Annotated in this window: 54 protein-coding genes, 2 tRNA genes and 1 pseudogene (2 of these 57 running past the window's edge); 27 read left to right on the forward strand and 30 right to left on the reverse strand. The window is 46.7% G+C overall.

Annotated features, from left to right (window positions below):
- Positions 1–254, reverse strand: the 5' end (the start) of a protein-coding gene (locus LSG37_RS04855; protein WP_233078807.1) for an ion transporter. 574 nt of this gene lie to the left of the window's left edge; the window shows 254 of its 828 coding nt (coding positions 1–254); it begins with the start codon at positions 252–254; its stop codon lies off the left edge, out of view.
- Between the two features lie 172 nt (positions 255–426).
- Between LSG37_RS04855 and LSG37_RS04860 the strand changes: the two genes are divergently transcribed.
- The gene (locus tag LSG37_RS04860; RefSeq protein ID WP_233078808.1) at positions 427–870 is read left to right on the forward strand and encodes a hypothetical protein; all 444 of its coding nucleotides are present in this window, start codon (positions 427–429) and stop codon (positions 868–870) included.
- Between the two features lie 27 nt (positions 871–897).
- Here the strand turns inward: LSG37_RS04860 and LSG37_RS04865 are convergent, their stop codons facing one another.
- Genes LSG37_RS04865 through LSG37_RS04880 form a run of 4 tightly spaced genes read right to left on the reverse strand, consistent with a single transcriptional unit; the run spans position 898 to position 7280 of the window.
- Positions 898–1515: a TetR/AcrR family transcriptional regulator gene (locus LSG37_RS04865; RefSeq protein WP_233078809.1), complete on the reverse strand. Its 618-nt coding sequence runs from the start codon at positions 1513–1515 to the stop codon at positions 898–900.
- Between the two features lie 42 nt (positions 1516–1557).
- A complete protein-coding gene (locus LSG37_RS04870; protein WP_233078810.1) occupies positions 1558–2973 on the reverse strand; it encodes an efflux transporter outer membrane subunit in 1416 nt (471 codons plus the stop codon).
- On the reverse strand, positions 2970–6098 hold the full coding sequence (locus tag LSG37_RS04875) for an efflux RND transporter permease subunit (protein ID WP_233078811.1): 3129 nt from the start codon (positions 6096–6098) through the stop codon (positions 2970–2972). Before LSG37_RS04875 ends, LSG37_RS04870 begins: the two co-directional genes overlap by 4 nt.
- An 18-nt stretch (positions 6099–6116) precedes the next feature.
- Positions 6117–7280 (reverse strand): efflux RND transporter periplasmic adaptor subunit, encoded by a 1164-nt coding sequence (locus LSG37_RS04880; protein ID WP_233078812.1) that lies wholly within the window; start codon positions 7278–7280, stop codon positions 6117–6119.
- 199 nt (positions 7281–7479) lie between these two features.
- Here LSG37_RS04880 and hemN point away from each other — a divergent pair, with 199 nt between their 5' ends.
- From hemN to LSG37_RS04905, 5 genes are all read left to right on the forward strand, one after another.
- Complete coding sequence (gene hemN / locus LSG37_RS04885) at positions 7480–8856, forward strand: oxygen-independent coproporphyrinogen III oxidase (protein ID WP_233078813.1); 1377 nt, start codon at positions 7480–7482, stop codon at positions 8854–8856.
- 70 nt (positions 8857–8926) lie between these two features.
- A complete protein-coding gene (gene trhP, locus LSG37_RS04890; protein WP_233078814.1) occupies positions 8927–10255 on the forward strand; it encodes a prephenate-dependent tRNA uridine(34) hydroxylase TrhP in 1329 nt (442 codons plus the stop codon).
- Positions 10240–10434 (forward strand): YfhL family 4Fe-4S dicluster ferredoxin, encoded by a 195-nt coding sequence (locus LSG37_RS04895; protein WP_233078815.1) that lies wholly within the window; start codon positions 10240–10242, stop codon positions 10432–10434. The genes trhP and LSG37_RS04895 overlap by 16 nt, the downstream gene beginning before the upstream one ends.
- Positions 10435–10561: 127 nt before the next feature.
- Complete coding sequence (locus tag LSG37_RS04900; protein WP_233078816.1) at positions 10562–11002, forward strand: nucleoside deaminase; 441 nt, start codon at positions 10562–10564, stop codon at positions 11000–11002.
- A 1-nt stretch (position 11003) separates the two neighbouring features.
- Positions 11004–12629 (forward strand): sensor domain-containing diguanylate cyclase, encoded by a 1626-nt coding sequence (locus tag LSG37_RS04905; protein ID WP_233078817.1) that lies wholly within the window; start codon positions 11004–11006, stop codon positions 12627–12629.
- Here LSG37_RS04905 and LSG37_RS04910 read toward each other — a convergent pair.
- From LSG37_RS04910 to LSG37_RS04940, 7 genes and pseudogenes are all read right to left on the reverse strand, one after another.
- On the reverse strand, positions 12609–13055 hold the full coding sequence (locus LSG37_RS04910; protein WP_366515545.1) for a CobW C-terminal domain-containing protein: 447 nt from the start codon (positions 13053–13055) through the stop codon (positions 12609–12611). The genes LSG37_RS04905 and LSG37_RS04910 overlap by 21 nt on opposite strands.
- A gap of 57 nt (positions 13056–13112) precedes the next feature.
- Positions 13113–13700 (reverse strand): annotated as a pseudogene (locus LSG37_RS04915) (CobW family GTP-binding protein); the annotation flags it as partial.
- Positions 13667–14095: a Fur family transcriptional regulator gene (locus LSG37_RS04920; protein ID WP_233078818.1), complete on the reverse strand. Its 429-nt coding sequence runs from the start codon at positions 14093–14095 to the stop codon at positions 13667–13669. The gene LSG37_RS04920 and the pseudogene LSG37_RS04915, both read right to left, overlap by 34 nt.
- A 3-nt stretch (positions 14096–14098) precedes the next feature.
- Positions 14099–14695, reverse strand: a complete 597-nt coding sequence (locus tag LSG37_RS04925) for a ZrgA family zinc uptake protein (RefSeq protein ID WP_233078819.1) — start codon at positions 14693–14695, stop codon at positions 14099–14101.
- Between the two features lie 20 nt (positions 14696–14715).
- Positions 14716–15300, reverse strand: coding sequence for a DUF1826 domain-containing protein (locus LSG37_RS04930; RefSeq protein WP_233078820.1), 585 nt, complete (start codon positions 15298–15300; stop codon positions 14716–14718).
- A complete protein-coding gene (gene zigA, locus LSG37_RS04935; protein ID WP_233078821.1) occupies positions 15300–16508 on the reverse strand; it encodes a zinc metallochaperone GTPase ZigA in 1209 nt (402 codons plus the stop codon). The genes LSG37_RS04930 and zigA overlap by 1 nt, the downstream gene beginning before the upstream one ends.
- 2 nt (positions 16509–16510) lie before the next feature.
- The gene (locus LSG37_RS04940; RefSeq protein ID WP_233078822.1) at positions 16511–16882 is read right to left on the reverse strand and encodes a MerC domain-containing protein; all 372 of its coding nucleotides are present in this window, start codon (positions 16880–16882) and stop codon (positions 16511–16513) included.
- 117 nt (positions 16883–16999) lie between these two features.
- Between LSG37_RS04940 and LSG37_RS04945 the strand changes: the two genes are divergently transcribed.
- Both LSG37_RS04945 and LSG37_RS04950 read left to right on the forward strand, forming a co-directional pair.
- On the forward strand, positions 17000–19414 hold the full coding sequence (locus tag LSG37_RS04945; protein ID WP_233078823.1) for a TonB-dependent receptor: 2415 nt from the start codon (positions 17000–17002) through the stop codon (positions 19412–19414).
- A 71-nt stretch (positions 19415–19485) separates the two neighbouring features.
- Positions 19486–20811 (forward strand): 5-methyltetrahydrofolate--homocysteine methyltransferase, encoded by a 1326-nt coding sequence (locus LSG37_RS04950; protein ID WP_233078824.1) that lies wholly within the window; start codon positions 19486–19488, stop codon positions 20809–20811.
- Between the two features lie 294 nt (positions 20812–21105).
- Here LSG37_RS04950 and LSG37_RS04955 read toward each other — a convergent pair.
- A tRNA-Met gene (locus LSG37_RS04955) sits at positions 21106–21185 on the reverse strand.
- A 192-nt stretch (positions 21186–21377) separates the two neighbouring features.
- Here LSG37_RS04955 and LSG37_RS04960 point away from each other — a divergent pair.
- From LSG37_RS04960 to LSG37_RS04990, 7 genes are all read left to right on the forward strand, one after another.
- Complete coding sequence (locus LSG37_RS04960) at positions 21378–22736, forward strand: tyrosine-type recombinase/integrase (protein WP_233078825.1); 1359 nt, start codon at positions 21378–21380, stop codon at positions 22734–22736.
- Entirely contained in the window at positions 22736–23572 is an 837-nt protein-coding gene (locus LSG37_RS04965; protein WP_233078826.1) for a hypothetical protein, read from the forward strand. Before LSG37_RS04960 ends, LSG37_RS04965 begins: the two co-directional genes overlap by 1 nt.
- A gap of 111 nt (positions 23573–23683) precedes the next feature.
- Complete coding sequence (locus LSG37_RS04970; RefSeq protein WP_233078827.1) at positions 23684–23887, forward strand: helix-turn-helix transcriptional regulator; 204 nt, start codon at positions 23684–23686, stop codon at positions 23885–23887.
- The gene (locus LSG37_RS04975) at positions 23887–24180 is read left to right on the forward strand and encodes a helix-turn-helix domain-containing protein (RefSeq protein WP_233078828.1); all 294 of its coding nucleotides are present in this window, start codon (positions 23887–23889) and stop codon (positions 24178–24180) included. Before LSG37_RS04970 ends, LSG37_RS04975 begins: the two co-directional genes overlap by 1 nt.
- 653 nt (positions 24181–24833) lie before the next feature.
- Positions 24834–26663, forward strand: coding sequence for a DUF3987 domain-containing protein (locus LSG37_RS04980; RefSeq protein ID WP_233078829.1), 1830 nt, complete (start codon positions 24834–24836; stop codon positions 26661–26663).
- Between the two features lie 366 nt (positions 26664–27029).
- Positions 27030–27530 (forward strand): hypothetical protein, encoded by a 501-nt coding sequence (locus LSG37_RS04985; RefSeq protein WP_233078830.1) that lies wholly within the window; start codon positions 27030–27032, stop codon positions 27528–27530.
- Positions 27531–27545: 15 nt separating this feature from the next.
- Positions 27546–27815: a recombinase family protein gene (locus LSG37_RS04990; protein WP_233078831.1), complete on the forward strand. Its 270-nt coding sequence runs from the start codon at positions 27546–27548 to the stop codon at positions 27813–27815.
- A 119-nt stretch (positions 27816–27934) separates the two neighbouring features.
- Here the strand turns inward: LSG37_RS04990 and LSG37_RS04995 are convergent, their stop codons facing one another.
- Both LSG37_RS04995 and LSG37_RS05000 read right to left on the reverse strand, forming a co-directional pair.
- The gene (locus tag LSG37_RS04995; RefSeq protein ID WP_233078832.1) at positions 27935–28555 is read right to left on the reverse strand and encodes a hypothetical protein; all 621 of its coding nucleotides are present in this window, start codon (positions 28553–28555) and stop codon (positions 27935–27937) included.
- 300 nt (positions 28556–28855) lie between these two features.
- Positions 28856–28932: transfer RNA gene (locus LSG37_RS05000), tRNA-Ile, on the reverse strand.
- A gap of 662 nt (positions 28933–29594) precedes the next feature.
- On the opposite strand from LSG37_RS05000, the gene LSG37_RS05005 reads away from it, so the two are divergent.
- From LSG37_RS05005 to LSG37_RS05015, 3 genes are all read left to right on the forward strand, one after another.
- Positions 29595–30098 (forward strand): hypothetical protein, encoded by a 504-nt coding sequence (locus tag LSG37_RS05005; RefSeq protein WP_233078833.1) that lies wholly within the window; start codon positions 29595–29597, stop codon positions 30096–30098.
- 72 nt (positions 30099–30170) lie between these two features.
- A complete protein-coding gene (locus tag LSG37_RS05010) occupies positions 30171–30368 on the forward strand; it encodes a hypothetical protein (protein ID WP_233078834.1) in 198 nt (65 codons plus the stop codon).
- 60 nt (positions 30369–30428) lie between these two features.
- Positions 30429–30722: a hypothetical protein gene (locus LSG37_RS05015; protein WP_233078835.1), complete on the forward strand. Its 294-nt coding sequence runs from the start codon at positions 30429–30431 to the stop codon at positions 30720–30722.
- Positions 30723–30950: 228 nt separating this feature from the next.
- On the opposite strand, the gene rpoD is transcribed toward LSG37_RS05015, so the two are convergent.
- From rpoD to rpsU, 4 genes are all read right to left on the reverse strand, one after another.
- Positions 30951–32801, reverse strand: a complete 1851-nt coding sequence (rpoD, locus tag LSG37_RS05020) for an RNA polymerase sigma factor RpoD (protein ID WP_233078836.1) — start codon at positions 32799–32801, stop codon at positions 30951–30953.
- A 103-nt stretch (positions 32802–32904) separates the two neighbouring features.
- Positions 32905–34629 carry a DNA primase gene (dnaG, locus tag LSG37_RS05025; RefSeq protein WP_233078837.1) on the reverse strand — a complete coding sequence of 575 codons (1725 nt, stop codon included), beginning with the start codon at positions 34627–34629 and terminating at the stop codon, positions 32905–32907.
- A 76-nt stretch (positions 34630–34705) separates the two neighbouring features.
- The gene (locus tag LSG37_RS05030) at positions 34706–35149 is read right to left on the reverse strand and encodes a GatB/YqeY domain-containing protein (protein ID WP_008899775.1); all 444 of its coding nucleotides are present in this window, start codon (positions 35147–35149) and stop codon (positions 34706–34708) included.
- Positions 35150–35165: 16 nt separating this feature from the next.
- Positions 35166–35381 (reverse strand): 30S ribosomal protein S21, encoded by a 216-nt coding sequence (gene rpsU, locus LSG37_RS05035; RefSeq protein ID WP_008899776.1) that lies wholly within the window; start codon positions 35379–35381, stop codon positions 35166–35168.
- A 169-nt stretch (positions 35382–35550) separates the two neighbouring features.
- On the opposite strand from rpsU, the gene tsaD reads away from it, so the two are divergent.
- A complete protein-coding gene (tsaD, locus tag LSG37_RS05040) occupies positions 35551–36564 on the forward strand; it encodes a tRNA (adenosine(37)-N6)-threonylcarbamoyltransferase complex transferase subunit TsaD (RefSeq protein ID WP_233078838.1) in 1014 nt (337 codons plus the stop codon).
- On the opposite strand, the gene plsY is transcribed toward tsaD, so the two are convergent.
- Positions 36565–37188, reverse strand: a complete 624-nt coding sequence (gene plsY / locus LSG37_RS05045) for a glycerol-3-phosphate 1-O-acyltransferase PlsY (protein WP_233078839.1) — start codon at positions 37186–37188, stop codon at positions 36565–36567.
- 137 nt (positions 37189–37325) lie between these two features.
- Here plsY and folB point away from each other — a divergent pair, with 137 nt between their 5' ends.
- Positions 37326–37679, forward strand: coding sequence for a dihydroneopterin aldolase (gene folB, locus LSG37_RS05050; RefSeq protein ID WP_233078840.1), 354 nt, complete (start codon positions 37326–37328; stop codon positions 37677–37679).
- Entirely contained in the window at positions 37679–38188 is a 510-nt protein-coding gene (gene folK, locus LSG37_RS05055) for a 2-amino-4-hydroxy-6-hydroxymethyldihydropteridine diphosphokinase (protein ID WP_233078841.1), read from the forward strand. Before folB ends, folK begins: the two co-directional genes overlap by 1 nt.
- On the opposite strand, the gene LSG37_RS05060 is transcribed toward folK, so the two are convergent.
- Positions 38151–39395: a multifunctional CCA addition/repair protein gene (locus LSG37_RS05060; protein ID WP_233078842.1), complete on the reverse strand. Its 1245-nt coding sequence runs from the start codon at positions 39393–39395 to the stop codon at positions 38151–38153. The two genes, folK and LSG37_RS05060, sit on opposite strands and share 38 nt — an antisense overlap.
- A 113-nt stretch (positions 39396–39508) precedes the next feature.
- On the opposite strand from LSG37_RS05060, the gene LSG37_RS05065 reads away from it, so the two are divergent.
- Both LSG37_RS05065 and LSG37_RS05070 read left to right on the forward strand, forming a co-directional pair.
- Complete coding sequence (locus tag LSG37_RS05065; RefSeq protein WP_269836470.1) at positions 39509–40417, forward strand: ExeA family protein; 909 nt, start codon at positions 39509–39511, stop codon at positions 40415–40417.
- A 9-nt stretch (positions 40418–40426) separates the two neighbouring features.
- Entirely contained in the window at positions 40427–41263 is an 837-nt protein-coding gene (locus LSG37_RS05070) for a general secretion pathway protein GspB (protein ID WP_233078843.1), read from the forward strand.
- An 8-nt stretch (positions 41264–41271) separates the two neighbouring features.
- On the opposite strand, the gene LSG37_RS05075 is transcribed toward LSG37_RS05070, so the two are convergent.
- Both LSG37_RS05075 and putA read right to left on the reverse strand, forming a co-directional pair.
- Positions 41272–42486, reverse strand: coding sequence for a cyclic di-GMP phosphodiesterase (locus LSG37_RS05075; RefSeq protein ID WP_233078844.1), 1215 nt, complete (start codon positions 42484–42486; stop codon positions 41272–41274).
- A gap of 138 nt (positions 42487–42624) precedes the next feature.
- On the reverse strand, positions 42625–46398 hold the full coding sequence (putA, locus tag LSG37_RS05080; RefSeq protein WP_233078845.1) for a bifunctional proline dehydrogenase/L-glutamate gamma-semialdehyde dehydrogenase PutA: 3774 nt from the start codon (positions 46396–46398) through the stop codon (positions 42625–42627).
- A 134-nt stretch (positions 46399–46532) separates the two neighbouring features.
- Between putA and LSG37_RS05085 the strand changes: the two genes are divergently transcribed.
- Positions 46533–47042 (forward strand): Lrp/AsnC ligand binding domain-containing protein, encoded by a 510-nt coding sequence (locus LSG37_RS05085; RefSeq protein ID WP_233078846.1) that lies wholly within the window; start codon positions 46533–46535, stop codon positions 47040–47042.
- 101 nt (positions 47043–47143) lie between these two features.
- Here LSG37_RS05085 and brnA (LSG37_RS05090) read toward each other — a convergent pair whose 3' ends face one another.
- The 4 genes from brnA (LSG37_RS05090) to LSG37_RS05105 all read right to left on the reverse strand — a co-directional run bounded on the left by brnA (LSG37_RS05090) (position 47144) and on the right by LSG37_RS05105 (position 49462).
- Entirely contained in the window at positions 47144–47386 is a 243-nt protein-coding gene (gene brnA / locus LSG37_RS05090) for a type II toxin-antitoxin system BrnA family antitoxin (protein ID WP_233078847.1), read from the reverse strand.
- 519 nt (positions 47387–47905) lie between these two features.
- Positions 47906–48148, reverse strand: a complete 243-nt coding sequence (gene brnA, locus LSG37_RS05095; RefSeq protein ID WP_233008170.1) for a type II toxin-antitoxin system BrnA family antitoxin — start codon at positions 48146–48148, stop codon at positions 47906–47908.
- Positions 48135–48401, reverse strand: a complete 267-nt coding sequence (locus tag LSG37_RS05100; RefSeq protein ID WP_233078848.1) for a BrnT family toxin — start codon at positions 48399–48401, stop codon at positions 48135–48137. Before LSG37_RS05100 ends, brnA (LSG37_RS05095) begins: the two co-directional genes overlap by 14 nt.
- Positions 48402–48838: 437 nt before the next feature.
- Entirely contained in the window at positions 48839–49462 is a 624-nt protein-coding gene (locus LSG37_RS05105) for a TIGR04211 family SH3 domain-containing protein (RefSeq protein WP_233078849.1), read from the reverse strand.
- Positions 49463–49588: 126 nt separating this feature from the next.
- Here LSG37_RS05105 and LSG37_RS05110 point away from each other — a divergent pair, with 126 nt between their 5' ends.
- Both LSG37_RS05110 and glnE read left to right on the forward strand, forming a co-directional pair.
- Positions 49589–50473 carry a CYTH domain-containing protein gene (locus LSG37_RS05110; RefSeq protein ID WP_233078850.1) on the forward strand — a complete coding sequence of 295 codons (885 nt, stop codon included), beginning with the start codon at positions 49589–49591 and terminating at the stop codon, positions 50471–50473.
- A 7-nt stretch (positions 50474–50480) separates the two neighbouring features.
- Positions 50481–53306 carry a bifunctional [glutamate--ammonia ligase]-adenylyl-L-tyrosine phosphorylase/[glutamate--ammonia-ligase] adenylyltransferase gene (gene glnE / locus LSG37_RS05115; RefSeq protein ID WP_233078851.1) on the forward strand — a complete coding sequence of 942 codons (2826 nt, stop codon included), beginning with the start codon at positions 50481–50483 and terminating at the stop codon, positions 53304–53306.
- A gap of 51 nt (positions 53307–53357) precedes the next feature.
- On the opposite strand, the gene LSG37_RS05120 is transcribed toward glnE, so the two are convergent.
- The 3 genes from LSG37_RS05120 to tolC form a co-directional block, all read right to left on the reverse strand.
- Positions 53358–53966 (reverse strand): TcpQ domain-containing protein, encoded by a 609-nt coding sequence (locus LSG37_RS05120; protein WP_233078852.1) that lies wholly within the window; start codon positions 53964–53966, stop codon positions 53358–53360.
- Between the two features lie 91 nt (positions 53967–54057).
- The gene (lpxL, locus tag LSG37_RS05125) at positions 54058–54981 is read right to left on the reverse strand and encodes an LpxL/LpxP family Kdo(2)-lipid IV(A) lauroyl/palmitoleoyl acyltransferase (RefSeq protein WP_233078853.1); all 924 of its coding nucleotides are present in this window, start codon (positions 54979–54981) and stop codon (positions 54058–54060) included.
- Between the two features lie 130 nt (positions 54982–55111).
- Complete coding sequence (gene tolC / locus LSG37_RS05130; RefSeq protein WP_233078854.1) at positions 55112–56458, reverse strand: outer membrane channel protein TolC; 1347 nt, start codon at positions 56456–56458, stop codon at positions 55112–55114.
- Between the two features lie 116 nt (positions 56459–56574).
- Here tolC and nudF point away from each other — a divergent pair, with 116 nt between their 5' ends.
- Positions 56575–56648, forward strand: partial view of an ADP-ribose diphosphatase gene (gene nudF, locus LSG37_RS05135; protein ID WP_233078855.1) — the 5' end (the start) only. It continues 568 nt past the right edge of the window; 74 of the gene's 642 nt are visible here — the first part of the coding sequence; the start codon lies at positions 56575–56577; its stop codon lies beyond the right edge, outside the window.

A 56648-nucleotide genomic window follows, 5' to 3' on the forward strand; every position in this document is an offset into this window, starting at 1 on the left:
TCAAACAAACTCCAGGAGTCTTTAAAAAAACTAAGGCGGTAGGCGAACATACGCAGCAGCAGCTCGATGACAAAAATCGTCAGCAAAATTTTATCCGCCAGCAGTATCACTGAGCCAAAGTCCTGCATCAGTGAAGCCGAAGTTTCCAGACCTAACAAAATAGCGTTGATTAAAATCAGCACTAAAATACCGTGGTTAAACCAAGGTGTCTCGACCAGATGCAGCACTTTTTGTTGCATGTTATGTGGTTTCATTTTTCCCTCATGACTAAAAAATTTTCCGCATTGTAGCTGCGTTCAGATGAACTTGGTAGCTGTCCTTAAACCGGCGTTACAGCGCTGTCAAAGGAATGACTTTTAGTGCTGGCCTGTATCTTGCTTTGGTACTACTTGAGTCAAAGAGGGTGAGGAATAAAGGGCAGAGTGTATGAAACTGGATAACAGCAATCTTTTTGAAACGTTAAGTCAAATCCGTTCGGGTCAGTACTCAGCTATGTATACAGCTGTAGCCAAACAAGAACCTCAATCTGTCACTGATCCAACAGGTAAGCCAGCAGACAATGCTAATGCTGAGGCGAAGACTTTAGTCTTTGACAATATGACTCGCAAGCAATTATCCGATTGGCTGACCAAGGGGCTGGACAGCGGTAAAATTCCGGCTGAGCAGGAGCAGGCGTTTCGGGTGTTGCTGTATTCAGGTAAAACTGAAAGCTCAGACGAGCAAGCCACTACGGATAACCAGGCTATAGATTTTACTGCAAAAGCCAAAGAGGCTTTAAGTAGCGCAGTGCAGCGCAATGATAAAAGCTCAGTTCTGTTTTGGGCCAATGCGATGGCGACTATGAATCAGTTTCAGGGCAAAGAAAAATAAGGCAGCAGTGACTGCCTTATCCGTTCTTTAATTAAAGGGCGACAATAAAGTCCGCAGTGCAGGTCGTAAAGCCAGCAATATTGTATCTTTCTGTAGCTCTGGATATAAAGTCCGACGGATTGCCAATCCACCTATCATGGCAAAAATAACATTGATGCGGGCATCCAGTTCTTTGTCTGTCGCATCTTTGACCAGACTGCGTTCTCCTGTCAGTAAGCGACGCATTCTTGCTCTGGCGTGAGTGTCAGATTGTTGCATCAAAAAGGCTACTTTTTGATTGCGGGCAGCTTCAGCCAGCATTTCCAGTTCCAGCGCATTTTTATCTTTGTCTATATGCCGTTCGACACCCTGATCGGCACCGTCCAGCATAATGGTCATCTGATCGCCTGGATCGTCTTCAAACTGTTGAAATACAGAAAACATTTCTTCCATATCGCGCTGAATAATAGCTTCGATAATGGCTTCTTTGCTGTCGAAATAATTGTAAATATGACCAGCGCTCATCCCTGCAGTTTTTGAGATCTCAGCCATGCCAGCTCCATGGTAACCTTTGCGACGGAAGCAGTCTGCTGCCGCGGTCAGGACCTGGTTTCTGCGTGCTTCTGCTAAAGCCGGATCTGTATGTCGTTTTTGTTTTTCTGTCATAGGGCACTCCAACGCCGGGCTTGAAAGCCCGGCGACTGCTTGTTATTCAACAGGACTGGTGTTGCTCTGCCAACCACCGCCGAGCACTTTATACAAACTAATCTGACTGGCAAGCAAAGCTTGTTGGCCACTGATCAGTTGTTGTTGTGCGCTGTACCAGGAACGCTGAGCGTCCAGTACCTGCAGATAGCTGTCCACGCCCTGCTTAAAGCGTGCTTCGGACAAGGTAAAACTCTGTTGGTTGCTGTCAGCTAAGTCTTGCTGCGCCTGTAACTGCGCGGCATAACCTTCGCGATCTGCTAAACCGTCAGACACTTCACGAAAAGCCTGCTGGATTTTTTGCTGGTAGGTGACTAGTGCCACTTGTTGCTGTGCTTCTGCTACATCCAGATTGGCCTGAGTGCGACCCATATTAAAGATCGGCAGGTTGATGGACGGAATAAAACTCCAGCTACCCGAACCACCTTTAAACAGATTATCCAATTCAGCCGAGGCCGAGCCTGCATTAGCCGTTAAGCTGATGCTTGGAAAAAATGCTGCTTTGGCGATGCCTATATTGGCATTGGCTGCCAATAAGTCATGCTCTGCTGCTTTCAGGTCGGGTCTTTGCTGCAATAGATCCGACGGTAAACCCGCTGGCAATTCAGGTAACTGCACTACTTTACTCAGCGGCTGATCCGGCAAAAGTTCTGCAGGCACTTGTGTGCCTGTCAGCAGATCCAAAGCGTTTTTATCCCGTTGCAACAGTCGCTGATAGCGTGCTATATCCACTTTGGCTGTAGCTACAGTGCTTTTCACTTGCTGCAATGTTAAAGCTGACGCTGCGCCTAAGTTGTAGCTTTGTTCAGTCAGTTCCAGAGTTTTTTGCTGGCTGCGCAAAGTATGAGTCGCCAGCTCCAGTAGCTGCTGATCTGCTGCATAGGTCAGCCAGGCATTAGCAAGCTCTGATACCAGACTGATCTGGCTGCTCAATTGTGCCTGCTCTGTCGAATACAGCTGTTGCAAGGCTTGTTCAGACTGATTACGCACCTTGCCCCAGAAGTCCAGCTCATAGGAGGTAATACCCACTGTAGCGCTGTATTGCTGATTAATTTGCGCAGTGCCTGTACCTGTTAAATCGGCAGGTAAACGCTGGCGTGTGCCTGAGGCATTTAAATCCAGCGAAGGATACAAAGCTGAGTCTTCAATCTGATACAAAGCCCGGACCCGCTGTACATTTAACGCAGCGATTTGCAGGTCTTTGTTGTTCGCAAGGCTTAGCTCTATCAGTTGCTGTAACTTAGGGTTACTGAAAAATTGTTGCCAGTGTAGCTTTGAAGCCACAGTGCCAGAGCCTTGCGCTGCTGATGCATAAGCATCAGGCACAGGGAGTTCAATTGCCTGCTGTTCTGGTGCCATTTGGCAGGCACTGATTACCAGCATAGCCAGAGCGCTTAAACTTAAAGATCTTAATTTCATTCGGCTTTCTCCTGTGCCTGATGTTTGCCCGGGAATACACGGCGAACCAGCACAAAAAACATCGGCACAAATACCACCACCAAAACAGACGAAGCTAAAGTACCGCCTATCACTGAAATACCAAGAGCGTTCTGGGCGCCAGAGCCTGCACTGGAAGCTATTGCCAGAGGCAACACACCACAGATAAAGGCCAGAGACGTCATAATGATAGGGCGCAGACGTAAGCGCACTGCTTCAATAGCTGCTTCGACCAAACCTAAACCTTGCTCCATGCGGTGGATAGCAAACTCCACTATTAAAATGGCGTTTTTCGAGGCTAAACCTATAGTGGTTAACAAACCCACCTGCAGATAGATATCGTTCGACAAGCTGGCAAGCATTGCAGCTAATGCAGCACCAAATACACCTAATGGCACTATCATCATCACAGCTGCTGGCACAGACCAGCTTTCATACAAGGCTGCTAAACACAGGAAAACTACTAATAATGACAAGGCATACAACATAGGAGCCTGACCACCACTTAAGCGTTCCTCATAAGAAATGCCTGTCCATTCGTAGGCAAAACCCGGTGGTAATTGCTTCGCCAGTTTCTCCATTTCATCCATCGCCTGACCTGTACTGTAACCAGGTGCGGCAGCGCCCTGAATTTCCATTGAGGAAAAACCGTTGTATCGTTCCAGACGAGGCGAACCATAGGTCCAGTGTGAGCTGGCAAAGGCAGAGAAGGGCACCATCTCTCCCTGACTATTGCGTATATACCATTTGGTTAAGTCTTCAGGCACCATGCGGCTTTCAGCTGTACCTTGCAGGTAGACTTTTTTCACCCGACCACGGTCAATAAAGTCATTGACGTAGCTGCTACCCCAGGCTGTTGCCAGCGTGCTGTTGATATCAGCCTGACTGACGCTTAGCGCTTCAGCTTTAGCTAAGTCGATATCCAGTTTCAGCTCCGGCATATCTTCCTGACCATTAGGGCGCACACCTGCAAGCACAGGGCTTTGTGCCGCCATACCTAACAACTGATTACGGGCCGCTAACAGCTGATCGTGACCTAAACCAGCTCTGTCCTGTAAGTGCAGGTTAAAACCGTTGGCAGTACCAAGTTCAACTACAGCTGGTGGCGGGAATGCAAAGACAAAAGCTTCTTTGATGGTGGAGAAATAGCCCATGGCTTTGCCAGCGACAGCACCTACAGATAAATCATCACCCTGACGTTCATCCCAGTGTTTTAAATTGACAAAACCTAAGGCTGCATTCTGACCAGAACCAGCAAAGCTGAAGCCTGTGACGGTAAAAATAGACTTCACCGCTTCGCCTTGTTCCTGCAGGAAATGGTTTTCCATTTTCTCTACCACTTTCAGCGTTTGTTCAGTGGTTGAACCTGCTGGCAGCACCACCTGATTAAACAAAATACCCTGATCTTCGTCTGGTAAAAAAGCCGAAGGCAACTGGCTGAAAATGTACACCATGCCGCCAAAAATCAGCGCATAACATAACAAGTAGCGTTTGCTTTGCTTGATCATACGGCTGACAAAGTTTTGCGTGCCTTTGTTGGTTTTATCAAAACCACGGTTAAAACCAGAGAAAAACTTACCTAATACAGAGCTGTCGTCATGCACATGGCTTGGCTTTAATAAAGTGGCACACAAGGCTGGTGTCAGAATTAAAGCCACCAGCACTGACAAGCCCATTGCAGAGACCAAAGTGATAGAGAACTGACGGTAAATCACACCAGTAGAGCCGCCAAAAAATGCCATAGGAACAAAGACGGCAGATAACACCATAGCGATACCTACTAAAGCACCTTTGATTTCATCCATGGATTTACGGGTGGCTTCAAGCGCAGATAAGCCTTCTTCGGTCATAACCCGTTCGACGTTTTCTACCACGACTATGGCATCATCGACCAATAAGCCTATCGCCAGTACCATAGCAAACATAGTCAGGGTATTAATGGAATAACCAAAGGCCGATAAGATGGCAAAAGTACCCAGCAATACCACAGGCACAGCTATGGTTGGAATTAAGGTTGCGCGGAAGTTTTGCAGGAACAGGTACATCACCACAAAGACCAAAACCACAGCTTCAATTAAGGTATGTACTACTTTTTCAATCGACAACGAAACAAAAGGTGTGGTGTCGTAGGGCACCACAGCTTTTAAGCCAGCGGGGAAAAAGGGTTCCAGATCGGCCAGCGCTTTTTTCACGCCTGATGCAGTATCCAGAGCGTTGGCACCACTGGCCAGTTTTACACCAATACCTGAGGCGGGTTTACCGTTAAAACGGGCCACAACACCGTAGTTTTCGCCACCCAATTCCACTTTGGCTACGTCAGCTAAGCGCACCACAGAGCCGTCGCTGTTGGTTTTTACCAGTATTTCGCGGAATTGTTCAGGGGTTTGCAAACGGCTTTGTGCTGTGACTGTGGCATTTAATTGCTGGCCTTCGATGGCAGGCATGCCGCCTAATTGTCCGGCAGACACCTGAGCATTCTGCGCGCTGATCGCGGCGCTGATATCGGCTGTGGTCAGTTTATAGTTTTGCAGTTTGGCCGGGTCTAACCAGATACGCATCGCATACTGAGAACCAAACAGCTGCACTTCACCTACGCCATTGACACGAGAGACTATGTCCTGCACGTTTGACGCAACGTAATCGCCTATGTCGATGTTCGTCATGCTGCCGTCTTCTGACACAAAACCAGCCACCAACAGGAAGTTACGTGCAGACTTGGCTACAGATACACCCTGACGCTGCACTTCTTGCGGTAACAGCGGAGTGGCCAAAGCCAGTTTATTTTGCACCTGAACCTGAGCTATGTCCGGATCGGTTTCTGCACTGAAGGTCAAGGTTAAAGTCACGGAACCATTGGACTCAGAAGTGGATGACATATACATCAGTCCATCCAATCCTTTCATCTTTTGTTCTATCACTTGCGTAACCGTATCTTCCAGCGTGCGGGCTGAAGCTCCCGGATAGCTGGCACTGACACTAATAGCTGGCGGTGCTATGGATGGATACTGCGCTATGGGCAAAGACTGGATGGCCAATATACCGACCAGCATCACCACTATGGCCAGCACCCAGGCAAAAATCGGCCTGTCGATAAAAAATCGTGACATGAAAATTCTCCGTTGGCGTTACTGTGGGCTGGCTTGAGCTGCTGAATCGGCAGGAACAGCCTGAACCGGTGCACCCGGACGTATTTTCTGCAAGCCTTCAACAATCAGCTGATCGCCTTCATTTAAGCCACTGCTGACCAGCCAGTCAGAACCTATAGTGCGGTCAGCCTGCAAAATACGAGCTTCGACTTTGCCTTCTTTGCCAATCACCATGGCAGTGGCTTCGCCTTTACTATTGCGGCTGATGCCACGTTGTGGTGCCAGAATAGCCTTGGCTTTTACGCCTTCCACTACTTCTGCCCGCACATACATACCCGGCAGTAATAACTTTTCAGGGTTAGGAAACTCTGCTCTTAAGGTGACAGAGCCTGTACCCGGATCCACTGTCACTTCTGAAAATTGCAAGGTGCCTTTGTGTGAGTAAACTGAGCCATCTTCCATTTTCAGTTCAACGACGGTCTGAATGGCAGCATCTGAACCTAAAGCACCAGAGGCCAGCGCTTTTTTCAGTTGCAGCATCTCGTTGCTGGATTGAGTCAGGTCGACATAAATTGGGTCCAGTTGAGTCACAGTAGCCAAAGCTGTACTTTGATTGGCACTGACTAAAGCACCTGCAGTGACCGCAGACTTACTGATCTGGCCGCTGATAGGAGACAACACCTTGCTGTAATTTAAATCAATCTGGGCAGTTTTTAACTGAGCCTGAGCTGTCAGTAAATCAGCCTGAGCTTGTTTATAGCTGGCGTCAGCTTCATCAAACTCCTGCTGACTGACGGCTCTGATTTTTAACAATTCGGTATAACGACCGGCTTTGGCTTTACTGCTGGCGATACTGGCCTGAGCTCGTGCTACAGCTGCTTTTGCGCTGGAGAGCTGAGCTTCAAAGGTCGCAGGATCAATTTGATACAAGGCCTGACCAGCTTTCACTTCACTGCCTTCGGTAAATAAACGTTGCATGACGATACCGTTCACCTGAGGACGGATTTCGGCAATTTGCGAAGCGGCAACACGGCCAGGTAATTCTTTGGTCAGGGTAAGGGCCTGACTTTTCAGAGTGACCACACCAACAGGTATGGCCTGTGCAGCAGGTGCTGCAGTTTGTTCAGCCTGGCCACAACCGGCCAAAGCAACAGAGCCCGCCAGGGCTGTTAAGGCAAAAAATACAATGCGGGAATGCTGCATCTTTAAAATCTCCATTTAGAGTGAGCGTTCATTCTAAGTTGTTTTTCCGTATTTTGCCAGCTCACTTTGTCGCCGTTTTGCAGGTTTTTGTCGTGAAAAGTGGATTGAGGTGCAGGAAAAACAAGCTTTGTTATTTCAGATCAAGAGACTGCGGGCTTCAGTCTTTTACACTTTGCTTAATTTTGTTGCAGGGGAAATAATGATGGACTTAGCACCACAGCTTTTATGGTCTTCCGATTTAATACAGAAGTATTCTGTCAATGGACCACGTTACACCTCTTACCCTACGGCTTTATCTTTAGTGCCGGACTTTCCGGCTTCAGCAGTGCAGGCGGCTTTGGCAGGTTCTGCTGCAGAGCTTTGCTTGTATCTGCATATCCCGTTTTGCCAGCAGCTTTGTTATTACTGTGGCTGCAATAAAATAGTGACCCGCCACAGCACCAAAGCTGATTTGTATCTGTTGGCGCTGGAACAGGAGATAGGGCTGTATCAGCATTTATTAGCAGAGAAGACTATTTCGCAGCTGCATTTAGGCGGTGGCACTCCAACCTTTTTAACTGAAGAGCAATTGTCATTATTAATGCAGCTGCTGCGTCAGCATTTTGTGTTTCAGGCTGATGCAGAGCTGTCGATAGAAATAGATCCACGCAGTTGTACTCTGGATAAATTGGCGCATCTGCGTGAACTTGGTTTTAGCAGGCTGAGTTTTGGCGTGCAGGATTTTGACGAACAGGTGCAAGTGGCGATAAACAGAGTGCAAAGTGAGGAGCTGGTGCGGGTTTTAGTCTTGCATGCCCGGGCTTTAGGCTTTACCTCAATCAATCTGGATTTGGTCTACGGTTTGCCTTATCAGCAAACCACAAGTTTTGCGGAAACTCTGGATAAGGTACTGCAACTGGATCCGGACAGAGTGTCGTTGTTCAGTTATGCCCATATGCCGACCCGTTTTGCTGCGCAGCGTAAAATTCCAACCCAAAGCCTGCCACAAGGGGAAGATAAGCTCGCCTTGCTGCAATTAGCGATAGAACGTTTTAGTCAGGCGGGCTATCAGTGTATTGGTATGGACCATTTCGCCAAAGCCACAGACAAGCTGGCAATAGCTCAGCAACAAGGCAAATTACAACGTAATTTTCAGGGCTATACCACAGCAGGGCAGGATGCGTTGGTAGGTTTAGGCGTATCCTCTATCAGTCAGGTAAACGGCGTGATCTGGCAAAACCAGAAAGAGCTGAAACAATACCAGCAGCAATTAGCTTTAGGCCAATGGCCAGTGGATAAAGGGCTGAGTTTAACTCAGGACGATAAAATCAGAGCTGCTTTAATCAGCCAGCTGATTTGCCATTTTGAATTAGATATAGCTGGCTTTTGTCAGCGTTTTGGTCTGACGGACTTTTGGAATTACTTCGCTGATGTATTACCTAAACTGGAGCCGTTGCGCACCGATGGCCTGATCAGTTATTCCAACGATTATATTCAGGTGACAGCACCGGGGCGCTTGCTGGTGCGGGTTGTATGCGCCTGTTTTGATCGTTATCTGGCGACAAGTGACACTATGAGTTATTCCAAAGTGGTTTGATCCAACGCAAAACACTGAGCTGAGCAGGCGCTAAGATGCGGCTCATTTTTCTATTCTATGGGTTGCAGCGATGAATGCTCCGGAACTTTTATCCCCAGCGGGCAGTTTAAAGGCCATGCGAATGGCTTTTGCTTATGGTGCTGACGCAGTATACGCAGGTCAGCCGCGTTTTAGCCTGAGGGTGCGTAACAACGAATTTGATCTTGAAACTCTGGCTATTGGCATCTGTGAGGCTCATCAGCAAGGTAAAAAGTTTTATCTGGTGGTGAATATTGCGCCACATAACAGCAAGTTGCAGCGTTTTGTCGAAGATATGGCGCCAGCTATAGCACTGAAACCTGATGCGCTTATTGTGTCTGACCCCGGTGTAGTGTTTTTATTACGTCAGCATTTCCCACAGATCCCTTTGCATTTGTCGGTGCAGGCCAACACAGTCAATTGGGCGGCCGTGTTGTTCTGGCAGCAACAAGGTATAGAAAGGGTGATCTTATCCCGTGAGCTGGCGCTGGAAGAAATAGCGCAAATCCGCGAAAAAGTACCGGCTATGGAGCTGGAAGTGTTTGTGCATGGTGCGCTTTGTATGGCCTATTCAGGTCGTTGTTTATTATCAGGTTATATCAATAAACGGGATCCGAATCAGGGCGCCTGCACCAATGCCTGTCGCTGGTCTTATCAAAGCCATCTGGCTAAGGAAGATGAAGCAGGGCAATACAAGCCTGTAGCTTCAGCATTGCCAGATCCCGTGTTGGTGGAAGAACAAGGCAGGCCAGGAGAGCTGATGCTGCTGGATGAAGACGAGCATGGTAGTTATATTTTTAATTCCAAAGATTTACGCGCTGTGCAGCATGTTCAGGCGTTGGCCGCTATGGGTGTGCATTCGCTAAAAATAGAAGGCCGAACCAAGTCGCCTTATTATGTGGCCCGCACTGCTCAAGTGTATCGCCAGGCTATAGATGATGCGATGGCGGGCAAGGCTTTTGATTCAGCATTACTGCAGCAACTAAATGGCATGGCGAATCGTGGTTTTACCGAAGGCTTTTTGCGCCGTCATGTGCCTGCTGAGCTGCAAAACTATCAAACCAGCCACAGTGAAGGTGAGCAATTGCTGGTGGGCGAATTCAGCGGTGAAATCAACGCTCAGGGCCAGGCTTTAGTGCAGGTCAAAAATCGTTTTACCTTTGATGATCAACTTTTGCTGATGACACCAGCTGGCGTCACACCTGTGGTTGGCGTTTTTTATGCCGAAGATGGCTGCCAGTTGCTGGTAGCGCCTGGTTCTGGTTATCAGGTCTGGTTGCAGCTGCCTGATGGCGTTAGTCCGCACCATGCTTTTTTACTGAAACAGCAAAAAGCGCAGGTTCAACTGACCGGTGGGGAAAGTGCATGTCAGTGTGGATAGAAGCAGACTGTATTAATTGTGATCTCTGTGCCCCGGAATGCCCGAATACGGCCATTTACAGAGGAGAGCAGCAATATCAGGTCGATGCCGAACTTTGTACTGAATGTGTGGGTTTTTATAACAAACCTGCCTGTATTGAGGTTTGTCCGCTGGATTGCATTGAGTTTGTTTCTGCGTAAAACCGCAGGAAAGAGATTTTTTTAAACCATCCTCACTCTTTTGCAGGTTTTATCACTAAACTATTGAAACAGAGCCACAACCTTAACAGGAACTGGCTGATTTCAGATGAGATGCAGGATGGCGTGAATGACTGACCCTTTTATGTTAGCGGCTATAGAGCAGGCCAAAAAAAGTTTAGCTGAAGGGGGGATCCCTATAGGTTCTGTGCTGGTGATCAATGGGGAAATTGTGGGGCGAGGCCATAATCAGCGGGTGCAAAAAGGCAGTTGTGTCTTGCATGCAGAAATGGATTGTCTGGAAAATGCAGGTCGTTTAACCGCCAGAGACTACCAGAGCGCAGTATTGTATTCCACCTTATCCCCTTGTGATATGTGCAGTGGCACTGTGTTGTTGTACGGTATTCCTAAAGTAGTTGTGGGGGAAAACCGAACTTTTCGGGGGCCTGAAGCTTATGTTCAAAGTCGCGGAGTGGAGCTGGTGATCCAGGACAATGCCGAATGTGTGCAACTGATGCAGGACTTTATCGCGACTAAACCAGAATTATGGAATGAAGATATAGGGGAATAACGTGAAGCTATGGTGCGTTATGCTCAGTGTGCTGATGGCTGCTGCTCAGGCTTCAGCACAGGTACCAGCGGTTGAAAACCATAACTCGGGCTGGCTGTTGTTAGCCGCCGCTGCACTTTGCATTATTCCTGCAGTATTGGCTTTTCTGGTATTTGTGTTTCGGGTTAATCGTAAACTCAAAGCTATTGTCGCTACTGGTCAGCACTCTACCTTGATGCAGCAGAATCGTAGCAGAGTATTAGCTATGATTGTTGACCAGGCCCCCCTTAACCAAGTGCTGGATGCTTTAGTTGAAGGGGCAGAGCAGATGGATCCTTCTGCCCACTGCACCGTATTGTTACTTGATGAACAAGGGCTGTTGCATGTGGCTTCGGCGCCACATTTACCTGCTGAATACAATGCAGCTATCGAAGGTATTGCGGCGGGTTATGCTGTGGGTTCCTGTGGCACTGCAGCTTATTCAGGTAAGCGGGTGATAGTGGAAGATGTGCGTGTGCACCCTTACTGGCAGCCTTATCAGGCTCTGGTTGATTTAGCCGGTATTCGTTCCTGCTGGTCTGAACCTATTAAAAACCGTCAGGGCAAAGTACTGGGTACTTTTGCGATTTATCATAAAGAGGTGACAGTACCGTCGGAGCAGGATATCCAGCTGATTAGCGAAAGTGCAGCTTTGGCAGAAATTGTGATAGAGCGCAGTAATGCGATCGAAGCGTTAAAGCGCAGCGAAGAGCGGCATCGTTTATTGGCCGATCATGCCACTGATGTGATCTGGACCATGGACTTGAATGGTTATTTCACTTATATCAGTCCTTCAGCGCAGAAGCTGACAGGCTTTACTGTCGCAGAGCTGATGCAACAACAAATGCAGCAACTGGTGACACCTGAGTCTTATGCCCAGGTGAAACTGCAAATGAAAAAAGCCGCCAAAGCTTTGCAAGAAGGAGAAACCTATCCGGATTATGTCGGAGAAGTAGAGCAGGTATGCAAAGACGGCCGCCGGGTCTGGAGCGAAGTTAAAATCTCCGGTATGTATGATGCTGAAGGTCAGTTTGTGGGTATTTTGGGGGTCAGCCGTGATTTAACCGAGCGACGCAAAATTGAAGAGCGTATGCGTTATATGGCGCAACACGATACCTTAACAGGTCTGCCCAACCGCACTTTGTTTGCCGACCGCTTACAAAAGGCATTGCAATACGCTATACGGCACCAAAAGTCTCTGGCCCTGATGTTACTCGACTTAAACAAATTTAAACCTGTGAACGATACCCATGGTCATGCAGTAGGCGACTTGTTATTACAGCAGGTGGCTGAGCGTTTGCTGTGTGTCATCCGATCCTCCGATACAGTTGCTCGTATCGGAGGGGACGAGTTTATTATTCTGTTGCCACAAATTGACGAATTTCATCACGCGGCCATAGTGGCTGAAAAAATTCAGCACGCTATCGCCAAACCTTTTGATATTCATGGTTTGGAGATCCACATCAGTTGCAGTATAGGCCTGGCCTGTTACCCAGAGGATGGAGAAACTGATCTGGCTTTGACCAAACTGGCTGATCAGCGCATGTATCAGCAGAAATCTGCTGTGGAGCCGATGCGTCTGAACCCTTTAGACCTGCAAGCCGAGTAAGGGGCGCAGGCTTTTCTCCAGCTGTTCTCTGGATAATTGGTCAGTAATAAACACCAATTTGCTTTGCCTGTCGTCATTGGGCCAATGTGTCAGCACAGCTGTTGGGTGCAATAGCTGCTGTACTCCGTGGATCACTATAGGGCCGGGAAATCCTTCCACGTTTAAAATTGCTTTTACACGCAGTAACTGATGGCCCATCTCTGGCAATAAGGCGTCCAGCCAGAGTTGAATAGCAAACAAAGTTACAGGGCGGGTTATCTGATAGCAGTAGGTGTTGATCGTATCCTGGTGTGAGCTTATTTCATTGCCAGTTGAAGCTGGAGATGTTCTCAACAAGCTGGAGTTCAAGGGGTCAAACTGCGCGGAACCAAAATTAAGCCAGTGAGTCAGTGGGGTGACTGACTGAACGGGTTCTACATGATCCAACTCCAGTAAAGCAGAGAGAGCAGTGACGCCCTGATCCGAGCGCTGCAGAGGGGCCGTTGGGTTGAGCTGGCGAATGTGCTGCTGCACCTGGGTTAGAGTGTCCTCATTAGCCAGATCCTGTTTGGTCAATAGAATCAAATCTGCTACCGCAACCTGACGTTTAGCTTCCCGGTACTGACTTAAAGTATGCAGCGCATTAACAGTATCTACCGTAGTCACAGTGCCCTGCAATCTTTATTGCTGAAAAATTTTCTCATTGGAAATCAGTGTACTGAGTATAGGACTTGGGTCTGCCAGACCTGTAGTTTCGATAATCACCCGGTCAAAACTTTTGATGCCGTTGCGGCTGAAGCGCCAGCTGATGTCAGTCAGGGTTTTCACCAGATCGCCTCGTGTCGTGCAGCAAATACAGCCATTGGACAGTTCAACAATTTGCTCTTCAGTGCTGCGGCTGACCAACAAATGATCCAGGCTGGTTTCACCAAATTCATTGATAATCACCAGGGCTTTGTTGAAGGCTGGATCTTTTATCCACTGGTTCAGTAAGGTTGTTTTGCCGCTGCCTAAAAAGCCGGTCAGCAGATAAAGCGGAATACGCTGTGAGCTTATGGTCATTCTGTATGATCCTTTTGGCAAGATGCGCATATGCCATGAAATTCAACAGGTTGTTGATTAAGCTTAAAACCTGTGGCTGCTATTTTGCGTTTTTGTTGTTGCAGTGGATTTGAACTGGCCGAAAACGTAACCGTCTGACAAATTTCACAGATCAGGCACTGCCCAGGTTCCGTCAGGCCACCGGGCAAAGCGACAAATTTATTGACCGACACCAGTTTCACCACCAAATGCTGCGCCAGTAAAAAATCCAGACAGCGGTACACCAGCATAGGGTGAATGATCCGGCCTATTTGTGGGCGCAACAGGTCGATAATTTCATAAGCAGACAAAGCACGTTGTTGCTGTTGCATCAACATAAACACGGCTTTGCGGTTGCCGCTGAGCTTCAGCTCTGTTGGTGTTTGCGCTGCTGCGGCTGTCTGCATAGCTTAGTTCAGCGATAGCTGATGGTCAGAGGGCGTCAGGCTGGCTGCAGACTGACCCTTTTCTGTGATCCAACTGCTCTGGATCTGCTGCAAGTCTGGGAACAGACTAAAGAAGTTCACCTTTAGCGTCACGGGCTCTGTAACCGATGTACAGCTGAACTGATAACTGGCTTCTATATCGGAATGACCTGCATGCTTGTGGTCATGCTCATGCTCATGCTCATGCTCATGGTTATGGTTATGGTTATGGTCATGTGAGTGTTTGTGTTCAGCCTTTTTATGCTGTTGCAGTTCGGGCAAATTTGATTGATGTTGCTTCAGGTGACAGTCTGCCCCTGCAATGTTAAACAACTTGTCAGGCCGAGCCAGCAGAGTTTTGGCTTTTTTGACGGCATCAAGTTCAGTCTGTGTTTCGGGTTTATGCTCAAAACCCAGAATATCTGAACCTGTGGCATAAAAGCTGATCTGTAAATCTGTCGCCAGTTTAAATAACTCAAGCCGGGCTACCCCATGTTGGTGGGCTCTGGTGTCAGGCTGTTCTGCCAGACTTAAGACACTAAGCACAGAGCAACAGCCGGCAAAAATATAAGATAAGCGCATAGAAATTCTCCGGATATAGATTATTCGCCTACTGGATCCAGGCTCAGCAGCAAGCGGGATTGATCGGTATGAGGGGAACGATGCCAGATGGCTCCGTCTTTATTACCAGTCCATCCAGATCCTTTTAATAACGCAACCTCACCGGTATGGATCTGGTGGTAAGGTTGTTGGCTTTGTGCTGTGGTTCCGGTATGCCACTCTGTGCCAGGACCCGCATAAGTGACCAGTAAACGCACTGCCACATGGTCGGTATGAAAACGGGGGCACATGGCTTTTTCCAGTCGTTTTAGTCGAACTCCTACTGCAGAGCAATCCATCAGGCAGGTCAACATCTGACTCAGCAGCACCAGATCGGCAATAAACTCGGCTTTCCCTTCAGCGTCCGGCAAGCGATTTTGTAGCAATCTTGTCAATTCTTCAGGTTCAGCGACCAGTTGCAGATCAGCAAATTTGCTCAGAGCCCCAGCATAAGTCTGGATCCGCTGACTGAGTTCACGCTGCCAAATCACCAGATTAACATCAGGCTGAAACAGCTCAGTCAGTATGTCGCTGCAACTGCTTTGCAGTTGTTTCATCTGGGGTAGAAGTTGAAAGGCCGCCAGCATCAGGCAAATTCCGCCTGAAAAGGGCTGGCAAAGGTTTTCCATTCGTTGATGGATAAAGCCAGTTCTTGTTCTGTCAGCAGGCACTGCTCTAATTGTTTCAGCATCTGCGCCTGATCTAATTTCTGGCCAATAAACACCAGTTCTTGCCGGCAATCACCAAAAGGCCCGACAAAGCTGCTTTGAATGTTGTGCACTGCTTCAGCGTCATCCGGCCATTCATCTTGTGGTACTGCATGCCAGAACAAACCCGCCATACCATAACGTGCTATGCCGCCAGCCTGATGCCATTGCCATGCATAATCAGGTTCACTGGCCAGCCAGAAATAACCTTTGGATCTCAAAAGTTTACCCTGAGGCCAATCCTGATGCAGGAAGTCATAAAACCGCTCTGGATGAAAAGGAATACGGGCTTGAAAGGCAAAACTGCTGATGCCATATTCTTCCGATTCGCTCTGATGTTCGCCCCGTAACTCTTTTAACCAGCCTGGTGCTTGCTGGGCTTTTTCAAAATCAAATAAGCCTGTTCCCAGCACCTTGTTGATATCTATTTTTCCCTGATTGGCCTGATGAATTTGGGCCGTACTATTCAATTTGCGCAGTATGGCTTTGAGTTCCTGCAAATCGTGCTCATTGACCAAATCTGCTTTGCTGATCACTAACAGATCACAAAATTCGACTTGTTCGATCAGAAGATCCGCCACACTACGCTCGTCTTCTTCACCCAGGCTTTCACCTTTGTCTTGCAAGGAACTGGCTTCGCGATAATCTTTTAAAAAGTTCACTGCATCCACCACTGTCACCATGGTATCGAGCCGGGCTATATCGGATAAACTCTGGCCCTCTTCATCAGCAAAAGTAAAGGTTTCAGCTATAGGCAGGGGCTCTGAAATACCTGTTGATTCAATGACTAAATAATCAAAACGGTCTTCGCGGGCCAAGCGACCCACTTCCAGCAACAGGTCTTCACGCAAGGTGCAGCAAATGCAGCCATTACTCATTTCCACCAGTTTTTCTTCAGCACGGTTCAGACTGACTTCGTTTTTCACTGTGGCGGCGTCAATATTCAGCTCGCTCATATCATTAACGATCACCGCCACTCTGCGGCCTGCTCTGTTGTGAAGGATTTGATTTAGCAAAGTTGTTTTGCCTGCGCCTAAAAAGCCGGAGAGCACAGTGACGGGTAATCTTTTATCAACTGAGTTATTCATAGTTAATTCGCCAATGCAGCAGGAATATGGCTATTCAGCAGGCGTCTGTTCAACAGATGCGCTGCTATCAGAATAAATCCACCTAAAACCGCCAGCACAGGCTCTGCGGATTCAGGCACAAAAAGAGAGAGCAGCAACAAGCTAAAACCCAGACCGCCAATCAGTAACGGCTTCATGTTGCGATGCTTCACCCATGACAGCGGCAGGCTCCAGGCCAGGATCAGACTGATAGGCGCCAGCAATAAATAATGCACCCACTCGGATTCAAACCAAGCGCCAATCAGACCTACACCACCCAGTGCCAACAACACAGGCGTAAACAAACAATGCAGGATACAAAGCCCTGATAAACACACTCCTAACAAATCTTTCATGGTTTTTACCTTATTTGATGTAACAGGGACTTGCCAACTTACAGTGATTTCGTGATATGTTATATTATCACAATTCGTGAAAGCAACTGAAACTGATTTTGTTTTTTGGGGAAGTGCATGGGTAGAAAAACTTTATTGGCCAGTCTGATCGCCGCTAGTCTGAGTGGTCAGGTATGGGCTCAGTCAGTGCAGGGTACTGTAGTGGATGAGCAAGGGCAGCCTGTAGCTGAAGCCTGGGTCACAGTAGTTGGGCAGAATAAAAAGGTGAAAACCGACGCTGCTGGCCGCTTTGAATTTCAGGCGTTACAAGGTCATCACACTGAATTGCATATTGAAGCAAACAGTTTTGCGCACCGGAATTTTCAGCTGGAGTTACCGGCACAGGGCATGCAATTTGCGTTAACCCCTACTGCACTTGAAATTATTGATGTGAAAGCCAGTCCATTTCATGCTTCCAGCACAGAATCTGCTTTGCCTGTCAGTGTGCTGGCTGGTGATCGGCTGAAAATGAATCAACAGTCTACGTTGGGCGATACGCTGAAAAATGAAGTAGGTGTGCACAGTAACTTTTATGGCTCTGTGGCCAGTAGCCCTATTATTCGTGGTTTAGATGGCCCACGGGTTTTGATCACGCAAAATGGTCTGGATGCTGGTGATGCTTCTCGGGTTGGGCCTGATCATAGCGTATCGGCTGAAGCCAGCACTGCCAGTCAGATTGAAGTTTTACGTGGCCCTGCCACTTTGTTTTACGGCAGCGGTGCTATTGGTGGTGTGGTCAACGTGGTGGATAACAGAATTCCCACTGAGCAAGTCACCAAAGGCGAGTGGATGCTGCAGCGTGAGTCGGTGAATAACGAAAAACTGGCTTCAGGTTCTGCTCAGACCTTTATTGGTCAAACCGGTTTATATGCCGACGTATTTTGGCGTGATAACGATGATTACAGCATTCCGGGTGAAGCAGAAGTGCATCACGACGACGAAGATCATGATCACGAAGAAGGCGCTTCAGGCAAAGTCGCCAACACAGCAGCAACAGCCAAAGGTTTTAGCTTAGGCAGTAGTTACTTACTGGAGAACGGTTTTGTTGGTTTGTCTTTTGGTCAGTTAAAACGTGAATACGGTATTCCGGGCCATAGCCATGGTGGTGATGCACACGAAGGTGAAGAGCATGCCGAAGAGTCTGTGTATGCCGATTTAAAACAAGACAGAGTACAGTTTTTAAGTGAGCTGGATCTGGACCTGCCATGGCTGCAGACACTGAACAGCCGCATTGCCTACACAGATTATCAACACGTGGAAATTGAAGAGGGTGTAGTAGGCACCACCTTCAAAAACCAGAGCGAAGAAGCCCGTTTTGAATTGCTGCATCCGGTGATTGCTGATTGGCGTGGTGGGGTCAGCCTGCACTACAAACACAGCGATTTTGAAGCTGTAGGAGCTGAAGCTTTTACTCCACCATCCAGTACTGAAATGCTGGCAGTGGCCCTGATGGAAGAACGGCATTTTGGCCCAGTGTTATTGCAACTGGGGGCCCGTACTGAGCAGGTGACTATTGATGCTACGGATGTGTTGTTACCACCATTGGCGGCGCATTCGCACGACGAAGATGATCACGGCCATGACCACGATCATAATCATGCCGCAGAATTTATCCGGGTCTTTGATGTCGAGCATAAGTTTAAGCCCTACAGCCTGTCTGCTGGTGCTGTCTGGGATTTTACTGAAGGTTACAACTTAGGCCTGTCTTTATCCCGTTCAGAGCGCGCCCCTTCAGCTTCTGAGTTATTGTCATTCGGCCCTCATATTGGCACTGCTTCTTATGAAATAGGTGCTTTATTCAGCCTCAATGACGACCCGCACGCAGAACAAGCCATAGTGCTGAATCGCCAACCGATAGAAATGGAAGTCGCGAACAACCTGGACCTGACCTTCCGTAAAATCAGCGGTGATATTGGTTTGGTATTTAATGCCTTCTACAACAAAGTAGACAACTACTACTACCAGCAAAACACTGGTTTATTCGCTGAAGACGGCCATAACCATGATCATGGCGACGAAGAAGGTCATGATCACAGTGGTGAGTTGCCGGTTTACCTTTTTGTCGCAGAAGATGTGATTTTGCATGGTTTTGAATCACAGCTGGCCTGGCAAATCGCTCAGCCTTATCGCTTCACAGTACAGGCCGATTATATTCGTGCCCGTCTCGACAGAGGTGGAGATTTACCCCGCACTCCACCACTGCGTTTATCCAGTGAACTGGCTTATGAAGGCGATAATATCTCCGCCGATCTGCGCCTGACCCGTTATTTCAAACAAGACAGAGTTTCGGAGCTGGAAAGTGCAACTGCCGGCTACAACCTGCTGGATGCCTCAGTCAGTTACCACTTCAGTGGTGCTTTGCAGGACATAGTGCTTTACGTCAAAGGCGAAAACCTGACGGACGAAGAAGCCCGTGTTCACACCTCTTTTTTGAAAGACAAAACCCCCTTACCAGGCCGCTCGATAGGTTTAGGTATTCGTGGTCAATTTTAAGTTTTATCGCGGCTGTGCTGTTCCTGGTATGCCTGCTGAGCCGCGATTTTTTTAATTCTTATGGAGTTTGTATGTTGAAATCAAAACTAAATGTGCTGGCGTTACTGATCAGTGCCTCACTGCTGGCCGCCTGTGGTGACAGCACAACCAAGATAGTGGAAAAGGATCCTGTTCCTATTGAAGACGATCACGATCACGACCACGAAACCGGTGCTGGTCGTCTGGTTATTTCAGATAAAGACAGTACCATGCTCAGAGTCTATAACCTTGAAGACGGTGACTTACTGGGACAGTTTAGCTCATTAAGCAATGCCTCAGCTTTATACGCCTCAGCCAGCCAGCGTTTTGCTATGGTGGTGCAACGTGAAAGCGATAAAGTAGAATTTATCGACGGTGGTTTGTATCAGGAAGATCATGGCGATCACCTGCATCCTTATGAAGAAGAACCTCGCTTAATGAGCCTGCAGCTCAGCGAAAGCCGTCCTACTCATGTCACCACTACGGATGAACAAATTGCCATCTTTTTTGACGGCAATGTGGCCACTTCCAGTGTGGCAAAAGTCGCAGTGCTGAATGATGATCAAATCAATACAGGCAGCAATGACTATCCGGTTTTAACTTACAGCACTCATATGCACGGCGCCGCTCAGGCCCGGGGTGAGATGTTAGTTTCAACTATTCGTGATGCAGCAACAGCCAGTACTTTGCCGGATCAGCTGGGTATTTATCATGTACATGGTGATCACTTCCATCTGGAGCAGGAATTTGACCTGCGTTGCCCTGGCTTACATGGCAGTGCACAGAACAAAGATTATGTCAGCTTTGGCTGTACTGATGGCGTGATGCTGTTAAAGCAGGACGGTGAAACTTTTACCGCCAGCAAAGTGGCCAATACGGCTGACATTACCGGAGCTATGCGTATCGGTACTTTGGAAGGAGCTGAAGGCGCTGCGCACTTTATTGGTTTTGCCGGTGCCACTGTGTTTTCAGTTAATCCTGTTGCAGGCAGCATGGATAAAGTGGAATGGCAGGCCGCTACTGGGGCCAGCATCATAGGTTATGGCTTTGCTGATCACGGCGAAAAGTTTGTGCTACTGGATTCCACTGGTGCTCTGAGTATCCTGAATTACAATGCAGAGGCTACAACTGGTGCTGCTTTTGAACTGGCAGGCAAAGTCCAAATCACCACTGCGGATTTAACCACTATGCCAACAGGCAGCCAGTTGCAACTGGCTATCTCTACAGCGGATGACAAGGTATATGTAGCTAATCCACTAAGTAAAACAGTCAATACTATTGACCTGGAAGAAGCTGAAGTGGCAGAAACTCAGGAGCTTGGCTTTACACCACATAAAATGGTGTGGGTAGGCATTCCAGCAGGGCATGAAGAGCATTAAGTTTTAGCTTTTATTTAAGCCAAATAACAAAGGCAGTCGGGGATGACTGCCTTTTTTGATCTAACAGAGTAAGTACAAGCTTACAGCTGAAAAATTTGCCGTAATAACTTCAGTTCAAAGGTTTTGCCTGTCTACAGATTCAAAGCTTGCCCAATGCTATTGAGCCAAAAGCTCAGCCCAAGCAAAGGCCTTCTTTCAAATAAATAAACGAATCTAAGTGACCCACAGCGATGCTGAGAGTTATAAAGTGTAGGGATTAAGTTAAACAGAGTTGATAACAGAAACAGAGATAAATGGTGGCCCCACCTGGACTTGAACCAGGGACCTGCCGATTATGAGTCGAAGGAATAACGTATTTATCCGTATTGAACTACGCTTCAAAACCTTATAAAAACAGCTATTTAGCTGTTAACCCCCTTGCTGGCGTGTTGTTCGGAATAGGTGTATATTGATACAATTCCGATCCGTGGCCGATCCGTAGAACGATCCGCAGCACTAAAAAACAAAAAGCCCCGCTGGTGCGTCAACACTAGCAGGGCAAACCACAAGAACCATAGGGGGTTCAAATGGCTACCGCAGATTCTACCACCAAACAAAGCAGCACCAGCAACAAAGTCAGTTTTAACGCTGGCAGAGTTGCCGCCTTTAAGTGTCCAGAGGGTAAAAAAGAAGCCTTCTTATGGGACACAAAACAACCGGGTTTAGGGTTAAGGGCTTTTGCTTCAGGCAAGAAAACTTATATCTATCAAGTGTGGGTTAATGGCCGCACACAAAGGGCTGTTATAGGTGCTGAAGAAGCCTTTGATATTGAGCAAGCCAGAGCCGAAGCCAAAAAGCTTGATGTATTAGCCAGTCAGAATATAAGCCCGGCCAAAGTAAAACGGCAAAAGGCCGCTGCTGAACTGGCTGAAGAAAAAGAGATTAAACGGGGTTCCGTTACACTTGGCGCTGTATGGGCTGAATATGTGGAAGCAAACAAAGCCGATTGGGGCGAAAAGCACTATAAAGACCACTTAAAATCTGTTCAGCAAGCGGGTTTACCTTGGGCCAGAGGAAAGGGGCTGCTGACAAAACAGGGCTGCTTATTCCCTTTGGTAAATGTAAAGCTTGGTGACTTAACCGCCGATCTGATTAAGCGTTGGCTGGACAAGGAAAACAAAACCCGTCCCGGTGTAGCCGCTCAAACTTACCGCTTGTTGTTTGCCTGTTTAAGCTGGTGCAACGAACAGCCAGAATATGCCGGGCTGATTGATGTTGTAGCGCTAAAAAGCAAAGCTGTGAAAAAGACAGTAACCAAACTAAAAGCCCGTGATGATGTGTTGCAGCGTGAACAACTACCCGCTTTGTTTGCTGAACTAAGAAAGATCTCTAACCCTATAATTTCTGCTTATGTGCAAACCCTGCTGCTGACCGGAGCCCGGCGCAATGAATTAACGGGCCTGCAATGGTCAGATGTTGATTTTAAATGGCAGAGCATGGCTATACGCGATAAAGCCACCAGCAAAGGCAGTGTTGCAGGGGTTCGGGTTATCCCGTTAACGCCTTATGTGGCAAGCCTGCTGAACCAGTTACCCCGCCGTAATCAGTGGGTATTTTCCAGCCCCGCAGGTAAAGACGGCAAACTAACAGACCCCCGCAAAAGCTACGATCCGGCGATTATGGCCGCAGGTATTGAAGATTTAACCTTGCATGGTTTACGCCGCAGCTTTGCTACCTTGTCGGAATGGGTTGAAGTACCTACAGGCGTAGTAGCTCAGATTATGGGCCACAAGCCCAGCGCTACCGCAGAAAAGCATTACAAGCAAAGGCCGCTGGACTTATTAAGGCTTTGGCATGAGCGAATAGAGACATGGTTTTTAGAACAAGCCGGGCTTAGTGTCCCCGTAAATGCTGAGGCTCGCTTAGCTGTGGTTAAGGGGGCTTAATGCAAGAGCAATACTTACCCAAAGATAAAGCGCTACATAACAACTTTTTGAAATCTACTCCCGATCAGCAAAGATCATATGCGCTTGATGAGCTAAGCCGGATTGTAAAAGGCAGGGCGGCTGACAAATGGTCTAAAGATGACAAGCAACTAATCACATTGTCTGCAATGGCAAAAAGTGTAGCTGAGTCAATAAGAACGGATTACCAGCAACAAATAGAGTTCTGTTTTCCTACTCCTGAACCTTACCGACTAAAGACGTATCAAGTACAACTCTGGATTACAGATGTTGCACCTGAATATGCTAGAAAAAATAATACCGAAGATTTTGTAATTGATTATGAATATTCAGAGCTAGATGGGTTTTGGCTTGATCTAGCGCCAGAGAGAATGTGTGTACTTTTTAATTGGGTTGCAGCACTTGAGGCTTGGGATTATTGCGATCCTGAACCTTTATCAAAAATGATCGCTATTCATACAATCCCACCTGAGTTTATGGAGATTGTGGCAAGTATTGTTTCTGGTACTAGAAGACCTAATAAAAAAGGTGCGGCCAAGTTGAGAGGAGTTCTACCTAGTCAGCGTATGTTTGTCGCTGCGACAATTCTAGCTTTGCGCACTATTCCAGAAGCTGCACTTGACTCTATTCATGCTGATACTAGGTCAAGAATTGCAGAAGAAAGGGGGGTTGATTTAATGGTGATTCGGAGAGAACTTGAAGGCAAACTCAGAAAGACAGATCGCCGTTTTGCTGAAATCTGTGGTTTAAGTGTTGACGGAGTTAAAGACCTTACTGAGTCACTTAAGTATAAATGTAAAAACTTCCCAAAATTATAAGCTTACGATAACTCAGGCAGAACAAAAGGCTTTTGTAACCCCTGAGCCCTTTTTTATTTCCGTGTTTATGCGATTAATTTGTAAACCTCACACACAAAGAGGTTTAAGAAAATGGCTATCAATACTTCCACACCGCAGAACTTAACCACAGAGCAATTTGCCGATGTATTACACGGCAAGCCTAGCACTATCAGAACTCGCCTTTGTAAAACAGGCAGCTTTTACGGCATTAGACCTATCAAATTACCTTCAGGGCGTTTGCTATGGCCTGCTGAAGCTGTACAGGCTTTTTTAGCTGGTGAGGGGGCGCACTAATGAAACTATTTTCACAGCAGGCGCAAAGCTCTGAAGCTCAAGCTCGAAAAGCGTTTAAATACATGTTTATGACAGGCTCTATTAACCGCTACGAAGCAGATCGGCTTGGTATTTGCCACCTTGCCGCACGTGTACAGGACTTAGAACAAAAAGGGTTTAGATACCGTTATCAGGACGAAAATGGCGTTGCTGATTTTCACGGCATAACGCACGACAAGATCCGGCCGCTATTTTATCGACTGGCAGAGCATATCACCAGAAGCGCGGGCTTACTTTGTGGGGTGGATATATGACTAATCGCACAAAACAAAGCCCCGCAACCGGACAAGTTAACGAGGCATTTGATACGACTATCGAACACGAGTTTAGCAGTACAAAACTTAACCTGTCCAGAACTGTGACAGGGGGAGTAAGCAATACCCAATTACAACCTTTTAACCTAACACTATCTGAACTGATCGCCATGTTCCAGCCACAGAATGTCAAAGAGGGGCCTAAAGACGGCCCTTACTTTGTCCGGGGCCATAGCGAAGGAAGCAGAAGCGATAAGGCTATGCTTCAGGCTAAGCACCTGCTGATTATTATTGATGGTGATAGTTCAATCACGGAAGACGGAGAAATTATAGAAGGTGCGCCCGATCCTAAGTTGACGCACGAAGCCATGAAACAGGCTGGTATTGAACACCTGATTTACACCAGCCACAGCCACCACAAGCACGGCCAAAGTTTTAACAAATGGCGTTTATTAGTGCCGAGTGATGCCACAGCGCAGACATTAGAAAGCGGTGTTGATGCTATTTTAGACATATTGCATTTGTCCGGGGTGAAAGTAGCGCCCGCAAGTGAAAACAATAGCCTGTCACAGCCTTGGTTTTTCCCAAGGGTTGAAGCTGGCCGGGCTGAGGGGTATTACAGCGCAAGCTTTGAAACAGGCAAGCCGTTTACAGTGCCTGAAGCCATGCCAGAGCCTATACCAGCACCAGCCATTACAAAGCCTAAGCAAAGAGGTGAAAGCGTTGTACAGGCTTACTGTGATCGTTATCCGTTGAGCCAGCAAGTTGAGACTATGGGATTTAAACGAGTAAGAGAAAACCGCTATCTGCCGCCAGAAAGTAAAAGTGGTGTTGCTGGTGCTAAGGTACTAATCGGGGAGCGAGACGGCCGAGAACGGCTATACATTCACAACACAAGTCACAAACTGCACGGTAGAGGCTTAGATTCCTTTGATCTGTACTGTGAGCAAGAACATAACGGCGACTTTAAAGCCGCTGTAAAGGCCGCTGCTGAGTTGTTAGGGCTTGCTGCTACTGATGATGCCTTTGCGCTGTTTATTGCTGCTGAGGATCAAACCGAAGCGGAAAAGCCAGAGCCGTTGCCCGCAGATGTATCTGGGGTACGTATTGAAACACCGCCGGGGTTAGCTGGTGCTATATGCGAGTATTTAAACCGAACCGCAAAACGCCCTATACCGCTAATTTATCCTATTGTTGCTTTGCAAATGCTGTCACTAGCCGCAGGCAACCGCAAAGGGTTAGATGGTATCAAGCTGAACTTGTTAACGCTGGCTATTGCGCCCAGCGCCGCAGGCAAAGAGCACGGCCAAAGCTGGTTAGCTGAAACGGCAGCACAGTTAAAATTAGGTCGGCATGTTGTGGGTGGAATTTCTTCAGATGTGGATATGATCCGCAATCTTATAGAAGGTGATGGGCGTTGCTGTTATCGGATTGATGAAATTCAGGGCATGTTTAAAGCAATCAATAGCAAAAATGCGAGTACCTATGAAAGCAAAATAGGTGACTTAATTTTGACACTCGCAACTTCAAAAGTTTACCTGTTTGCGGGCAATCATCGCCGCCAGTTTTTTAAAGAAATAGATCATGATATTGACCAGCTAAAAAAGAAAATTACCAAAGCCGAAGAAGGGCAAAAGCCTGAAGCTGAAGAAGTGCCAGACCTTGAAAAACTGAACCGGGCTTTGCGTTGGTTATTCAAAAAGCGCGACTTTATAGAAAATGGCTGGCCTGATCCTGTGGTCTCAATAATGGGCCATTCTACCCCCAGTGGCCTTGATAGTCTGATCACTGAGGAAAACATAGGTAGCGGGTTAATAGGCCGCTGTCTGGTTATTAGGTGCGCTGAAGAAAGGGAAAAGCTACAACAGGTAAAGGAAACGCCTTTTTTCGGTGATGTGGATATTCTTAACCGTTTGCACCTTATCAACAATGGCAGCCTGCAACCATTGAAAGTAAACCCCAAAGCCCGGCAAATGTTGGACGAGATCCAAAGCTACTATGATCAAGACCAGCGATTGAACGCGCCTGTAATGGGGGCAATTTATGCGCGGGTAATGGAGCAAGTTAACAAAGTAGCAAGCCTGCTGGCGCTGGAAGCTGGAGAAGTAAAGCCAGAGCACGTTAGTTATGCTTTTGCTTTGGTTGCCCGTTGTATTGATGACGTTGGTTATTTACTGCAAAAGGACGCTGCACAAAAGGCTAATGCAACTATTGCTGATATTGCGTTGCACACCAGAGCATCAGTTATAAGGCAGATCAAAGAACGTGACCCGAAACGACACACCCCCGGCGCGATGAGGCAAGATATTTTAAAGAACTTTGCAAAACTAAGGCAAATAACAGAACAGCACACCAAGAGCCCACAAAACAAGGACAAACCCGACCTGTACGATCAGATTATTAAGCGTATGGAAGAAGTCGGGGATATTGAGCTACAACACTCTGGCAAAAAGATACGCTATGTTATTGCAGGGGGCCTATAAATGGCCCTTCTGTTTAGCTGGCCGAGCTTTGGTTTATCTGCTTTATACCTTCTTTATACCATTGGGGGTATAAGGCAAAGCCCTTTATTTACAAGGCTTAGAGATAACTTTATACCTTTATACCATTATTTCTATGTTTTGATTTATTTTGATTCTTTATCAGTTTCCATACCTTAAAAACAGAATATCTATATTTATGGGGATTTTCGGTATAAAGGTATAAAGCAGCCTGCACACCAAGCGCGGCAAGGCTTTTGCGTTATACCTTGCACAATAATTCGAAGGTATAAAGGTATAAATTTGTTGTGGTAACTTTATTTCGAAGGTAGCTTTACTCGAACGAATTGCGAAAATTGAGGATTTGAAATGGACGGTATGGAACCAAAAGAGGAAACATGGCAAGACCGGGTTAGAAGACTAGGGGTAGAACAAAAGCCAGAAAAAAAGACAGGAGACGGCATTACAACTGTAACCGTTGTAATTTTCGCTGTGATTTTTAGCCTTGCAGCAGCGTGGGCGTTATCATCAGCCGAAACGCCAGAGCAGGCAAAAGCCAATAAGCAAGCGGCTGAGAAAGAGAAAGTAGCGGCTGAAAAAGAGAAAGCAACGCGGATTTGCAACGACACCAGAATGGCTTACTACTATGCACAAGATTTTGTAAAACAAAACCTTAAGTCACCATCAAGCGCTGTATTCCCTGCAAAACCAATTTCAGCTGAAGTTGTTGGAGCCTGCAGAACTCGGATTGTTGGCACTGTCGATTCTCAAAATGGTTTCGGAGCTATGATTAGGAGCGCTTACAGCATAGAGATCAAATACCACAAAAGCAGTCAGGGATATTCCTATTCTGGTTTGGTTATTGAGTAAGTTAGAGACTGAAAAATGATAGAAATATTGCGCCAGCAACACCGACAGTTTGTTTTAACTTTGGTCTACTCGATAGTTAAAGACAGTTGGCGCACAACCAGCTATAAAAAAATGGTGGCGTTGCTCAACCAAAAAGAAATCCGCACCACACGGGGCAACCTTTGGACAGAAAAAAGGCTGTTCAGATTCCTGCAAAACGCTGGTTATTCTGGGCTGTGGGGATTATCAAAAGAAGAAGAGAAACCAAAAGTAAAGCCAGCTTGTCGGCTGGCTACCCCTATATAACCCTGATATTTACACTAAGGTTACACTAAGGGTATTTTGCTACCAGTACGCGTAAAAAAATTGCATTTAACATCACTTCATTGCTTTTAAAGTAGTTGGAAGGACGTGAAATAGAATTTTCAATTATATTTTGAAGCAATATCTTTTTGTGCAATTTCACCTGATATGAACCTATTTATATCGTTTTTCAATTCAAGTACTGAGTGTTTTTCTAAAGCTGTATCACCAGCACAAATTTCTTTGGTCAATTCGCTGAAAGAGCAAGACTTCACCAGAAGATAATGGTTCTGCTCATTTCCTGAATGAAATGTAAGCTTGTAGTATGATTTAAAGTCAGAAACCAGACCCGCCCCGTACTCAATTTCTGCAATATCTTTTGTGAAAGCATCTTTATTTGCTGTAGCAGTTTCAGACCAGCTCAAATACTTTTCAAGTGCTCCATTAAAAGCATCAGCCGTCGTTCGCTGAACTTGGAAACCAAGCTTATTTTTTGTAACACCAATATAACTGTTGTAACTACTTCCATAGCCATCCGCCACATAAGAAAGTAAGTCTGGACTTTCACCATTTGGGAACGAGACCAGAGAGGCAAATGTTGGTTTAGCAATATACTGACTAGCAACACTATTAAATTCGCTCAGAATTACTTTTGTTTGAAACCGAGTTTCTTGGGTGTCTATAACAGGAATTGAAACGCAGGCTGTAAGTGGAATTGCTAGTAAAGCAGCAAAAATTTTCATTCTGATTTATCCTTTTAACACTGAAGATCCTAAGTAGAACTTTATAAACTAGTCAAAGAGCAAATGCACCCCAAAATTAAAGGGTATTTTCTTACCCCCTAAAAAGAGAGAATTTCCCGACTATAAAAAGGAATTTTCAGTAGCAGTAAAAGTACTGCTGGCTTATGGGTATTTTGTGAGCCCCTAAAGGGTAAATCTGAAGAAACCAAGAATAGAAAGTGAGATTCCGATCCGCCACCGATCCGCAGTACTGAAAAATTTAAAATGTTAGTGGGTGTTAACTATGAAGGTCTTTAAAAATGGTGGCCCCACCTGGACTTGAACCAGGGACCTGCCGATTATGAGTCGGATGCTCTAACCAACTGAGCTATAGGGCCATTTAAAACAGGCTTTAAGTAAACAAGTCCAAGGGCTGAACTCTTTAAAGCGCAGGCAGTATAAGAAGTTTTTCTGCTGTTGTCACCGCTTCGTGACATGCTCTTTGTACTGATTGCTTGTTTTTTATCCGCTTCTCTATCAATCCCCAACACTAAACTTGAGATTGACAGGTAAGATGCAATCCTAGGCGATGTTTTCGTCGGTAATAATGCCCTACTATCGGCTGTTTGTTGCTGTGATAGAACAGGGACTAACAACTCTAACAGAAGCCGCAAAAGGGAACTGAAATGGACTAAATGGCTAGTTGGGCTGTTTTATTCTAGTATTTGCGATCTGGCAGTTCATAGGTATTCGTACAGGGTATAAAAAGACTGGTCAAATAGCTATTTTCTCTATCTTTAGAAGCAGTGTGTATCTACCACATTAATCTACTGTCCAAATACACCCACCGTTGTTTTTAATAGCTGGCATTGGCAGGCTTTTATTATCATCTGACTTAGTATATTTTCTGAATAACTAAATTTCCTGCCAAATAAAGGTGTTAAGTTTTTTCGATGAAAATGTATTGGCTAATTTTTGCTTAATTCATTTTTGTTAGGTAAATTTATTGTTAATTACTTAGGTGGGGGTTGGTGGTCACCGTTAACTAAAGGCCCCAGCTATGGCACAAGAATCGTTTCGTTTCAATGCAGTGCAGCCCCAAAACAGCAAGCCTGACAGCTCTTTGGCGCTATTGCAACCAGTCTCATTTCCTTTGGTTACCACAGCCTGTGACAGAGTCATCAACTTAGTTGTGAAAATCGGCAGCCACATCCAGGCTGGGGTTTTATTGTTGACGTTGTTACCGCCGAATTCAGAATTACGAGCCCTATTGCTGATACTGGCCCGAGCCTATGATGTTATTCAACATGGTCTGCAGACCAGACTCAGGTTTGGCGCTTTGCTTTATAAGCATTTTGCTACCTTTCAAAGTGAGTCGGTAAACACTGCTCAGAATATAGTGATGCCAAATGAAGTTGAAATGTCGTTCCCTATTAAGGAATTGGTGAACAAGATAGAAGTACCGCAGTGTTCCCTGTATATCTGTGCTGACAACAATGCAGTGCCGCAGCAGTCCAGCGTGTTGTTAAGCACTGATGTAATTCTCGAGAACCATAGGCTTTAAGTCTGGTTATTCGAGTTAATACTGAGCCTGATAGGCAGGCTTTAATTATTCTTTATTCAAGGAGAAACACACATGAACGTATTAGATGCTAAACAGATTGCAGTTGTTTCTGGAGGAGAATTTTACAGTGCACGCAATCTCGCTGCTGCAACCCGGTTTACTGGTGCTCTTGGGTTTTTAGCTGCGTCTTTCCAGGCTGGCTATAAGGCAGGAGAATGGCTGAATAGCAACACGCCTATCCAGAGCTGGATTAGTGATGCTCTAAACTAAAGAATGTGGCTGGCAATAGTGTTGCTGTTGCCAGCTATTCTATAAAACGGGAGAAAAATCATGGATATAAAGAAGTTTTCTCATTTTTCTTATAAAAACATAAAAACATTATTCGTCTTTTTCGTTTGTCTTTATGCGTTATATACACCTTGGCTTTATGATAGTACAGATCCTCAGCGCTACTACCAGTTCGCACTTGCATTGTTAATGCTTGCTTTGCTATTCGAATTACATCTAGCCAACTTGCGTTTTTCTGAGTTCATTCGACAACCAATACGTTGGCAATCACCAACAGGTTTTTTGTATCTGTCCGCTTTATTATGTTTTGGCTGGGGTTTATGGGGGATTGGTTGAGTTCTGATTAAAGCATAGATACAGCTAGGATATTCGGACAACTATATTAGGTAAACCGGAGTGAGCAGGAGATACAATATGCTCCTCCTATCCGAAGCTGGGGATATGCCTCTGGTCAGAACCTTTAAGTATGGTGACTCTGGTTGATCAAAAATCAGAAGGCACCTTGCGGTGCCTTCTGATTAGTCCGTCGCAAATGCAGAAGCACATGTTCGACGTGAAACAAATCTACTCGTCGAGGAAGCTTTTTAATACTTCTGAACGGGAAGGGTGGCGCAGTTTACGCAGCGCTTTGGCTTCGATTTGACGGATACGTTCCCGTGTTACGTCAAACTGTTTGCCCACTTCTTCCAGTGTATGGTCGGTATTCATATCGATACCAAAACGCATACGCAGTACTTTTGCTTCACGGGCTGTTAAACCGGCCAACACTTCGTTGGTGGCGGCTTTTAAGCTTTCCATGGTGGCTGAATCCAGCGGCGATTCTGAAGTGCTGTCTTCGATAAAATCGCCCAGATGCGAATCTTCATCATCACCTATTGGTGTTTCCATGGAGATTGGCTCTTTGGCAATTTTCAGCACTTTACGGATCTTGTCTTCTGGCATGCCCATACGTTCGGACAACTCTTCCGGAGACGGCTCACGACCCATTTCCTGCAACATCTGACGTGAAATACGGTTCAGTTTGTTGATGGTTTCAATCATATGAACAGGGATCCGGATAGTACGGGCCTGGTCAGCGATTGAACGGGTGATTGCCTGACGGATCCACCATGTAGCGTAAGTTGAAAACTTATAACCACGACGGTATTCGAACTTGTCGACAGCTTTCATCAAGCCGATGTTACCTTCCTGAATTAAATCAAGGAATTGTAAGCCACGGTTGGTGTATTTTTTCGCGATAGAAATAACCAGACGTAAGTTCGCCTCAACCATTTCTTTTTTCGCACGACGGGCCTTGGCTTCACCAATCGACATGCGACGGTTGATATCTTTAATTTTAAAGATCGAAAGACCAGTCTCTTCTTCAATTTTTTTCAGCTTCTCAACGCTGCGGAACAAATCGTCACGCATCTCACCCAGCTTGGCTGAATAAGGTTTGCCTGCAGCAATTTCGGCGTCGATCCATGCCGTTGAGTTTTCGTTGCCGCTGAAAGACTTCATAAAGTTTTTCTTTGGCATTTTTGCGTACTCAACGCAGTTCTTCATCACAATACGTTCCTGGACGCGCACGCGGTCCATCATTTCACGCATGTTTTTGACCAGACGGTCGAACTGTTTTGGCACTAAACGGAAGCAACGGAAAACTTCGCTCAGTTTTTCAATTTCTTCTTTGGTGGTCGGATGTTCACGGCCGTTTTTGACGATAGAGCTACGGGTTACTTCGTACTGAGTACGGAGTTCACCAAACTTCTCGCGGGCCATTTCCGGATCCGGGCCAGTGTCTGCTTCTTCGTCCGAGTCTTCAGACTCTTCGTCGTCACCAGAGATATCAGCGTCTTCATCGGCCAGTTCTTCTTCTGGCACATCAGAACCGATATGAGTGGCCGTTGGGGCCATATCATCCACTTCGTTTGGATCGATAAATGCGGTGACAATGTCACTTAAGCGAATTTCTTCGGCTTCGAATTTATCCCACTGTTCTAACAGGTAGGTGATGGCTTCAGGGTATTCAGCCACAGAGGTCTGAACCTGATTGATACCATCTTCAATCCGTTTGGCGATGTCGATTTCGCCTTCACGGGTTAACAGCTCTACAGTGCCCATTTCGCGCATATACATGCGGACCGGATCTGTAGTGCGACCTAACTCTTTATCCACACTGACTAAAGCCTGAGCGGCTTCTTCTGCGGCGTCTTCATCCGGCGCAGCGTCAGACATGATCAGGTCATCGGCATCTGGTGCTGTTTCAAACACCTGAATACCCATGTCATTGATCATACGGATAATGTCTTCGATCTGATCGGAGTCAATAATATCTTGTGGAAGATGATCATTCACTTCAGCAAAGGTCAAATAACCTTGCTCTTTACCCTTCAAGATCAGGAGTTTTAGTTGCGACTGAGGATTATGCTCCATAGAGGCTGTTCTTCCACCCAAATAGTTAGTTCAAAAATGCGAATTAGCGATTATAACAAAGCGCGGCTTTTCTAGCCACCGCGCAATGACGGCTTACTCACGGTTATTTGCTTTTAAAAGCTTTTAACAGCAACACAAATTCGTGTTTTTCCGCCGTGGTCAGTTGCTGCAAAGTATCTTTGCGTTGCAACTCTTCCAGACGTTGACCCAGATACTGATCTTCTATAGAGCGGAAGGTATCCAGAAATTCTTTAGTTAACTGCTCTTCGGCAACCTGATGGTCCCACAACGCCAGCTTCACCAATATGTTGTATTCAGGCGTATCGCGCCAATGTTCCAGCAATTGTGCTGTTGTCAGTTCAGGCTGAGCTAATAAAGTCTGCTGTACTGTCAGTAACAACTGAATACCAGGTAAATTCGCTTCTGCCAGTTCAGGCGCCAAAGGCATCACTTTGGCAAGGGCTGGGTATTGCAGTAAAAGCGCAATAGCCCGGCGCATCGGCGTAATTTTTGTGGTCGCAGGAGCTTTGCTCTGCACCTTAGTCTGGCTTCTGGCCGCCGTATTTTGCTGCGACGATTTACCAACCAGCGATCCCAGGGTTTCAAACAAGGCATCGCGGTAAAATTCACTTGGAATTTGTTTAATCAGCTCATTGCCTTTAACCCACAGGGCGGACTTTCCGGCATCGCTGGTTAAATCTAACTCTTTGGCCAGATGGTCAAATAAATACTGACCTAAAGGCATGGCCTGCTCCAGACGGTTTAAAAAGGCATCTTTGCCTTCTTTTTGCACCAAGGAGTCCGGGTCTTCGCCGTCTGGTAAAAATACAAAATTCAGTTCCACGCCGTCTTTTAAATGCGGTAAGGCACTTTGTAAAGCACGCCATGCGGCGTCGCGGCCCGCTCTGTCGCCGTCGTAACAGCAAGTGACAGTGCTGGTCAGGCGGAATAACGTATGCATGTGATCTGGGGTCGTGGCGGTGCCTAAACAAGCCACCGCAAAAGATATTCCTTGCTCGGCCAGACCTACCACGTCCATATAACCTTCAACAATCAGCACACGATTCAGCCGATCCTGGCTTTGTCTGGCTTCATATAAACCATAAAGTTCACGGCCTTTATGGAAAAGTCGGGTCTCAGGTGAGTTTAGATACTTTGGCGTACCTTCACCTATCACCCTGCCGCCAAAACCTATCACTCTGCCGCGTTTATCCCGAATGGGAAACATCAGCCGGTCGCGGAAAAAATCGTATTCACGGCCCTGATCATTGCGGTTGATCAGTTTAATTTCAAACAGCTGATCACGAGCTGAACGTGAAGCGCCTAACTGCTTTAACACAAAATCCCAGCTGTCTGGTGCGTAGCCTATACCGTATTTTGTTGCTGTGGCTGCTGAAATACCACGTTTCTGCAAATAGGTGGCAGCATGAAGCTGTTGTTTCAGCTGTTGCTGATACAAATCTGCCGCTTTTTGCATCTGGCTGTAGTCGTCGGCCTGAGCTTGCGGATACTGCTTACCACTGCCTTGTTCGCGTGGTATCTCTAAATGATGCTGCTTTGCCAGTTCTTCAATAGCTTCTACAAATTCAAGCTGTTCGTACGCCATCATAAAACTGATGGCATTGCCGTGAGCGCCACAACCAAAGCAATGATAAAACTGTTTGTCGCTACTTACGGTAAAAGAAGGGGATTTTTCGTTATGGAAAGGGCAACAAGCCTGGTAATTCTTACCGGCCTTTTTTAACGGAACTCTGTGATCTATCAGTTCCACTATATCTGTACGAGCTAATAAGTCGTCGATAAAGTGTCTGGGGATTTGTCCTGCCACCTTTTTCCTTTTTACTTGTATTCAGAAAAAGACAAGCCGTGCTTAGGGCACGGCGTGCAGTAGTTCAGCTAGAAGCTTAACTCAAACGAGCTTTAATAACCTGACTTAAAACGGCCATATCAGTACGGCCTTGAACCTGTGGTTTTAAGTGGGCCATGACTTTCGCCATGTCCTGCATTCCAGAGGCTGCAACAGCAGTAATAGCATGTTGCACTAAATCATCCAGCTCAGCCTGAGATAAGGCTTGTGGCAAAAACTGTTCTACGATTACGATTTCTGCTAATTCAATATCAGCTAAATCTTGCCGACCTGCTGCACTGTACTGACTGGCAGATTCTTTCCGCTGTTTTACCATTTTGGTCAACACAGGAAGAATGTTGGTGTCATCAGGCACCATCTGCAAGTCAATTTGACGTTGTTTGATTTCAGCTAAAGCTAAACGAATAGTGCCGAGACGCAGTTTGTCTTTGGCACGCATTGCGTCTTTTTGGGCTTCTTGCAGCTGTTCTAACAATGCCATAGGTCAGGCAATAATCTTAGTAAAGCTTGATGCGACGAGCGTTTTCGCGAGAAAGCTTTTTCATGTGACGCTTAACAGCGGCAGCTTTCTTACGCTTACGAACCCAAGTTGGCTTCTCGAAAAACTCTTTAGAGCGTACATCAGCTAATACGCCAGCTTTTTCACAAGAGCGCTTGAAACGACGTAAAGCTACGTCAAATGGTTCGTTTTCTTTTACTTTAACAACAGGCATTAAATTCTCACCTCGGTCAACTCTGGTTAGTGTCTAACCAATACGATTAAAAATGGTGCGGCATTTTACTCAAAAGCCAGCCCCAATGTAAAGCAATAAGTGTTGTACTGGTGATGATGCTCGGATCCCAGTACAATTCGCCGCGTAGCATATAGGTAAGGGGAGAAAAATGCGAGTACTTGGCATAGAAACATCGTGTGATGAAACCGGCATCGCTGTGTACGACGAAGAGCGGGGTCTGCTAAGTCATGTGTTATACAGCCAGATCCCTTTGCATGCCGATTATGGTGGTGTAGTGCCTGAACTGGCCTCACGTGACCATATCCGTAAAACACTACCTTTAATTCAACAAGCTTTAAAAGAAGCGGGTTGTGAGCCCTCCGACATAGACGGTGTGGCTTACACAGCAGGCCCGGGTTTAGCAGGCGCTTTGTTAGTGGGCGCATCAATAGGCCGCAGTTTGGCTTTTGCCTGGGGCAAACCAGCTTTGGCTGTGCATCATATGGAAGGCCACTTATTGGCGCCTATGCTGGAAGAAAACCCACCGGAGTTTCCTTTTATCGCTTTGTTAGTCTCAGGCGGTCATACCCAGTTAGTTCGGGTAGATGGTATAGGCCAGTATCAGTTATTGGGCGAATCTGTTGATGATGCTGCAGGTGAAGCTTTTGATAAAACAGCTAAATTGATGGGGCTGGAATATCCTGGTGGGCCTTTGCTTGCCAAATTAGCGACCCAAGGTCAGGCCGATAAATATGCCTTTCCACGTCCAATGACAGACAGACCAGGTTTAAATTTCAGCTTCAGTGGTTTGAAAACTGCCGCCGCTAATGTGATTGCAACTGAGGGCAAAAGCCCTGAAGTACAGGCAGATATCGCAGCGTCATTTCAGCAGGCTGTTGTGGATACGTTGGTATTAAAGTGTCGTCGTGCTTTAAAAGAGCAGCGCTTAAAACGTTTAGTGGTCGCAGGGGGCGTCAGTGCCAATACGTCGTTACGTGAACAGCTGGAAGTTTTACTGAAAAGCTTAAAAGGCGAAGTCTATTACCCACGTAAAGAATTCTGCACCGACAACGGCGCTATGATTGCTTTTGCAGGCTTTCAGCGTTTAAGAGCAGGGCAGCAGCAAGATTTAACTATAGGCGTGACTCCACGTTGGCCTATGGAGCAATTGCCAGCACTTTAATTATTCTTGTTCAGGATCTTGAGGTTTGGTTTTGCGGTTTTTATGCCAAACCTTAGTTTCCTGATCATTCCAGAGCCTGATGATATTGTCTTTGTGACGGATAATAATCAAAAGGCTCAGCATGGACACAGGGATGGTATACAAAGGTTTGATAAACCAGGTAAAAATGGGCGCAAGGCCTACTGTGACAATAGCTGCCAACGACGAATAGCCGGTAGCTCCTATCAGCATCATCCAGGTAGAAATCAGTAAACCCGCTAAATCCAGCCCTATCGGCATCATGCTGCCAAAAGCTGTGGCGACCGCTTTACCGCCTTTAAAACCAAAAAAGATAGGGAATATGTGACCTAAACAGGCGCAGACCGCAATCATGCCCAGATAAAAGGCTTCGACACCTAAAAAATAAGAACCCCAGACCGGAATAGTGCCTTTGAGCACGTCAAACACCAGTACCAAAGAGGCTGGGAAAGCGCCACCTAACCGTAATACGTTAGTAGCGCCCGGATTACATGAACCATGAGTACGCGGATCGGGTAGCCTGAATATTTGACTGACCAGAATGGCAGACGAGATTGAGCCGCTTAAATAAGCGAGCAGCATCAAAATCGCTATGGTAAGGGTCATGGATTAAGGTTCCTCAGTCCGGCAAAGTGCGCTAAAATCGCGTCCTGTTTAATAAGGTGTTCAGAGTATAGGCTTTTTTAATTTTTGCCTATCCGACCAGCCTACCTGAAACAAGTCTTTAACAAAAGCGGAAATCTATGACGGATATAGTTTTTATCAAACAGTTCAAGGTTCAGACGGTAATAGGTGTGTATGAATGGGAAAAAGCCATACAACAAACGCTGGAGTTTGATTTGGAGCTCGCTACCGATATCCGCCAGGCCGCCGCGACTGACGATTTGCAATACACTCTCGATTACAGCGCCGTTTGTACTGCCATTGCAGAGCTTTGCCAACACCCTCATGAATTGATTGAAACTGTTGCTGAAAAAGTGGCAGCTATGGTGCTGGATAAATTCCCGACTAAAGCGGTCAAAGTGACTATTGCCAAACCTGCAGCTGTGCCTGCAGCTGCTAGTGTCGGCGTGTCTATATCGCGTGGAAGTTGGTAATGGCGCTGATTTATATCAGTATTGGCAGCAATATAGAGCGTGATTTGCATATCAGCGCTGCTTATCTGGAGCTGACGGCATTATTCGGTGAAATTCGCTGCTCTGCAGTGTATGAAAGCGAAGCTGTGGGTTTTGACGGCGATGCTTTTTATAATCTGGTGGCTGAAGCCAACACAGATTTATCTGTGGCTGAATGTGTTGCTGCTTTTAAGGCGATAGAACAAAAATATGGCCGGCCTGTGAAATCGCCTAAGTTTTGTGGCAAACGACTGGATCTGGATTTACTGACTTACGATCAACTCGTGTGCAAAGATCCTGTTGAATTACCGCGCGATGAAATTACTAAAAACGCCTTTGTGTTATTGCCTTTATCCGAACTGGCACCAGAGCAAACTCATCCGCTGACAGGTCAAAACTATCAGCAGATGTGGCAAGCCTATCAAGAGCCACAAAAGCTGTGGCAAGTGGCTTTTAACTGGCCGGATGCTGCTCCTGCCACTGCTGTTTAGCGGCGCTTATAGCCTCAAGCCGTGCCTTGGCAACTTCCAGTTTAATAGCTTCACCTTTTAAACCCAAAGCCACTATAGCTTTCACATCAATAGCCCGAGCTGCTACTGCAAGCTGACGTAAATAGTCCGCTTGTGGGTAATCAGCCTGTTCAAAGCCAGTACGGCCACGTAAATCGGCTATGGCACAGAGCAGCAATAAATCCAGACGTTCAGGTTTACGCCATAAATCTATACCATCAAAGAGTTTTTGTACTGTGGCAGGGCGAAGCTCAAAGGACTTGTGCAGCAACTGATGATACTCACAGGCCAATAACGCCAAATCACGACAGTCGTTTGGCACCCGAATACGGGCGCATAGTTCCTGCACTAAAGGCAAACCGCTGTGCTCATGCCCATGATGTTTGGGCCATAAAGCAGGGTCAGTAACGCCTTTACCCAGATCATGACAAAGCGCGGCAAAACGCACATCTAATCTGTCAGACAATAAAGCCGCTTGTTTCAGCACTAACATGCAGTGGATGCCGGTGTCTATTTCCGGATGCCACTGCGGTGGATTAGGCACTCCCCACAGCTGATCCAGTTCTGGCATCAATACCTTTAACGCGCCGCAGCTGTGCAGTAACTCAAAATAAGCCTGAGGGTCTTGTTCTGTTAAAGCGCGAGCCGTTTCCTGCCAAACCCGTTCTGCAGTTAAATGCTGCAGCTCACCACTGTTGCTCAGTTCTGTCATTAACTGTAAAGTTTCAGCCGCAACGGTAAAACCTAAATGAAAATAGCGGGCATAAAAACGCGCAACTCTTAATACCCGCAGTGGGTCTTCACTAAAAGCTGGGGATACATGGCGCAGAATTTTTGCCTTGATATCCGCCACACCCCCATAAGGGTCGTGCAGTTGGCCTGCATCATCTTTGGCTATTGCATTGATAGTTAAATCTCGGCGCTGTAAATCCTGCTCTAAGGTGACGTCCTCTGCAAAATAACAGGCAAACCCCGTATAGCCCTGGCCTTGTTTGCGCTCTGTGCGGGCCAAAGCGTATTCCTGTTTGGTTTTTGGATGCAAAAAGACCGGGAAATCTTTGCCCACCGCCTGATAACCCAACCCCAGTAATTGTTCAGGTGTAGCGCCGACCACCAGCCAATCCTGATCTAAAGCCGGATAGCCCAGCAACTCGTCGCGAACAGCTCCGCCTACAAGATAAATTTTCAATGTATTTCTGCTCCACCTACAAGATAAGTTTTCAATGCTTTCATGCAGTCTGTTTTTTTGCCATTATAACGCCTTGCTTACAATTGTCGCCCTAACTCAGCATCAGGAAGCTTATGTACACCGGATTTTTCGGTTTAACCAGTCAGCCTTTTTCTATAGCGCCGAACCCTGACTTTCTATTTTTAAGTCCTCGTCATGCTGAAGCTTTGGCGCATTTGCGTTATGGCTTAGGTGAAGCCGGCGGTTTTGTACTGCTGACCGGCGAAGTGGGTACTGGCAAAACTACAGTATCACGTTGTTTATTGCAGGAACTGACAGATAAAACCGAAGTGGCTTTTATCTTAAATCCAACCTTAAACGAGCTGGAACTGCTGGCTGCTATTTGTGATCAGTTAAAAATCCGCTACAAAAAATCCGACGCCAGCTTAAAAATGCTGACCGACAAAATTACCAACCGTCTGACGAAAAACCATCAGGCCGGTAAAAACACCATTTTGATTATCGACGAAGCTCAGCATTTGCAGCCTGCTGTACTGGAACAGCTGCGCTTGCTCACCAACTTAGAAACCAATACCAAAAAGCTGTTGCAGGTGATTTTAATAGGTCAGCCTGAGTTGCAACAGCTATTGCAGCGCCAGGATTTACGTCAGTTGGCGCAGCGGATCACGGCGCGTTATCACTTAATGCCTTTGACTGAGCAGGAAGTGCAGCAGTACATCAGTTACCGTTTGCAGGTAGCAGGTTGTAGTCGGCCTGTGTTTACATCTTCTGCGGTAAAAAAATTATTTTTATTATCAGGTGGTATTCCGCGCCTACTCAATTTAATCTGCGACCGCGCTATGTTAGGGGGGTATAGTCAGCAAAAGGCATTAATTGATGCTGGCCTGGTCAGTCAGGCAGCTTCTGAAGTGCTGGCGATTAAACCTCAACCAGTAAAAGCGGCATGGCCAGTATGGGTATGGCCGCTTTTAACTGTAGTGGCCTTAGGAGCAGGTGCAGGGCTGTCTGCGTTAATTTGGTAGGAACCCGTCATGTCGTTATTAATGGATGCGTTAAAGCAACAACAGCAAGTGCCGATGGCTGCAGAACAGACTGCATCAGGCCATGGCTGGCGTATTGTTGCTTTAATTTTGTTAGTGGTTTTAGGTTTAGTCTTGGGTTTTTTTGTTGGTCAGTATCAATTCAACAAAAAAGAACCTGCTGCCGTTGTTGAAGCTGTGGCTGCTCCTGTGGTTCAAACAGCACCTGCCATTGCTAATGCGGCTGACATTGCGATGGAACTGCAGCTGGCAGCCGACTTGTTAAAGCCTGCAGAGCCAGTGCAGCTGGAAGAGATACCGGAAGAAGAGCCGCAGTTAGTGGTTTCAGCCAAAAGAGGTGAAAGAGTGCTGGGTCGTTCCATTGATGACGAAAGGGATGACGACTTTGTTGATTTTGAACAAATGCAGGAAGCTGATCTGCAAGATGACTTAACCCCTGTGGATGAACTCTTACCTGCAGCTGAGCTGGAGCAATCTGATGTGTCGGCAGAGTTGCGTGGAAAGTTTGAATCCGCTTTGGCAGCTGCTGATGGCTCACAACTGCGTCAACAACAGATTAATTACCACGATGCCCCTGCTATGGATATTAATCAGTTGGATGATCTATTGCAGCGCCAGTTACCCTCGCTACGTTTTGAAGCCCATGTCTATGCAACAGACGCTAAACAGCGCTGGATCAAAGTGAATGGCAAAGACTTACAGCAAGGTCAGTGGGTAACGGCAGATATTCAGGTGAAAGAGATATTGCCGCAGTATGTGGTTCTGCAGTTTAATCAAACCCAGTTTAGTGTTGAAGCTTTAGCAGACTGGAGTTATCAACGTCGCTAGTGGCGTTGTTACTCCAGCACCGACTGGCGGAAAAAGCGAATGATATCAATGCCAAAATCTTCTGGCATTACAGCACCTTCAATTTCCACATCTGCTTTATTGTTTGCCAAATCGACAATAGATACTTCGATATAACGTTTAAATTTACAGTTGTAAAACACCTTGATCACAGGGCGCAGTGGATCCAGTTCATTGGACTTAATCACTATGCCCAGCTTTTCATTACTCAGTTTGACTAAAGTGCCAACAGGGTGAATGGCTATGGCTTTAATAAACTGGGCCAAAAGCACAGGATCAAAACTTTGGGGGGATTCGCGTTTTAAAATTTTCAGCGCCGAAATACCGGTCTGGCCTTCTTTGTAGCAACGTTGTGCAGTAATAGCGTCGTAGGTATCGACTATCGAAATCATCCGGCCATAGACCGAAATTTGCTGTTCAGCCAAACCATGTGGATAACCTTTGCCATCCAGTCGTTCATGATGCACGGCCGCCACGTCAATACTGATGGGGCTTAAACCTGGGATTCTGTCCAGAATTTCTTTGCTGTACACCACATGGCGGCGCATTTCTCCAAACTCTTCAGCCGTCAGTTTGCCGGGTTTATTCAGTATGCTGTCCGGTACCAGAATTTTGCCTATATCGTGTAATAAGGCACCTGTCGCTAGTTGTTGGATCAGCTCTTCATCAAATTTCATCTGCTTGGCAAAAATGGTCATCAGAATAGACACATTGACCGAGTGTTCCAGCAGGTACGCATCTTTTTCCCGAATACGGCTGATGCAGAGCAAAGCATCCTGATTACGAAATACCGAGTCGATAAAACCTGTGGCACAGTCCTGAAAGGGTTGCAGGTTTAACTCACGCCCTGCCTGAATATCGGCAAAGGCTTTTTTTTGCAGGCCTTTGGCTTGTTGGTACAGCACATTAGCTTGCCCAAGCTCTTGCTCAAAACTAACTTTTTCGCGTGTTCTTCCACTTGAGGCTGCAGGCATGGGTTCTGATGGCGCGGCAGTTTCCACTTTGGGCTGTTCCAAAGTTTTACTTAAATCCACCACCAGTTCCAATACACCTTTTTTCTTCAGTTGTTCTATCACAGCTGCAGTTCTGGCCCAGCCCTGGGTTTTAATTTCAACAGTACCTTTTTGCTTATGCACAGACACCACGTACATGCCTGGCTGTAATTCGGTAATAGACAAAACTTTAAGCTGAGCTGGTGCTGTCATAGACTGACTCTCTATGATTACCTAATTTCGGATAATCACTAATAAGTGTAAATATGAAAAAAATGATACATCATTCTTGGGCAAAAAAAAAGCCCGCAACAAGGCGGGCCTGAGATTTAATTAGCTTTTACTGAAGTTTTAACCCAGGTTGTCGGTCATCGTCATTAACGAAGCATTACCACCGGCAGCTGTTGTATTGATAGTGACGGTTTTTTCTGTCACTAAACGATGCAATAACTGATGATCGGCAGGGCTGGTGACTAAAGCACTGATAGCGCCATCACGGGCCGCGATCCACTGGGCTGATAAAGCTTTCAGTGGGTTAGTGCCTTCAATCACAGCTGTTGCCAGTGTTGGATGAGCTAACACTGCTTTTAAGGCTGGCAGCTTGACCCAATGGAACAAGTTCGCTGGTAAACCCGCCTGCAGTAACAACTTACGGCAAGTATCCATTTCAGCGTGCTGAGCTTCACCTGCAGTACTGACCACAGCATTACCTGAGACCAGAGCCGTGATTAACGCCAGCATCCAGTGTTGGAAGCTGCTGTGCTCGCTACGAATCAGCGCCACTACACCTTTGGCTTCCAGATGTAATTGGTTAGATTCACCCGTAGGCCCTGGCAGAGTAATAGGCTGTGCCAGCTCTTTTTCGATAAACTGCAGCTGTTCGCGGGCAGCGGTGATCACGTCGTTTAAGTCGTGTTCTTGCTCTGATACCAGCTTGTTACCAGCCAGCTGAGCGATAAAACGACGTAACACAGAACCTCTGTTGGTGACGTTTTGATTCAGCCACACCACCTGAGCTACAGCCATTTGCTGCAGTTGAGTATTAAGCTGTGCATCAAAACCGCTGGCAGCTTCTAACTGCTGTTGTACCGCAGCATCTAAAGCCGGAGCCTGTAATTCATGTTCTTTCACCAAGCGGCTTAAGTAGAAAGGGCCACCAGCTTTAGGGCCAGTACCAGATAAACCACGGCCACCAAAAGGCTGAACGCCCACTACAGCACCAATCATATTGCGGTTCACATAGATGTTACCTGCTTTGATTTCGCTGGCGACTTTCATCGTCGTCTGAGCAATACGGCTATGGATACCCATAGTCAGGCCATAGCCTGTAGCGTTGATTTGCTGAATGACTTTATCCAGTTCTTCCGCTTTAAAGCGGATGATATGCACCACAGGGCCAAAAACTTCACGTTCCAGCAGATTCAGGCTGCTGATTTCATATAAACGTGGTGCGAAGAAGTTGTGAGCACCAGCAGATGGTGCATCACAAACATAATGCAAGGTCGCTTTGCCTTCCAGATACTGCACATGCTGGTTTAAGCGCTCTAAGGCTTTTGGATCAATCACAGGACCTAAGTCAGTGCTTAACCAGGCCGGATCGCCCACATGCAACTCTTTCATTGCGCCTTTGATCATGGTGATGATTTTATCGGCCACATCTTCTTGCAGGAACAGCACACGAAGCGCTGAACAGCGTTGGCCTGCGCTTTGGAAACCAGAAGAGATCACATCGTCAACCACTTGCTCAGGCAGAGCTGTGGAGTCGACAATCATACAATTCTGACCACCTGTTTCGGCAATTAGTGGCACTGGCTCACCACCACGTTCGGCCAGTTTACGGGCAATCCAGGCTCCTGTTTCAGTGGAACCGGTAAACATCACAGCCTGAAGGCGTGGATCGGGGACCACATGCTCACCAACCTCACGGCCCGGTGCTATCACCAGTTGCACTACATGGTCAGGAAAACCAGCGGCTTTCATCAGCTCAACGGTGCGTACTGCAATTAAACTGGTTTGTTCTGCAGGCTTAGCCACAACGGTATTACCAGCCACTAAAGCTGCACTCACCTGGCCTAAGAAAATAGCTAAAGGGAAGTTCCATGGGCTGATACAAAGCACGACACCACGGGCTTGAGACGCCTGCAGGTTCTTAGTGGCTTCAGCAGCGTAATAACGGCAGAAGTCCACAGCTTCACGTACTTCAGCCATGCTGTCGCCGACAGTTTTACCTGCTTCTTTAATACATAAAGCCAGTAATTCGTCGCGGTGTAACTCCAGTTGCTCAGCCAATTTGATTAAAAGCGCTGCACGTTCTGTCACTGCAGTGGCAGACCAGGCTGGGAAAGCGGCTTCGGCTAAAGTGACAGCCTGTTGCATTTGTTCTGGTGTGCTGTGGTAGTGGAAACCTATCACTTCGTTGGTATTCGCTGGGTTAGTGACAGCAGAAGCACCTGTCGGCACTTCAATTTGACTGACCGAGGCCAGCCATTTGTCCATGGCCTCACGCATCGCAGTCATCTGATCCACATCAGTAAAATCCTGACCTTTGGAGTTCAGACGGCTGGCACCGTAAAGCTGTGCAGGCAGCGGAATAGAGTTATTCCGTTTTTTGCTCCAGGCACGCACTGTTTCTACCGGATCTTTTAATAAAGATTCTACCGGAATGTTTTCATCCACAATGTTGTTTACGAAGGAGCTGTTAGCACCGTTTTCTAATAAACGACGCACCAAATAAGCCAGCAGGTCAGAGTGTTCACCAACAGGGGCATAAATACGGCAAGGTACTTTGTCATCAGCCACAATTTGATCGTACAGCGCGTCACCCATACCATGTAAACGCTGGAACTCATAACCAGTGCGATCCGGCGCCATTTCTAAAATAGTGGCAACTGTGTAAGCGTTGTGAGTAGCGAACATAGGGTAAATACTGTCGCGGTATTCCAGCATCTTTTTGGCACAAGCCTGATAAGACACATCGGTCGATGGCTTGCGGCTAAATACCGGGAAGTCGCTTAACCCTTCGGTCTGGCTGACTTTGACTTCAGTATCCCAGTACGCGCCTTTGACCAGACGCACCATCATTTTGCGGCCCACTTTCACTGTCAGCTCACGCAGCCATTCAATGACAAACAAACCACGTTTGGAGTAGGCCTGAACTGCTAAACCAAAACCTTCCCAGCCGTTTAATTCAGGATCTGAGAATACAGCTTCGATAATATCCAAAGATAAATCTAAACGGTCGGCTTCTTCAGCATCGACAGTAAAGCTGATGTCATAGGCTTTAGCGGCAATCGCCAGTTGTTTTAAGCGCGGTACTAATTCACTGATCACACGGTCGCGATGGGTAAATTCGTAGCGTGGGTGGATGGCCGATAATTTAACGGATATGCCAGGACTTTTTAATGGGCCACGTTTTTTCGCTGCAGTGCCTATGACTTTAATCGCCATCATGTAGCTGTCGAAATAACGGTTGGCGTCGTCCATAGTGCGGGCGCCTTCACCCAGCATATCGTAGGAATAAGTAAAACCTTTGCTTTCCAGCTCTACCGCACGTTCTACCGCTTTTTCAATGCTGGTGCCCATCACAAACTGGGTGCCCATAATTTGCATCGCATAACGCACTGCCTGACGGATCACTGGCTCGCCCATACGGCCACAGGTGCGTTTTAATAAACCAAACTGAGCTTTTTTCTGATCGTCGCTGTAATTCACCAGCTTGCCAGTCAGCAATAAACCCCAGGCCGAGATATTCACAAATAAAGATTCGCTATTGCCTAAGTGCGAGCTCCAATCCCCGTTGGATAACTTGTCGCGGATCAGCAGGTCGGCCGTATGTTTGTCTGGCACACGCAATAAGGCTTCGGCTAAACACATCAGCACTAAACCTTCTTCGGTCGACAACGAAAACTCGTTCAGCAGGGCGTCTACACCGCCTTTACCGACCTGAGCTTCACGGATATTCACCACCAACTGACGGGCTTTTTCCCAGGCACGGCTGCGCGCTGCAGGGCCAATATCAGCAATAGGCAATAAGTTGTTGAGTACCTGATCTTCATCAGCGCGGTAATGGTCGCGCATGGTTTGACGAATAGCGTGACTAGTGGTCAGTTGGCCTTGGAATAACATAGGGTTTTAATCCAGTGAAGTGAAAAAAATTATGCTGCATTTTAGTGAAAGCGCAGCCCTATTTGGTGGTTTCTTTTTCAAACTAACCTTATATAATTCGGTTTATAAATCACAAAACCAGAAAAAATACTGCCATGACTCAAAGCGCCAAAGGCCGGTTACCTGACCGTATCGACATGACAATTCTAGACACGCTGCAAAAAGATGGGCGTATTTCTAATGTCGAATTAGCAAAAAAGGTCAATTTAAGCCCAAGCCCTTGCATAGACAGGGTTCGCAAGCTGGAGCAGGACGGTTTTATTGAGGGTTATGGCGCCCGTTTAAACGCCAGTAAGCTGGGGTTTGGTACTGCGGCTTTTATTCAGGTGACATTAGACAGAACCACAGGCGCTGTGTTTGATCAGTTTCGTGATGCTGTGGTGAAAATTCCACAAGTAGCGGAATGCCATATGGTAGCCGGTGGTTTTGATTATCTGCTGAAACTACGTTTATCCAGTATGGAGGCGTATCGCGGTGTACTGGGTTTGATTGTGGATTTACCGGGCGTGTTACAGACTCATACTTATGTGGTGATTGAGCAGGTAAAGCAGGATGCGGGTTTGCCGTTAAAGTTTGCTACGGCGCCAGAGGTTAAAACCGACTAATCGCGGCTATTCGGCATGGTATGGCGAGCTCTACATCGGCTAATCACATCCGCGGATCAATTGTAGGGGCGGGTCTTGCACCCCCCCGTCTAAAATGGCAATCAGCTGCCCGTATTATGCTGCGGTATAGCTTCCAGCCTTTCCGCAAGCCAGATTTTAATGATGGACTGACGAGTAACACCTATTCTGTGTGCTTCACGATCTAAAGACTCGAGCATCCAGGCAGGAAAATCTACGTTGACCCGTTTTTGTTTTAGCATTGGTTTTTTTATCTGGGTCAGATCAAGATCCTCTGTTACATCTTGATCTGCTTCAAATTTGGCATCGAATTCATGCGCTTTCATACAGCTCTACCTCGGATTTTCGCGAACGTCTGACGGAAATTACACTTCATGGTCAGGTTTTGAATTTGGGTGATCACTTGTTGCAAAGTTTAGCTCAGAAATGACATTCAAAGCGTTTCGCCGCTGGCGAGATACTTTCTTTTGCTTCGCCAAAAGAAAGTATCCAAAGAAAAGGCGACCCCAGGTCGCAGCGAAAGCCCGGCCCAAAATCGTGCGTCCAAGGCGGCTGGGTAACTCGCTCGTCGCTACCGCTCCTCACTCAGACACTCCCAGCCTTAAAACCTTGGCCACCCAATTTTGTCCGGCTCGCGCCCCAATGGGGATTTGGTGCCAGTAGTTGATATTACTTTTTTGATTGCCGTGCAAAGATCAGAAGAAATAAAGGGGCACATCGCAAGACCTGACCCCAGACTTGGCAGTATATAAGTGCGCATCTATACCAGTGTGAGAAAATCTGTTGATAGTTCAGGGGAGTCCATATAAGGGGCGGGTCTTGCACCCCCCCGTCTAAAATGGCAATCAGCTGCCCGTATTATGCTGCGGTATAGCTTCCAGCCTTTCCGCAAGCCAGATTTTAATGATGGACTGACGAGTAACACCTATTCTGTGTGCTTCACGATCTAAAGACTCGAGCATCCAGGCAGGAAAATCTACGTTGACCCGTTTTTGTTTTAGCATTGGTTTTTTTATCTGGGTCAGATCAAGATCCTCTGTTACATCTTCATCTGCTTCAAATTTGGCATCGAATTCATGCGCTTTCATACAGCTCTACCTCGGATTTTCGCGAACGTCTGACAGATATGATCCTTATCGTTGAACCCCGGTATGTAATTACACCTGACCAGTGTTTGCCATGGAGCATACCGATCACTAAAGATCGTGGTTCGTCGATAGTTTTAGCAGGGATCTCTACAAGGTCTGAATCATTCCACAAGTCTTGTGCTGTGTGAAAATCAATACCATGTTTTTCGAGATTGCTTCTGCTTTTGTCTTGATCAAATTCAAACTCAATCATGAGTAAAAATTAAACCCTTTTTACTCATAATGCAAATTTCGTCCAGGTTAAGGTTTTAATATCGAGCGGATCATTCTTGTAGGCTGTACTCGTTGTGCAGCTGCGCACAACAAAGAACATTGCAGCAACAAATTAGATAATATTTGAGTTCAAGTCGTTTCGTTGCAGGCGAGATACTATTTTTTGCTTTGTCAAAAAAGAGGTATCCAAAACAATAAAGTGCAGGAGTTGTTCAGATTTTACTTAGATAAAACAGCTGTAATTTCAGCCAATACAGGATCTGCAGTGCTGACCATACAAGTGGAATAGTTAAAGGTTTTGAACTGACTCAAGCTGAAGGGACTTAAACCAGACGCTGAGCCTTTACAGCCAACTCAGCACCTGATTTTTAAACAATAACTAGAGATATTTCAAAAGGTAAGGCTAATAGCCCTAAATCACATCCAGCGTTCTTTGCGGCGGCGGCCTGGGATTAGGGATGGGACCACTAAACCGAATAGCAAACCGGCGAAACCCAGGATTGAACCTAATACCATTTTGTCTTGCCAGAAGGCGGATGGTTTTTCCTGCAGTTGTTGAGTCAGCAGAGCTATGGTTTGCTGCGCAGTTGCAGTGGCTGTTTCAGCTTGTTGCACTGCAGCGTCGGTTTCATTCAGTTGTTGTTGTAACTGATCTTTTTCCTGCTGCAACTGGGCAACTAAAGTTTGTTGTTGCTGCAATTGTTGTTGCAGTTCACCCGTCTCACTACCAAAGACTGGGGTTAAACTCACGTATTGCTTTAAGATCCAGCCGGTGCGGCCTTTGCTGTCTGTCAGCTGCCAGTATTCTGAGGTACTGTCTTCTGCCACCAGTTTGATTTCTTCACCAGCTGCAATGCTGCCGATTATTCTGAAGTCACGACCCGGACCGCTGTAAAGGTATGTGATCAGCTTATCGCTGATGTAGGCATTTTGTGGGCTTACCGGAGTACCTGTTGTTTCTTGTTGTGCAGTGACGCTTGTACTTAGCAACACTGTGGCCAGTAGCATGCCTGCTTGCCAGGGTCTTGAGGTTATCAACATATAAATCCTAAAAAAACCGACCAACATCTGGCCAAAATGGAGAATTGAGCCGATCATAGGCCAGATAGTTATCAATTGACAAGAGCTTAAAATAAGCCCTTGTTACAGAACAGGAAATAAGCCGCTATGGCGATGGAAGCTGAACTTAAATTTTTACTCACTCAAGGCACAGTGCCTGCTTTGGAGCCGGTATGGCAACAGCTGGCAGTGGCAGTGCAGCAGCATGAAAGCGTGCAATTACTCAATGCTTATTATGAAACGGATGATTTATGGTTTCGCCGTCATGATGCTGGCCTGAGAACCCGGCTGAAAAAAGGTCAGTTTGAACAAACCATCAAGTTAGCTGGGCAGCAGCATGGTGGTTTGCATTTTCGGCCTGAATACAATTTGCCTTGTGCTTCGGTCTGGCCTGAACTCAAGGCCTTTCCTGCTGAGATATGGCCAGAGCAAACGGATCTGGAGCAATTACAAAACAAGTTGAAACAGCTGTTCCGTACTGATTTTATGCGCCAAAGCTGGTTGTTAACTTTGTCTGATGGCAGCACAGTAGAAGCTGTGTTGGATCAGGGCGAAGTGGTTTCTGGCGAGCAAAAAGAAGTGATATTTGAGTTGGAACTGGAGCTGCAACAAGGCGAGGTCAAAGCCTTGTTTGAGCTGTCGCGTCAGTTAGTCCAAGTGTTGCCCCTGCGTTTGGGTTGGCAGTCCAAAGCTGAGCGGGGTTACCGTCTGGTACAGCAGCAGCCTTTGGTGTTTATGCCACTGGATAACAGCAGTACAGCAGCTTTGTTAAAATCTTTGCAGTATCACGAAAGTTACTTTTTACGCAGTCAGGATCCGTTGTCCTGGCAAGTGATCCAGCAGGCTTTTGCGGCTTTAGCTATAGTGTCGGCCGAATTCGCTGCTTTAACCCTGCCGCAGCAAGCTGACTCTACACAAGCCTTGAATTTTTTCAGCAGCGCAGCTTATAACTGTGCTCTGTTAAATTGTTCTGAATCTTTGTTTTCTGCCTGAGGTACTGATGAGCCAATCGACCGACCAGTTAAATTCCGAATTATCCTCTGAATTGCAGCATGAAGTGGATCTGGTATTGCCCACTTTGTTAATAGCGGATTTGACTGCAGAGCAACAACACAATCTGAAGTTATTACTGGCGGTCAGTCCTTTTTTAAGCCGGGTGATGCAACAGCAACCAGAACTGATCCCTGCGCTGCTGGATAAGCAGCAACTGGCTTTGCCTTTGGTACAGCAGAACCCTCTGAGCCTATTCACGGATCACACTGAAACTACAGTTTTTAAAGCGCTGCGCCGTTGTCGTCATGCGATGCTTGCACAAATTCTGGCGGCCGATATTCTCGCTGTAAAATCCACAGAGCAGTGTCTGCTGGATATATCCGCCATGGCAGACAACCTGATTAATAGCGCTTATCAGTGGGCTTATCAGGATATTGCTACTCAGTGGGGCCAACCTTTGGATCAGCAAGGCAAAGCAATGCCGTTGCTGATTTTAGGTATGGGCAAACTCGGTGGTGGCGAGCTGAACTTTTCGTCCGACATCGACCTGATTTTTACCTACCCGCATAACGGTGAAACCAGCGGCGGCCGCAGATCGGTTGAAAATCAGCAGTTTTTTACCAAGCTGGGTCAGAAGTTAATTTCTGCTTTGCATCAGGTTACGGCCGACGGTTTTGTATTTCGGGTCGATATGCGCTTACGGCCTTTTGGTGACAGTGGCCCGCTGGTGCTGAGTTTTGCTGCTATGGAAGATTATTACCAGGCGCAGGGCAGGGAGTGGGAGCGTTATGCCATGCTCAAAGCCCGCATTCTAAACCCTGATCCTGTGCATGCGGTGGAGCTGAACCAACTGCTGAAACCTTTTGTCTATCGCCGTTATATTGATTTCTCTGCGCTGGACTCTTTGCGCCGGATGAAGCAGCTGATAGAGCAGGAAAACCGCCGTCGTAACCGCATCGATAATATTAAGCTTGGCGCTGGCGGTATTCGTGAAGTGGAGTTTGTGGTGCAAACCCTGCAGCTGATCCGCGGCGGCCGTATTCCTGCTTTACAGCAGGTTTCTATTTTTAAAGCGCTGGATGCGTTGCAAAGCCAGCAATTATTAGAGTCCGATCATCAGCAGCAACTGCGACAGGACTATCTGTGGTTACGAAAAGTCGAACAGCTGTTGCAGGGGCTGGATGACCAACAAACCCAAACCTTACCTGCGGATGAACTGAACCGGCAACGACTGGTATTGGGCTTAGGCTTTAGCAACTGGCAGCAACTGACCGAGACCACAGCACAGGCGATGAGCCGTATTCATCAGCACTTTAAACTGGTGATCGATCAAGGCGATAACCCTGAGCCGGAAGAAATGGTGTTGGGCCGCTTATGCTGGGACAGCGAATTGCCGTCAGAAGATTTAGCTGAACATCTGCACTGGTTAACTGCAGAGGAAGCCATACAACTGCTGGATCATCTTAAGCAGTTCAAACAGGATTGCCAAAAACGCAGTGTAGGCCCTCGCGGTCGTGAACTGTTGGAAAAACTTATTCCATTTTTATTGCATCAACTGGCTAAACAACAAGGTTCAGCTTTGGTATTGCAGCGGGTGTTGGGCGTGTTTCGGCAGATTGTTAGCCGCACCGCCTATCTGGAGCTGTTATCAGAAAACCCACCTGCGCTGCAGCAACTGGTGATGTTATGTCATAAAAGTGGTTGGCTGGCCGAACATCTGGCGCGTTATCCGTTATTGCTGGATGAACTGATAGACCCATCCCAGCTGTATCAGGTGCCGGATTCAACGGATTATCGAGATAAATTACGTCAAAGTATGCTGCGGGTGCCGACTGATGATTTAGAGCTGCAAATGGAAGTGTTGCGCCAGTTTAAGCAAGCGCAACAACTGCGTATTGCAGCTGCCGATATCACTGGTATTTTGCCGCTGATGAAAGTCAGCGACCATCTGACCTTTTTAGCCGAAGCCATTATTGCCGCAGTAGTTGAATTGTCCTGGCAACAAATGGCAGAAAAATATGGTTTGCCTGCAGGGCTAAAACCAGAAGATGCCAAAGCTTTTGCTGTGCTGGCTTATGGCAAACTGGGTGGGCTGGAGCTGGGTTATGGCTCAGATTTAGACTTAGTATTTGTGCATCAATGTGACAATCTGGCCCCGACCCAAGGCGACAAAGCCATTGATTCACGGCAGTTTTATATCAAGATGGTGCAACGCATAGTGCATATGTTCACCACCAGAACTCCCAGTGGCGTGTTGTACGACATTGACACTCGTTTACGCCCGGCTGGTAACGCTGGTTTATTGGCTGTGCATATCGATACTTATGCTGAGTATCTGGAAAAAGATGCCTGGACCTGGGAGCATCAGGCGTTAGTGCGTAGCCGTCTGGTCTATGGCGACAGCAAAATTGCGCAACGCTTTAATCAAATACGCAGTGATATCTTAGCTAAGCCACGGGATTTAGCTGTACTCAAAACTGAAGTGACTGAAATGCGGCAAAAGCTACGGCAGCACCATGGCGCGCAAAACACAGAAGTTAAACACGCCTGGGGTGGCATAGTGGATCTGGAGTTTATCAGCCAGTATCTGGTATTGGGCTATGGCGCTCAGTTTCCTGATTTGTATTTCTACAGTGACAATATTCGCATCCTGGACGCTGCTGCTGTTGCCGGTTTATTGCAATTGGAACAAACAGAAGCCTTGCAGCAAGCTTATCAGCAATTAAGGGGCGTCAGTCACAGGCAAACGTTGGACCCGGCCACTGAAACAGCGCAACAATTGGAACAAGCAATGGAGCAGGTGCGGCAAGTATGGGAGCAGTTGTTTAGTTAAGATTGGTTAGCTAACGGCTTGAAATGACAACAGCAAGGACGCTGTTGTCAGTTAGCCTGTCACGCGGCGGCGTGGTGCGTTGATGTTAATGCAGTTTTGCTGCAAAAACGGAATAATCTTGTCTGTCAGTACCACAGCTCTGGACACATTGCAGAAGTACGCCTGCACTGGCTGTTCAAAGTCTGATGAAATAGCTTGGGACGCTTCCTGAATAGCGCTGATATAGCTGAAGTCAGTCTGGAAATAATGTTTTACTTTATAGTCTTTCGACAAAACCCAAAACAGCTCAACCCCTTCTTTTCGGCCTTGCATCGTCAGCACAGTTTTTAGCGTATCGCCGACGCGAAAGCGTCTGTCGGTTTCGTTGCCCTTCCAGTTCTCTGGTAAAGCCACCATGCGGTTTGCTCTGTCGCGTAGCAGCGGGATCAGGTTGCTGTGATCTTCTGTTAATTCAATCACAAAATCAGCTGAGTCATCGTCTTTGTCAGCCAAAGAACTACGAATATTGCTATAGAAATTAGTAAAGCCCTTGACTGCGTCTGAGCTTCTTTCTGATAATTTTTCCGGCTTGAAATACAGCCATTCCGGTTTAAACATCACAATAGCAGCAAGTATGAATAATAAAGCTGCAAGCAATAAGTGCTTGATCCAAAACCACATAGCTTTTATCCCTGGTCAGCGTCATAGCATAATAGCCTGCCTTAACGCTGCGCTGCAACTTCAGTTCATTGCGATAAAGTATAGAGCTGTTTTAATACAAACTCGGGTCTTCCGGATTTGGTCTGGTTTTAAAGCGACGGTGCAGCCACATATACTGTTCAGGGTGAGCCAAAACACCTTGTTCTAACCACTGATTGACGCGTGTTACATCGGCTTTGTTATCGCCACTTGGAAAGTTTTCAAAAGCAGGTAAGGCATCTACTCTGTAGCCCTGATAACCTGGTAAACGGTAACAATGAATAGGCACAGTTTCACAGTTTGCACTACCGGCAAACAATAAAGTACCAGTAGTAGTGGCTGTTTCTTTTACGGCAAAAAATGGCACAAACTCAGCTTTGTTGCGACCATAGTCCTGATCGGGCAGATAAAAACAGACTTCTTTTTCGTTTAACGCTTTAATCATAGTGCGTACATCACGTTTACCAATCAGGTAGCGGTTTGAACGCACCCGGCCATGGTATTGGAAGTACTCCATAATTTCATTGTCGTTCGGGCGGTAAAAACCAACAGCAGGGCAGTGAAAACCAAAGGTTCGGGCAATCATCTCCAGTGACAAAAAGTGGCCACAAAGCAGCAAAACGCCTTTGCCCTGATCCAATATGGCCTGAATATGTTCTTTACCTGTGAACTGGCACAAAGGACGAGCACGCCAGTCTGGCCACCACCAGCCGATAAAGGTTTCAAAAGCGGCTTTGCCGGTTTCTTTGAAATTTTGTTTGACCAGGGCTTCGCGTTCAACCTCTGGCATATCCGGGAAACATAGCTCCAGATTACGGCGCGTCACTTTCACCCGTGATTTCATGGTTTTCATCAGTAACCAGCCTAAGCCTTCGCCCATTTTCATCAATACAGGGTAAGGCAGCCACAACAGGATCCACATCAGGCCTAAACCACACCATAAAGGCCAGTGTTTAGGGTGCAAAAAACCAATGGTAAAACGTGGAACATGAACCACAGCAAATCCTCGGGCAAAAAAAGTGCGGCTATTGTAACGAAAAAAAACGGGGAAAAAAGTCTTAACTGGTAGGAACAGGCTCCTCTGAAGCTGTGTTTACAGCTGCAGAGGAGCCAATTTGAAAAGAGATTTAGTTACCTAAAGCTCTGTTTACAGTGAATAAATCTTCTTCAGTTAAAGTGCCTGCTGCTTGTTTTAAGGCTAAAACAGACAAGATGTAGTCGTAACGGGCTTTTGACAGGTTACGACGAGCATCAAACAGGTTACGGGTGCTTTGCAGTACGTCAACAATAGTACGGGTACCTACTTCAAAACCTGCTTCAGTGGCTTTTAACGCACTTTCAGCTGAAACCACGGCCTGTTCTAAAGCTTTGGTGCTTGAGATCAAAGCGCCTACGTTGTTGTAGTTGCTGCGTACCTGACGGATCACACTGCGGTGGCTCAGTTCTAAATCTTCAGCCGCTTCGACGTAGTTCGCACGAACTACTTCTTCGTTAGCAACAGTGCCGCCGCCTGCGTATAACGGCAGTACCAACTCAATACCTACAGAACTACTGTCTGAGCGCGGAGAGTTAAAACCCACTCCTGTGTCGCGGTTTTCACTGGTGCTGTTGTTAAAACCTGTTTGAGCGGTCAGATCAACTGTAGGGTAATGGCCTGACCGGGCGATCTGAATATTGTTTTCAGCAATATCTAATGACAGCTTCCTGATTTTCAGTTCCAGGTTGTTGTCTTGTGCTGTTTGCACCCAATCCTGCGGATTATTTGGTGTCGGCTGGCTGGTGCTGAATCGTGACGTATTTAACGAATCGAGCTGAGGATGATACTGGCCGGTAATTTCACGTAAAAATTCACGGGCTGTTTCCAGTGCGTTTTGTGCGCTGATTTCCTGAGCTACTGCGATATCGTACTGAGCCTGAGCTTCATGTACGTCGGTAATAGCAGTTAAACCTACCGCAAAGCGTTGTTTGGTTTGCTCCAACTGGCGCTCAATGGCGCGCTTTTCCGCAATGACAAAACTTAAGTTGTCTTCTGCAGTTAATACATCAAAATAAGTCTGAGAAACCCTGATTATTAAGGTTTGTACTGCAGCGTCATAAGCGGTCTGACCCTGTACTGCAACTTTCTCAGCAATAGACAGGTTTTCATAGCGGCTCCAGTCAAAGACAGATTGACGTAAGCTAATGCCTGCGTTGGTTGAGGTACTTTCTGATTTGTATTGACCACCAGTGTCATTATCAAATTGATCACCGTATGATTTGTTAGCGCCAGCGCTCAAATTCACCTGTGGTAATAACCGTGCTTTAGATACATCAATACCAGCTTTGGCTGCATCACGGGTGGCTGCGGCTTTTAATACTTGCGGGTCTTTTTTTGTCGCTAACTGATAAATGGTTTGCAAGTTTTCGGCATTTGCCTGCACACTCAGAAGAGCCAGTGCCGAGCCAATCAACGTGCCTAACAAGGTTTTTTTCATAACCGAAAGTCCATAATTGTGCAAAAGTGAGCCAATAATACCTTGTTGGTATTAACTAAGTAATGAATAAAGCGTAAACAGCATAGGTTCAAGTGTAACAGAATGTGAGTCTTCAAATGCCTGATTTCAAGCCAGAAAATTATCCTTCTTTTCATTCATCTGATGTAAAAATACTCGACCAGAACACAGT

This window comes from Rheinheimera soli (genome assembly GCF_021290985.1).
GTDB lineage: Bacteria > Pseudomonadota > Gammaproteobacteria > Enterobacterales > Alteromonadaceae > Pararheinheimera > Pararheinheimera soli.

Excerpts from the sequence above, each read along its gene's own strand:
- LSG37_RS05015 (WP_233078835.1), top strand. The coding sequence starts at position 30,429 with ATGGATATAAAGAAGTTTTCTCATTTTTCTTATAAAAACATAAAAACA.
- zigA (WP_233078821.1), bottom strand. The coding sequence starts at position 16,508 with ATGAATAACTCAGTTGATAAAAGATTACCCGTCACTGTGCTCTCCGGC.
- putA (WP_233078845.1), bottom strand. The coding sequence starts at position 46,398 with ATGTTATTCCAAGGCCAACTGACCACTAGTCACGCTATTCGTCAAACC.
- LSG37_RS04920 (WP_233078818.1), bottom strand. The coding sequence starts at position 14,095 with ATGCAGACAGCCGCAGCAGCGCAAACACCAACAGAGCTGAAGCTCAGC.
- LSG37_RS05075 (WP_233078844.1), bottom strand. The coding sequence starts at position 42,486 with ATGACAGCACCAGCTCAGCTTAAAGTTTTGTCTATTACCGAATTACAG.
- LSG37_RS05070 (WP_233078843.1), top strand. The coding sequence starts at position 40,427 with ATGTCGTTATTAATGGATGCGTTAAAGCAACAACAGCAAGTGCCGATG.
- brnA (WP_233078847.1), bottom strand. The coding sequence starts at position 47,386 with ATGAAAGCGCATGAATTCGATGCCAAATTTGAAGCAGATCAAGATGTA.
- folB (WP_233078840.1), top strand. The coding sequence starts at position 37,326 with ATGACGGATATAGTTTTTATCAAACAGTTCAAGGTTCAGACGGTAATA.
- LSG37_RS05110 (WP_233078850.1), top strand. The coding sequence starts at position 49,589 with ATGGCGATGGAAGCTGAACTTAAATTTTTACTCACTCAAGGCACAGTG.
- LSG37_RS04875 (WP_233078811.1), bottom strand. The coding sequence starts at position 6,098 with ATGTCACGATTTTTTATCGACAGGCCGATTTTTGCCTGGGTGCTGGCC.
- glnE (WP_233078851.1), top strand. The coding sequence starts at position 50,481 with ATGAGCCAATCGACCGACCAGTTAAATTCCGAATTATCCTCTGAATTG.
- LSG37_RS05085 (WP_233078846.1), top strand. The coding sequence starts at position 46,533 with ATGACTCAAAGCGCCAAAGGCCGGTTACCTGACCGTATCGACATGACA.
- folK (WP_233078841.1), top strand. The coding sequence starts at position 37,679 with ATGGCGCTGATTTATATCAGTATTGGCAGCAATATAGAGCGTGATTTG.
- LSG37_RS04970 (WP_233078827.1), top strand. The coding sequence starts at position 23,684 with ATGGCTATCAATACTTCCACACCGCAGAACTTAACCACAGAGCAATTT.
- LSG37_RS04880 (WP_233078812.1), bottom strand. The coding sequence starts at position 7,280 with ATGCAGCATTCCCGCATTGTATTTTTTGCCTTAACAGCCCTGGCGGGC.
- LSG37_RS04865 (WP_233078809.1), bottom strand. The coding sequence starts at position 1,515 with ATGACAGAAAAACAAAAACGACATACAGATCCGGCTTTAGCAGAAGCA.
- LSG37_RS04945 (WP_233078823.1), top strand. The coding sequence starts at position 17,000 with ATGGGTAGAAAAACTTTATTGGCCAGTCTGATCGCCGCTAGTCTGAGT.
- LSG37_RS05105 (WP_233078849.1), bottom strand. The coding sequence starts at position 49,462 with ATGTTGATAACCTCAAGACCCTGGCAAGCAGGCATGCTACTGGCCACA.
- LSG37_RS05030 (WP_008899775.1), bottom strand. The coding sequence starts at position 35,149 with ATGGCATTGTTAGAACAGCTGCAAGAAGCCCAAAAAGACGCAATGCGT.
- rpsU (WP_008899776.1), bottom strand. The coding sequence starts at position 35,381 with ATGCCTGTTGTTAAAGTAAAAGAAAACGAACCATTTGACGTAGCTTTA.
- LSG37_RS05010 (WP_233078834.1), top strand. The coding sequence starts at position 30,171 with ATGAACGTATTAGATGCTAAACAGATTGCAGTTGTTTCTGGAGGAGAA.
- trhP (WP_233078814.1), top strand. The coding sequence starts at position 8,927 with ATGAATGCTCCGGAACTTTTATCCCCAGCGGGCAGTTTAAAGGCCATG.
- tolC (WP_233078854.1), bottom strand. The coding sequence starts at position 56,458 with ATGAAAAAAACCTTGTTAGGCACGTTGATTGGCTCGGCACTGGCTCTT.
- LSG37_RS05065 (WP_269836470.1), top strand. The coding sequence starts at position 39,509 with ATGTACACCGGATTTTTCGGTTTAACCAGTCAGCCTTTTTCTATAGCG.
- LSG37_RS04960 (WP_233078825.1), top strand. The coding sequence starts at position 21,378 with ATGGCTACCGCAGATTCTACCACCAAACAAAGCAGCACCAGCAACAAA.
- tsaD (WP_233078838.1), top strand. The coding sequence starts at position 35,551 with ATGCGAGTACTTGGCATAGAAACATCGTGTGATGAAACCGGCATCGCT.
- LSG37_RS05005 (WP_233078833.1), top strand. The coding sequence starts at position 29,595 with ATGGCACAAGAATCGTTTCGTTTCAATGCAGTGCAGCCCCAAAACAGC.
- rpoD (WP_233078836.1), bottom strand. The coding sequence starts at position 32,801 with ATGGAGCATAATCCTCAGTCGCAACTAAAACTCCTGATCTTGAAGGGT.
- LSG37_RS04975 (WP_233078828.1), top strand. The coding sequence starts at position 23,887 with ATGAAACTATTTTCACAGCAGGCGCAAAGCTCTGAAGCTCAAGCTCGA.
- LSG37_RS04990 (WP_233078831.1), top strand. The coding sequence starts at position 27,546 with ATGATAGAAATATTGCGCCAGCAACACCGACAGTTTGTTTTAACTTTG.
- LSG37_RS04940 (WP_233078822.1), bottom strand. The coding sequence starts at position 16,882 with ATGAAAGATTTGTTAGGAGTGTGTTTATCAGGGCTTTGTATCCTGCAT.
- LSG37_RS04860 (WP_233078808.1), top strand. The coding sequence starts at position 427 with ATGAAACTGGATAACAGCAATCTTTTTGAAACGTTAAGTCAAATCCGT.
- LSG37_RS04995 (WP_233078832.1), bottom strand. The coding sequence starts at position 28,555 with ATGAAAATTTTTGCTGCTTTACTAGCAATTCCACTTACAGCCTGCGTT.
- LSG37_RS04900 (WP_233078816.1), top strand. The coding sequence starts at position 10,562 with ATGACTGACCCTTTTATGTTAGCGGCTATAGAGCAGGCCAAAAAAAGT.
- LSG37_RS04985 (WP_233078830.1), top strand. The coding sequence starts at position 27,030 with ATGGACGGTATGGAACCAAAAGAGGAAACATGGCAAGACCGGGTTAGA.
- brnA (WP_233008170.1), bottom strand. The coding sequence starts at position 48,148 with ATGAAAGCGCATGAATTCGATGCCAAATTTGAAGCAGATGAAGATGTA.
- plsY (WP_233078839.1), bottom strand. The coding sequence starts at position 37,188 with ATGACCCTTACCATAGCGATTTTGATGCTGCTCGCTTATTTAAGCGGC.
- LSG37_RS04925 (WP_233078819.1), bottom strand. The coding sequence starts at position 14,695 with ATGCGCTTATCTTATATTTTTGCCGGCTGTTGCTCTGTGCTTAGTGTC.
- hemN (WP_233078813.1), top strand. The coding sequence starts at position 7,480 with ATGATGGACTTAGCACCACAGCTTTTATGGTCTTCCGATTTAATACAG.
- LSG37_RS05100 (WP_233078848.1), bottom strand. The coding sequence starts at position 48,401 with ATGATTGAGTTTGAATTTGATCAAGACAAAAGCAGAAGCAATCTCGAA.
- LSG37_RS04930 (WP_233078820.1), bottom strand. The coding sequence starts at position 15,300 with ATGCTGGCGGCCTTTCAACTTCTACCCCAGATGAAACAACTGCAAAGC.
- LSG37_RS04895 (WP_233078815.1), top strand. The coding sequence starts at position 10,240 with ATGTCAGTGTGGATAGAAGCAGACTGTATTAATTGTGATCTCTGTGCC.
- LSG37_RS04950 (WP_233078824.1), top strand. The coding sequence starts at position 19,486 with ATGTTGAAATCAAAACTAAATGTGCTGGCGTTACTGATCAGTGCCTCA.
- LSG37_RS04965 (WP_233078826.1), top strand. The coding sequence starts at position 22,736 with ATGCAAGAGCAATACTTACCCAAAGATAAAGCGCTACATAACAACTTT.
- LSG37_RS04870 (WP_233078810.1), bottom strand. The coding sequence starts at position 2,973 with ATGAAATTAAGATCTTTAAGTTTAAGCGCTCTGGCTATGCTGGTAATC.
- LSG37_RS05120 (WP_233078852.1), bottom strand. The coding sequence starts at position 53,966 with ATGTGGTTTTGGATCAAGCACTTATTGCTTGCAGCTTTATTATTCATA.